This window comes from Acrocarpospora macrocephala (assembly GCF_009687865.1).
GTDB lineage: Bacteria > Actinomycetota > Actinomycetes > Streptosporangiales > Streptosporangiaceae > Acrocarpospora > Acrocarpospora macrocephala.
On sequence record NZ_BLAE01000025.1, the window covers coordinates 116,065 to 159,672 of the forward strand.

The following is a 43,608-nucleotide window of genomic DNA, read 5'->3' on the forward strand; positions in this document are numbered from 1 at the left end:
AAAGGGCTGGGCGGGTGGGGAGAAATCCGGCAAGCTTCTGCGGATGTCGTACACGTGACCCGAGGCGTCACTCTTCCACTGGTGGGCAGACCACGGCTGTTTGGGGGTGGTAGGTGGTGGTGATGGTTTCGATTTTGGGGTCGCCGCCGGTCAGGGGCGTACTGGTGCGGGTGGTTTTGATGGTGAAGCCGTCCGCGCCTGCGATGGGGACGCAGTTTTGGGCGGGGCCCTGAGTCGAGGGGCGGGGGATGATCTTGGTTCGGGTGGATTGTTTGATTTCGACGGTGTCGCGGGCGGTGCTCCAGAGGGCGACCGTGACCGAGGTGTCGGTGGCGGTCGCGCGGATCAGGACGCCGTGCGGGGAGTCGTTGCGCCAGCGTAGGTCGGGGCCGGGGTAGGAGATGGCGACTTCGAGGCCGGGTGGGTATTGGGGGACGAAGTTCTCATGTGGGGTGGCCTCGACTGTTTCGAGGCCACCGTAGAGGACGGCCTGGTACATGGCGGTGGCGAACTGGGAGATTCCGGCCACGTCCTGGCCGCGCTTGCCGCGCACCTCGACCGCCTCGACCGAGCCGCTATAGCCGAGCACGCCCTCGCGGCGGCCGGTCGCCGCGTTCAGCGAGAACGTCTCGCCCGGTTTGACGACGCGGCCGTCGAGCAGGCGGGCGACGGTCTGGATGTTGCTGACCCGGGGCTGGCAGCAGGGGAACTCCGACGTGCGCGTGCTGATCTGCTCTTCGATGCCGAGTTTGACCGCCTCGTCGTCGCCGAGCGCGGGTTGCGCCACCGTCAGCGGGACCGTCACCCGGTGGCTGCCGCCGGCGCCGATCTCCTTGAGCACGGCGGTGCTCAGGTCGTCGGTGTCCACAGCCCGGCCGGCCTTGCCCTTCACCAGGACGGGACGACCGCCTGACGTGCTGAACGTGGCGTCCCTGGGAGCCAGCTCCGGCGGGACCAGCGGGAGCCCCCGCACGGCCGCGGCGGCGTCGAAACGCGCGTCCAGCCCGCCGGATCCGTCCGCGTAGAAGACCAGGTGAGCGGCGACGTCCTCCGGCGAGAGCTCGATCTCCGCGTCCTTCGTCACCAGCGTCAGCGGCTCGGAGACCGCCCGCCGGGCCCAGGAGACCGCCTCGGTGACCCCCGACCTGGTGACCGTCGGCCGGATCGGCTTGGGTTCCACCTCGACCATCAGATCCGGGCTCAGATACGCCTTCTGTACGTCGGCGGCGATATCCTCCATGTCGATGGCGACCCCGGCCTGGGGTTCTATCGCGATCGGGCGGATGCCGTCGAAGTGAACCCCGCCTTCGACCATCTTCTTCTCGAGTTCCGAGGCCACGCTGGTGGAGATCACATTCAGCAGCTTGGCGCGGTCGACCGCGACCACCGGCTCGATCTCGCGCTGGCCGGTGAGGCCTTGCCATACCTCGAACGGGCTGGGGAAACCCGCGGGGGCTGACCTGATCGTCTCGGGTATGTTCAGGGAAAGGCCGCTGTCTTCCGGGTTCAGACTGACTCGCTGCTGGCCTTGTTTGATCACGATGGCGGTGGCGATGTGGCTGGCCATCCTCGCCTTTAATCGGTCTTCGGCCTCGACCGGGGTGAGACCGCCGATGTCCACGCCGAGGATCGTGGTGCCCGGCAGGACCCGCCCCATCATGACGCCCGCCGGGACCAGGTAGACCAGCAGCACCATGATGAGCAGGATGATCGCCAGCAGGCGGCCCCAGCGTAGCCCTGGTTCCTCTGGTTCCGGCACGAGATCCGAGGGGACGGCCATGGCCGATTTGGCTCCCGCCATCGGCCACGGCTCGACCGTCGCGGGTGGGGGAAGCTGGCTCTCCTGAGTGGTCGGCGTCGTGAGCGGGCGGCTACCGAAAATGTCGGAGGAAACACCGGGCGGAAGGGAGCTCGTGGCCGGGCGCACCGGGTGCCGCCGCCGCGGAACGGGCGGAGCCGCCGCCGCGACCGGGTCCGTCGGCGGATCGATGGACGCTCCGGCGTTCCGCACGCCTCGCTCTCCTCCGGCTCAGGGGAATCACCCTTCAGTTAACCCTAAAGCACCCTCTTCTGAATATGTCACAAAATCAAGTCCTTCTACTTGTCATCCATCCCGTCAAGTCCCATCAATGACCCACAGCTCGTCAGTAACCCTTTGTCGCCTATCGTCAGTCGATGGCGTGTGGTCTCTCGCCGGGCCGGACCAGTCCGCTCTCGTACGCCAGGATCACCGCCTGCACCCGATCGCGGAGGCGAAGTTTGGCGAGCAGGCGCTTCACATGCGTCTTGACGGTCGACTCCTCGACGAAGAGCGCCTTGGCGATCTCGGTGTTGGACAGGCCGCGGCCGATGAGTTCCAGGACCTCTCGCTCACGGGGGGTGAGCTCGCGGAGCCGTCTGAGCACCGCCGGATCGGGTTCCGGCCGGGGCTCGCCGGTCATCCGGTCGATCACCGTACGCGTGATCGACGGCGCGAGCAGGGACTCGCCGGCGGCGATCGTGTGGATGGCGGCGATGAGCTGCTCGGGCCTGGCGCGCTTGAGCAGGAAGCCCGAAGCGCCCGCGGTCAACGCGCCGAAGACGTAGTCGTCGTCGGAGAAGGTGGTGAGGATGAGGACGCGGGCGTCCGGGGCCGCGTCGACGATGGCGCGAGTCGCCCCGATCCCGTCCAGTACGGGCATGCGAACGTCCATCAGGATGACGTCGGGCCCGAGGGATCGGGCCTGCTCGACCGCGTCCAGGCCGTCGGCCGCCTCGCCGACCACCGCTATCGTCTCGTCGCTGGACAGCACCGCGTGCAGCCCGGCGCGCATCAGGTCGTCGTCGTCGACGATGAGCACCCGCACGGTGGTCATGAGGCCGCGTCGGTGATCGGGAGGCGGGTGTGCAGGCGGAATACGCCGTCGTCCGCGGCGGCGGCGAACGTCCCGGCGAGCAGGGTGGCGCGTTCCCGCATCCCGATGATCCCGTGGCCGCCCCCATCGCGTACGCCATTCGACACCGTGGGGTTGGTCACGGTGATCTCCACCGCGGCCGGTCCGAAGCTCAGGGCGACGTCGGCTGTCCCGGCGCCGTGCCGGGCCGCGTTGGTGAGCGCCTCCTGGAGGATCCGGTACGCCGCCCACGCGACCCCGTGCGGGAGAGCCCTCGGCTGGCCGACGATATCGGCGGCAATGGTGAGACCGTCCGCGCGGTGCCGTTTCAGCAGCTGCTCCAGCGCTCCGGGATCCTCCGGCGTCGGCATCGCCGGCGGTTCGCCTTCGCGCAGGACGCGGACCAGCCGGTCGATCTCGCCGATCGTCGAGCGGGCCACGTCTTCGATCGTCCCGATCGCCCGTCGCGAGCCTGCCGGGTCACGCGTGTGCAGCAGGCGTGCCGCGCCTGCCTGGACGAGGATCACATTGATGGCGTGACCCGCCGAGTCATGGAGTTCCCTGGCGATGCGGGTGCGTTCCTCCGCGACGGCGAGCCGGCGTTCCCGCTCGGCCTCCCGGAGCGTGCGCCGCGCCTGCTCCTCCAGCACGGTGATCTGCTCGTGCTGGAGCCTGGACCGGTCGCCGCCGAGCCAGACACCGACGAAGACGACGGCCCAGAGCAGCAGCCCGGATGTGATCGTCTCGATGTTCACCCCGGCTAGCCCGTAGGCAATGGTGATCAGGGGGACGAACATCGCGACCGCGAGCCTCGCCGACCAACGCCGCGCCGCCGCGCCGCCGCCGCTGTAGGTGGCCGCGACCGTGTATCCGGCGATCACCGGGCCGAGGGGCAGTTCGAACGGGTAGCGAAGGTAGATCAGCGTCACGGCCGCGGCGGCGGTCACCGCGTACACCGTCAACGGCACGACCCGCCGGGCCACCAGGGGCGCGGCGGCGGTCACCGCGAGGGCGACGCCGAGCGCGTCGACGGTGCGGGAACCCGGATCGGGCCTGCCGAAACCGCCCATGGCGAGCACCCCCAGGGTCAGGCCAAGCGCCAACCCGGCGATACCCGCATCTACTGCCCATGTGCGCCGTTCCACCCCGGCAAGGATAAATGTGGGCACCGCTCGCCGCGTCCCCCGACGGGAGCATGCGCTCTGCCACCACGGGGGGAGGCCAGGACCACCCCACAGAGCGTTATCGGGGAGCGTCGGCCGCTTGTAGCTTCGCCGCGGAAACGAAACCTTTGGCAGGAGGTCGCGTGGCGATGCCACAGCAAACCAACACACTCCCCCGCGTCGAGCCCCGAACCAGCAGGTTCGAGCGGTTGGCGGGATGGTCCCACCGGCACCGCTGGGGAGCCCTCATCGTCTGGGTCGTCGCCCTGGTCGCGGTCACGATCGCGGCGGGATCCGTGGGTGATGACTACCAGAACGACTTCTCGCTGCCCGGTACGGAATCTCAACAGGTCGCCGACAAACTGGCCGACCAGATACCGGCGCAGGCCGGCGGGACCGTGCAGATCGTCCTGGCGGACCCGGACGGCATCGGGTCCCCGCAGGTGCAGGCCCAGGTCGCCGCGATGCTCGCCAAGGTCGGCGAACTGCCGCATGTACGGAGCGTGCGCAGCCCGTACGACGACCGGTTCGCGGTGTCCCGGGACGGGACGGTCGCCTTCGCCACGGTCGTTCTGGACGCCCCGTCGGAGGAGGTGCCCGCCGCGGACATCCGCGAGCTGATCGACACCGCGCAGGCCGCGCGAGCCGACGGCCTCCAGGTCGAGTTGGGCGGCGAGGCGGTCCGCGGCGCCGAGGAAGGCGGCGGTGGCGCCGCCGAAGGCGCGGGCCTGCTCGCCGCTCTGGTCATCCTGGTGCTGCTGTTCGGCTCCGTGCTGGCCGCCAGCCTCCCGATCGTGATCGCGGTGTTCGCGGTCGGCGCCACCGTCGGGCTGGTCGCGCTGGCCTCGCGGTTCGTGACCGTCGCGGAGTTCACGACCCCGCTGATGATCCTCGTCGGCCTCGGCGTCGGCATCGACTACGCCCTGCTCATCTTCTGGCGCTACCGTTCCGAGCTGTTGCGGGGCGCCACGCGGGAGCAGGCGGCCCGGACCGCCCTGGACTCGGCGGGCCGCACCGTGTTCTTCGCCTGCTGCACCGTGATCATCGCGCTGATGGGGCTGGCCGTTCTCGGTCTTGGCTCGTTGCAGGGTGTCGCGGTCGCGGTCGCGCTGACCGTGCTGGTCACCATGCTCGCGTCCCTGACACTGCTGCCCGCGCTCCTGGCGATCATGGGCAAGCGCATCGAAAAGGCCGTGCGCCGGCGCGGGAGCAAGGCCAGGACAGCCGAGGGCGCCCGGTGGCGGCGCTGGTCGGCGCTCGTCCAGCGCCGGCCGTGGCCGGCGGCGCTCGTCCCGTTCGCGGTGCTCCTGGCGCTCTGCCTGCCGCTGCTCGGCATCCGGCTCGGCTTCGCCGACGCGGGCAACGACGCCGAGACGAAGACCAGCCGACAGGCGTACGACCTGCTCGCCAAGGGATTCGGGCCCGGTTTCAACGGCCCGCTGCTGGTCCTCGTCGAGGGAGACCAGCAGGCTGCCGACGCGGTCCACCACATCCTCACGGATACCCCGGGCATCGCCGCGGTCACCCCGCCGGTGCCGTCGAAGGACGGCGGGCTCGCGACGGTGCTCGTCTTCCCTGACACCAAACCGCAGGATAGGGAGACGGTGGAACTGGTCGACCGCCTTCGAGAGGACGTCCTCCCCCAGGCGGAGCAGGACACCGGAGCGAGGTTCCTCGTCGGCGGGGCCACCGCGGCCGTCACCGACTTCGCCGATGCCGTCGCCGACCGCCTCGCGCTCTTCGTCGGGGTCGTGGTCGGGCTGTCCATGCTCCTGCTCATGGTTGTCTTCCGCTCGCTGCTCATCCCGCTCAAAGCCGCCCTGCTGAACCTGCTGAGCGTCGGCGCCTCGCTGGGCGTCGTCACCCTGGTGTTCCAGGAAGGGTTCGCCGGTGGGGTGCTCGGCGTGGAGCCTGGACCGGTCGAGGCGTTCGTCCCGGTGATGATCTTCGCGATCGTCTTCGGCCTGTCGATGGACTACGAGGTCTTCCTCCTCTCGCGGATGCACGAGGCGTGGGAGCGGACCCGCGACGCCTCCCACGCGATCAGCGAGGGGCTGGCCACCACGGCTCGGGTCGTGACGGCCGCCGCCGGGGTCATGATCGTGGTCTTCACCGCCTTCCTGCTCGACCCCAGCCGGATGCTGAAGCAGTTCGGCCTCGGACTCGCCGTGGCGATCCTGCTGGACGCCCTCGTCATCCGCTGCCTCATCCTCCCCGCGGTCATGCACCTGCTCGGCCGAGCGGCCTGGTGGTTGCCGGCCCCGATGGCCCGCCGGCTGCCGCGGCTGGCAATCGAACGCGCGGAAGCGCCGACCCCGCACCAAAAGGACCTTCGGTGAACCGCAGGCAGCTACTACGTCTCGCCGGCGGAGCTGCCCTCACCGTCTGGGTGGCCGGGTGCCAGTCAGAACAACCGCCCAAGATCGCCGACCGCGCGAGCCGAGCACTCGCCATCCCCCCGCTGGCGGAATCCCGCATGGACGCCCAGGGGCGCCGGGTGTTCGACCTGACCGCACGCGCCGGTCGGCGCGAGTTCCTGCCCGGACACACGACCGGCACCTGGGGGTTGAACGGCGACTACCTCGGGCCCACCTTGCGGGCCGCACGCGGCGAGCAGGTGGCGGTCAATGTCCGCAACGAGCTGGATGAGATGACCACCATGCACTGGCATGGCATGCACCTGCCCGCCGCCGCCGACGGTGGGCCGCACCAGCCGGTCGAGCCGGGACAGACGTGGTCGCCGAGCTGGCGGATCGACCAGTCCGCGACCACCTTGTGGTACCACCCGCACCCCCACGGCGCGACCGAACGGCATGTCTACCGCGGCCTGGCGGGCATGTTCATCATCGACGACGACCTGGAGGAGGCGATCGATCTTCCCCGGGAGTACGGCGTCGACGACATCCCGGTCATCGTCCAGGACAAGACGTTCGACGAGAACGGGCAATTCCACGAAGGAAGCAACGGACCGACCGGCCGGCTCGGCGACACGATCCTCGTCAACGGGACGGTGGCGCCATTCCTGCCCGTGACGACGAAACGGCTGCGCCTGCGGCTGCTCAACGCCTCCACCGCGCGGATCTACTCCTTCGGGTTCGCCGACGATCGGCGGTTCGCGCTCATCGGCACCGACGGTGGCTTGCTCGCCGCGCCGTACCAGACGAGCCGCATCCAGCTCTCACCCGCCGAACGCGCCGAACTCGTCGTCTCGGTCCAGCCGGGCGAGCGGGTGGTTCTGCGCTCTTTTCCCCCAGAACTGGGCGTCATCCCCATCATGGCGCGGTACGCCGGCGGTGCGGACTCCTTCGACGTGCTGGAACTACGGGCGGCTGCCTCGCTCACGGGGACCCGGACCATGCCGGACAAGCTGGTCGACGTACTGCGGACAGCGGAGGCCGACGCGACCACCACCCGTTCGTTCCGGTTATCGGGACGACAGATCAACGGCCGCCCGATGGACATGAACCGGATCGACGAGGTGGTCACCAGCGACACCACCGAGCTCTGGGAGGTCGTCAACGAGCACCAGCAACCGCACAGCTTCCACGTTCACGGCGTGCGATTCCAAGTCACGAGCATCGGCGGCACCACGCCACCACCCCAACTGGCCGGCTGGAAGGACACGGTCTACCTTCCACCGAAGGTGCCGATCCGCCTCATCATGCGTTTCGGCGACTTCACGGATCCCACGAGACCGTACATGTATCACTGCCACCTCATGTTGCATGAGGACCACGGCATGATGGGCCAGTTCATCGTCACCACACCCGGCCGGGCCGATCCGGGCCGCCAGCCCGGCCCATCGCCGCTCAGCGACGGCCAGCACTCGGCTCACGCCCGCTGAACCCGGGGAATGAACCCAGGGGAACCGCCATTTCTTCTGGGTCCCGCACTGGTTCGACACCCCGACCCGTTGTTGCCGGGCTGCCTTCCCCGTGCGGGCAACCATAGCGACGCCGGGGTCGGGCGGAGCCTGAGCAGACGACGCCCACCGCACTGCGGCTGCCGTTTCGTGTGAGTGATCACGGCGATGGCGGGGTCGCCCAACGAAGCGGCAGCTGATTCCGGAACCAACGCATGCTCCCGATCCGCGGGCTGGCAGGTCCGCAGTCGACTACCCGTACCCGTGTCCCTCTCGGGCCAGAAGGGGAAAACGACCGCACACGCGGCACCCGGAATGTCCCCGGACCCGCCTACGCGTACTGGGCGACCTTGGCGGATAGGCGGGTGGTCTGGAGGTCCGTCACAGCTCGCCAGGCATAGTCGGTGACTTCTTCGAGCTGGAGCTGAACGCTGGGATTGGGGACCCAGAACGCGAACCGGAAGTCGGCGTGCCAGTGCTCGCCTTCGCCCTTGGCCGGGTTGGCGGGGATCAGGTGAACGTCGACGTCGACCGGGATGACGTCCATGCCGGGAGGGCTGACCGTGGTCATCCAGGGGATGCCGGTCTCCTCCTCCAGCTCGCGGAGTGCCCCGTACAGGAGGCTGCCGTCGGCGTCTTCGAGGTGTCCGCCGGGGATGAGCCACTTGCCGAGCGCGGTGTGGTGGATCATGAGTACCTGGTTGACGTCGTTGATGACCGCAGCGCTGCAGGTGACGTGGAGCGGGACGGTCGACCGCGATGAGAGGTCGCCGCCGGCCTCCAGAGCCTCCAGGAGCTGTTGAACGTTGTCCCGCTCGTCGGGATTGGCAGCCAGGTAGCGACGCAGGGTTTCGGCGATCGCGTTGTTGGTGACGGTCATGTTGACCCATTGAAGTAGTGGAGCCAGGTCGCTGCAATGAACTTGCGGATGTCGGCCGGGATGTCGTGGAGGCCCGGATCGTGGTCACGGTCGGCCAGGAGGGCGAGGGCGGCGAGGATTTCGGCCTGGACCAGGTAGATGAACGATCCGACCGAGGCTCCGTGCAGGAAGTTCACGGCGTTGCCGTCGTTGAGGACGTAGAAGTAGTGGCCTGTGGTGGCGTGCCGGGTGACACTCGCGGTGACCGTGGCCCGGTCGTAGAGACCATCAAGCGCGTCGAGTTCGAGTTCGTCGTCGCTTGAGGTGACGCTGGCGATGTAGGCGCCGTTGCTGACGCGGGCAAAGTCGTCGGCACGTAGCGCGAGGTTCCCGGTCGCGCAGATCACCACCCCGGCCCCGGCGAGGGCTTGGGCTCGGCTGGTCGCGGTCCGGAATCCTTGGGACAAGGCTTGGGCCATCCGGACGGGGTCGGTGTCGTAGACGGTGACCTGGACGTGCTTGGCGTGCAGCATCCGGGCGATGGACGCGCCGACCTTCCCGAATCCGATCACGCAGGCGTGGCGACCGTGCAGGATGCCGCCGCGGCTGCGGATCAGTGCCTCGGTGGAGAACACCACGGACTGGCCGACCAGGTAGTCCTCGGGGTCCTTGAGCGGGCTGCGGGCCACGGTGAACACCGGGCAGGGCAGCTTGTCGTGCTCCAGATAGCGCTGCAGCCCGTTCTCGGTGTCCTCCACAACGCCCAGGAGTCGACCGGAGAAGTTGGCACAGATCTCCTCCAAGGCGGGAGCGAAGTAACCGCCGATGTCGAGCAGCACCAGGGCCTGACCCGCCGCACGGGATTCCAGGTAGGCGACGGCCTGCTCGGGATCCGCGAGCTGACGGCGGTCGAGCGCGTCGCAGCGGAGCATCCGGGTGACTTCCTTCATCGCCCCGGCGTCGATCGATTTGGGCTTCGGCAGCACGGCCGCGACCGCCGACAGGCGGGACACCGCGGCGACGAAGATGGGCCGCTCGGGCAGTAGATGGGTGATCAGGAGCGAACTGGGCTTGCGTGCGGGCTCGGTATGGGTGGTGACGCGCCGGAAGAACGCCTCGACCCGGGACCGTTCGAAATCCTCCATGGGGGCCTCCATCAAATATGGGGAGATCCTCAGATCACGTCGCCGAGAGCGATAGGCGCAGATGGAGGGGCATGTGGGTACGTGCGCCGCTCATGCGAGGCTTGCGCCTTCTTGTGTGGTTGATGACGGGCAGGCGAAGTGCGCTTACCGTGAAGTTCGGGCTGAGCCGTCCCGTCCCGAACGGCGAAGGGGCCGCAGGTGAACAAGCCGGTCACCAACCAGGGCCTGGAAGACCTCCTGGCCGAGGCCGCCTACGACCGATCCCACGCTGCGTTCGCCCGCCAGGTCAACGCCGCCGGTGCCCGGGACCACGGCCTGATCCTCAGGTATGACGGCGCCTCCGTCTACTGGTGGCTACGCGGCCGCCGCCCCGAGCAGCCGGGTCCCGAACTCATCGCCACAGTGCTGTCGGCGCGGCTGCACCGGCAGGTGAACGTCGCCGAACTCGGCTTCGCCGGCCGTGACGGCGAGCGCGACGGGCTGCTATTCCCAGCCACCGTGCCCGAAGCCGTTGAGACCGCGTCGGCGCTCTGGCGGCGGTTCGGACGGCGGGGACGTCCAGCGACCGTTGCACCGTTCGTCACCGCGGCGGCGATCGAGACCGGGTGGCGTTGGCACTTCGACCCACCCGATTCCAGCATCGCCCGCGCAGCCGGACGGCGGGTCACCGGCATGGACGTCGAAATGCTGCGCGGCTGCTTCGACCAGTTCCTCGAACTCGACCGGCGGCACGGCGGCGGCCACGCTCGAACCTTCCTTGCCGACTTCCTCACCCGCGACGTCGCCCCGCTCCTGCGCGGCTCTTACACCGACCCCGTCGGCCGGGACTTGTTCGCTGTAGCCGCCGAGCTGACCGGGATGGCCGGGTTCATGTCCTACGACATCTCCGAACAGGGAGCTGCGCAGCGCGCCTTCATTCAGGCGCTGCGGCTGTCGAAGGCGTCCGGCGACCGGACCTACGGCGCGCACATCCTGGCCAACCTTGCCACCCAGGCCGTCTTCCTCGACCTGCCCGGCGAAGCCGTCCGGCTCGCCCGCGCCGCGATCGACGGGGCGGGCCGCCGCCCTGTGGCCTCCGTCTCCGCCCGGCTCCTCAGCAGCCAGGCCACCGCCCATGCCGTCGCCGGGGACCTGCAAGCGTTCCGGACCGCTATCGGCAAGGCCGAGCACGCGCTGAACCGCGCGGACGAGACTGGCCCGTCCTGGGCGGGCTACTTCAGCCCCGCCCATCTCGCGGGCAGCGCGATGCGATCGCTACTCGACCTCGGCCGCCCTGAGGAAGCGCTCACCTTCCGAGAGCAGGTCATGGATCTGGCACCCGGCAATGCCCGTACCCGAGCCCTGCACACCGCACTCACCGCCACCGCCTACGCCCGCGCCGGACACGTCGACGCCGCTGCGCACCTCGCCCTAGAAGCGCTCGCTCTCGCCCAGCGGATTCGCTCCGAGCGCGTCCAGGCCCGGATCACCCTGCTGGCCTCCACGCTCGCCCCCCACCGGCCGGTACCCGAGGTCGCAGCCTTTCTCGAACAGGCGGTGGGCCCTTGATGAGCCAGGGACAGAGATTTCCGACCGCTCTCGCGCACCACTGTGCTGGAGTAGCGTCAAGGGGGTGGTAGCGCCGTATCTGGAACCCAAAGACTGGTACCCCACCCTTCCGACTGCCTATGTGTCGGCGATTGTCCTGCTCACCGACGAGCGCGATCGAGTCCTGCTGGTCAAGCCCAACTACCGGGACTATTGGGCGCTGCCAGGGGGCATTCTCGACCCTGGCGAGCTGCCCCATGAGTGCGCCGAGCGCGAGGTCGTCGAGGAGACCGGCCTGAAGATCGAGGCCCGGGCCCTGCTGGTCGTGGACTTCGCGCCGCCGCTGGGTGATCGCCCCAAACCAATGATCAACTTTCTGTTCGATGGCGGCCTTGTCGCTGACCCCGGCCTGATCCGGTTGCAGAGCGACGAACTCGACGGCTTCGATTTCTTCAGCTGGAAGGAAGCCGCCGACCGACTGCCCGACTTCACCGCCGCCCGCATCCCCGCCGCCCGCGAGGCCCGCCTGGCCGGTCGCACCATCTACCTGCCCGCCACTCGCTAAGCGGTCCGCACCCGCAAGTACGGGACGAGCGACTCGCGCCGTCCTCCAAAGCCGAAGGAAAATTCGGCCACGCACGGAACTAGCAGGTCAGCCAAGGACGACCGACCGGCCCCAAAATGACTTGTCCCCATGGATGGGTGGGAGAACCACGGTGTCGTAGCGGTCGTTCCGTGCGGGTGACCACGGCGCTGGCGGGGACGGGCGGAGCCCGAAGGAAAACAAAGGGCTGGGTGGGTGGGAGAACCACCCCGATCAAGCTGCCGCCTCATGCGGGCGACCACGGATGACGGGGGCGGGCGGAGCCCCCGGGAAATCAAAGGAATGGGTGGGAGAACGGCCTTGTGCTCGCCCCCGTCGTGGGGACGAGCACAACGGGGTTACTCCGTTACGCCGAGTTTGTCGAGGATTAGTTGGCGGGCTCGGCCGGCGTCGGCTTTGCCGCGGCTGGCCTTCATGACGCCGCCGACCAGGGCGCCTACGGCTGCGATCTTGCCGCCGCGGATTTTGTCGGCCGCGTCGGTGTTGGCGGCGATGACCTGGTCGATGATCGTGGAGAGTTCGCCGTCGTCGTTGACGATCTGCAGGCCGCGGGCCGCGACCACGTCGTCAGGGGAGCCCTCTCCGGCCAGGACCCCTTCCAGCACCTGTCGGGCGAGCTTGTCGTTGAGCGCGCCTGACGCGACCAGTTCGGTCACCCGGGCGATCTGGGCGGGCGTGATCGGCAGTTCGGCCAGTGACGTGCCGGCCTCGTTGGCGCGGCGGGCCAGTTCGCCCATCCACCACTTGCGGGCGTCCGCCGCCGGAGCCCCGGCCGCCACCGTCGCCTCGACCAGGCCGAACGCGTCGGCGTTGTGCATGGCGGCCATGTCCAGGTCGGACACCCCCCATTCGGCCTGCAGCCGGCGACGCCGTACCGACGGGAGTTCGGGCAGTTCGGCCTTGAGGCGGGCCACCCACGCGGGGTCGGGCTCGATCGGCACCAGGTCGGGCTCGGGGAAGTAGCGGTAGTCCTGCGCCTCCTCCTTGGAGCGCCCGGAGGTGGTCAGGCCGGTGTCCTCGTGGAAGTGCCGCGTCTCCTGGATGATCCGCCCGCCGTCCGCGAGAATCGCGGCCTGCCGCTCGATCTCACTGCGAACCGACCGCTCGACGCTGCGCAGCGAGTTGACGTTCTTGGTCTCGGTCCTGGTCCCCCACTCGGAGGAGCCGCGCGGCATCAGCGAGACGTTGACGTCGCACCGCATCGATCCTTCCTCCATCCGCACGTCGGACACGCCCAGCGACCGCATGACCTCACGCAACTCGGTCGCGTACGCCCGCGCGACCTCCGGCGCGAGCCGGTCCGTCCCCGGAATGGGCTTGGTCACGATCTCGACCAGCGGGATCCCGGCCCGGTTGTAGTCGACGATCGAGTAGTCCGCGCCCTGGATCCGCCCGGTCGCGCCCCCCACATGGGTGGACTTGCCGGTGTCCTCCTCCAGGTGCACCCGCTCGATCTCGATCCGGACCGTCTTCCCGTCCACCTCGACATCCAGATACCCGTCAAAGCACAACGGCTCGTCATACTGACTGATCTGGTAGTTCTTCGGCATGTCCGGGTAGAAGTAGTTCTTCCGCGCGAACCTGCACCAGCCGGCGATCGAGCAGTTCAGCGCCAGCCCGATCCGGATCGTGGACTCGATCGCGGTCTCGTTGGCCGTCGGCAGCGAGCCGGGCAGCGCCAGGCAGACCGGGCAGACGTGCGTGTTCGGCGGCGCGCCGAAGGTGGTCGGGCACCCGCAGAACATCTTCGACGCGGTGCCCAGCTCCACGTGCGTCTCCAGCCCGAGCACCGGCTCGAACTGCGCCAGCGCCTCGTCGTACGGCATCAGCGTCTCGGTCACAGTGCCGGAGCCTCCTTCAGCAGCGGACCGCCCCAGCGGTCCTCGAACGCCTTCTCGACAGCGGCGCCGACGCGGTAGCAGCGGTCGTCGCCCAGGACCGGGGCCATGATCTGCAGGCCCACCGGCAGGCCGTCCTCGTCGGCGAGGCCGCAGGGCACGGAGATGGCCGCGTTGCCCGCCAGGTTGGACGGGATCGTGCACAGGTCGGCGAGGTACATGGCCATCGGGTCGTCGGCGCGCTCGCCGATCGGGAACGCCGTGGTCGGGGTGGTCGGCGAGACGAGCACGTCCACCTGGTGGAACGCGGCGTCGAAGTCGCGGGAGATGAGCGTGCGCACCTTCTGGGCCGAGCCGTAGTAGGCGTCGTAGTAGCCGCTGGACAGCGCGTACGTCCCCAGCATGATCCGCCGCTTGACCTCGGGGCCGAATCCGGCGGCCCGGGTGAGCGCCATGACCTCTTCGGCGCTGCGCGTGCCGTCGTCGCCCACCCGGAGCCCGTAGCGCATGGCGTCGAAGCGGGCCAGGTTGGAGGAGCACTCGGAGGGCGCGATCAGGTAGTACGCCGGCAGCGCGTACGCGAACGACGGGCAGGACACCTCGACGACCTTGGCGCCGAGCGATTCCAGCAGGTCGACGGCCTCCTGGAAGCGGGCCAGCACGCCGGGCTGGTAGCCGTCGCCGCCGAACTCCTTGACCACGCCGACGCGCAGCCCTTCCACCGACGCCTGCCGGGCCGCCTCCACCACGGGGGGGACGGGCTGGGCGATCGAGGTGGAGTCCATCGGGTCATGCCCGGAGAAGGCCTCGTGCAGCAGAGCCGCATCCAGGACGTTGCGGGCGAACGGCCCGGGCGTGTCCAGCGAGGACGCGAACGCGATCAGCCCATACCTGGACGAGCCACCATATGTCGGCTTCATACCCACGATGCCGGTCACGGCGGCGGGCTGCCGGATCGACCCGCCCGTGTCGGTCCCGGTGCTCAGCGGCGCCTCGTAGGCCGCCACCGACGCGGACGCGCCGCCGGACGATCCTCCGGGAATCCTGGTCAGATCCCACGGGTTATGAGTCGGCCCGTAGGCGGAGTTCTCGGTGGAGGAGCCCATCGCGAACTCGTCCAGGTTGGTCTTCCCGAGAATGACCAGACCGGCTTCGCGCAGCCGCCGGGTCACCGTCGCGTCATACGGCGGGCGCCACCCTTCGAGGATCTTGGATCCCGCCGTGGTCGGCATGTCGGCGGTGGTGAACACGTCCTTGTGCGCGATCGGCACCCCGGCCAGCGGCCCGAGGGGCTCCCCGGCCGCCCGCCGCCCGTCCACCGCGCGCGCCTGGGCGAGCACCGCGTCGGGGTCGACGTGCAGGAACGCGTGGACCTTGGGCTCGACCTCGGCGATCCGGTCCAGGTGGGCCTGGGCGACCTCGACGGCCGAGGCCTCCCCGGTGGCGATCAACCGGCCGAGCTCCGCCGCCGTGCGGTGGATGAGGCTCACGCTTCCTCCCCGAGGATCCTGGGCACCCGGAAACGATCGTCCTCGACGGCCGGCGCGCCGGACAGCGCCTGCTGCGGCGTCAGGCTGGGCCGCACCTCGTCGGGACGGAACACGTTGGTGAGCGGGAGCGCGTGCGAGGACGGCGGGATGTCGTCGGCGGCGACCTCGGCGACGCGGGCGACCGCGCCGACGATCTGGTCGAGCTGGGCGGCGAAGTGGTCGAGTTCCTCGTCGGCCAGCGCCAGCCGGGACAGCCGGGCGAGGTGAGCGACCTCATCGCGGGTTATGGCGGACATGAGTCTCGAACCCGTTTCTGAATGGACGTGTGGACAACAGCCATCCTAGGGGCGCGGCTCAGGCACTCGCTTCTCGCTTTCGCTCAGGCTGAGCTGTCCATTGCCAGTTCGGAGTTGTGAAGGGGCAGCCGCAGCCGGGCGCGGAGCCAGACGCCCGCTTCAGTGGCGGGCATCGGTTCGGCGAGCCACCAGCCTTGGCCCGCGTCACAGCCCATGGCCCGAAGCTGGGCGGCGATCTCCGCGGATTCGACCCCTTCGGCGACCGCGCGCAGGCCGAGCGAGCGCACCAGGTCGATGATCGACCGCACGATCCTCTCGTCATCCGGCGATTCACCGATTTTTCGCACGAAAGAGGCGTCTATCTTGACTTCGTCGACCTGGAGGCGCTGGAGCCGTACCAGGGTGGAGTAGCCCGTGCCGAAATCGTCCAGGGCCAGCGGGACGCCGAGGGCGGCCAGGGTGCGGATGGTGTCGGCGGAGTAGGCCTGGTCGGTCATCAGGATGCGTTCGGTGACCTCCAGGTGGATCGCGTTCGGCGGGAGCGCCAGCCGGGCCAGACCGGCCGAGAGCTGGTCGGGAAGCCCGGAGTCGAGCAGGTCGCGGGCGGAGACGTTGACCGAGACGGGCACCGGCAGGCCGTCGTGCCACCAGCGGGCCGCCTGGTCGAGGGCCTTGTCGATGACGTGCTGGGTGAGCTCGCGCATCAGGTAGGACTGCTCGGCCAGCGGGATGAACTCGACCGGCGAGATCGGGCCGCGCACCGGGTGCCACCAGCGCAGCAGCGCCTCGACGCCCTCGACCCGACCGTCCTCCAGGGAGACCTTCGGCTGGTAGTGCAGGTCCAGCTCGTCCCGGTCGATCGCCCGGCGCAGATCGCCGAGCAGGCTCAGGCGCTCCGGCGAGTTCCGGTCCCGCTCGGCCACGTAGAACTCCACCCCGGTACGGCCTTCCTTGGCCATGTACATCGCCACGTCGGAACGCTGGAGCAGCAGTTCGAAGTCGGGCGCGTGATCGGGGTAGAGCGCGATGCCGATGGACGCGTCCAGGTCGAAGGTCATGCCCTCCAGGCGTACCGGCTCGGTGAGCGCGACCCGCAGGCGGGAGGCGACCTCCTTGGCGGCGTGGCCGTCGCGGATGGAGGGCAGCAGGACCGCGAACTCGTCGCCGCCGAGGCGGGCGACCACGTCGCCGGGGCGCACGCTGTGGGTGAGGCGGTGCGCGACGATCTGGAGCAGCAGGTCGCCGACCGGGTGGCCGAGGGTGTCGTTGACCTCCTTGAACCGGTCGAGGTCGAGCAGGAAGAGGCCGACCCGCTCGTGCTCCCTGGCCTCGACCAGGGCTTCCTCGGTGCGCAGGATCAGCATCTTGCGGTTGGGCAGGCCGGTCAGGCTGTCGTGCATGGCCTGGTGGTCGCGGCGCATGGAGAGCGTGGCGGTGAAGTAGACGGCCGCCAGCGGGGCCACGAACAGGGGCACCAGGCCGGTGGAGTGTTCCATCACGACCACCACGAGCGGGGCCAGGCCGAGCAGCGCGCCGTAGACGAGGGCTTGCGGGCCGATTGAGGCCTTGATCACCCGGATAATCGATTTGCGTTCGTGCAGGGCGACCGCGCTGCAGACGAGCAGGCCCCGCACCGTGAAGTACGCGAGCCCCGCCAGCGCGATGGACGGCATGTCGGTGCCCTCGGGGGTCCAGGTGTCGAGGGGGCGCGGATGGATGCCGAACGCGCCGAAGACGACGGCGGAAGCCGTACAGGCCAGGGTTATCTGGGCGATGTTGAAGGCGATGCGGTGCCAGGAGCGGCGATGGACCAGGCCGCTGACGACCACCGCGACCGCCTGCACCAGCACGGCCGCGGACAGGCCGTGGTGCATGAGGACGGCGAAGGTGAACAGCGTCGAGGTGGGCGTGCCGCCGACGATCGCGGAGGAGCTGACCATGACCGGGCGCAGCTCGCCCAGGACCACCAGCACGACCAGGATCCAGAACAGCGCGGTCCCCGCGAGCTGGGTGAACTCGCCCAAGCCCAGCCGGATCTGCGTGACGACCAGCGCCGTGAGACCGATCGTGATCACCGCGGTGAAGTACATCCACAGGGGTGAGCCGAGGCGCGGTCCGGTGTCCCGCGTGTCGGCCGGATCCGCCATCTCATGGCATGGCGAGAGATGGCGCGCAATTGCTGTCATCGGCAAGAAACCCCCCAAGAGGTCACTATGGGAGGGTACGGCCTCTGGGCCACTTCGCGAAACCGGTTGGGCACGTTCCGTTACTGGATATTTCGTGGCTTCTCGGCATCTGGGCTCTTGGGGGTGAAAGTTTCAGATGACCGGATACCTGTTTCGAGCGCGTTGCCAGGGGGTTTCAAGTTGGACCTCCAGCCATATTGCCTTGAGGCTTCAAGTCCCTACGATCTGGTGATTAGATCCCTGCAGATTAGTGGGAGCGCTCCCACTCCTCAGGGACGGAGACCTCATGTTTCGTAAAAGGCCCCTGACGGTGGCCGCAATCGCCGCGGCCACCGCACTCGGGATGGGTGCCGCCGTGCTCACCGGCTCCGCGGCGAATGCCGCGGACTCAGTGTTCTACGTCGACCCCCAGACGAACGCGGCGCGCTGGGTGGCCGCCAACCCGAACGACAGCAAGACCGCCGTGATCCGCGACCGGATCGCCGCGGTCCCGCAGGGGCGCTGGTTCACCACCACCAACACCTCCACGGTACGGAACGAGGTCAGCACCTACGTCGGCGCGGCCGCATCGGCCGGCAAGATCCCCATCATGGTGGTCTACAACATCCCGAACCGGGACTGCAGCGGCGCCTCCACCGGCGGCGCGCCCAACCACACCGCCTACCGCGCCTGGATCGACGAGATCGCGGCCGGCCTGGCCGGACGGCCCGCGTCGATCATCCTTGAACCCGACGTGCTGCCGATCATGACCAACTGCCAGAGCAGCGCCCAGCAGGCCGAGACCCGGGCCTCCATGGCCTACGCCGGCAAGAAGCTCAAGGCCGGTTCCGCCGCCGCCAAGGTCTACTTCGACATCGGTCACTCGGCCTGGCTCGGCGCGGGTGAGGCCGCCAACCGGCTCGTCGCCGCCGACATCGCCAACAGCGCCGACGGCATCTCGGTCAACGTCTCCAACTACCGCTCCAGCAGCACCGAGATCGCGTACGCCAAGGCGATCATCCAGGCCACCGGCATCAGCCGCCTCAAGGCCGTCATCGACACCAGCCGCAACGGCAACGGGCCGCTCGGCAGCGAGTGGTGCGACCCCGCGGGCCGCGCGACCGGCACGTGGAGCACCAACGTGACGGGGGACTCGGCGATCGACGCCTTCCTCTGGATCAAGCTGCCCGGTGAGGCCGACGGCTGCATCGCGGGCGCCGGGCAGTTCGTCCCGCAGCGCGCCTACGACCTGGCCATCGCCGCCCCGCCGCCCACCAACACCCCGTCGCCCTCACCGTCCCGCTCCCCCTCACCTTCGCCGTCCCCGTCGCCCTCCCCTTCTCCGTCGCCCTCCCCGTCCCCGTCGCGTTCCCCCTCGCCGTCCCCGTCGCCCTCCCCGACCGGCGGTAAGGCCTGCACCGCGACCTACACCATCACCAACCAGTGGAACAACGGCTTCGGCGCGACCGTGACCGTCCGCAACAGCGGCTCCGTCGCCACCACCGCCTGGACCGTCCGCTGGACCTTCACCAACGGCCAGGGCATCAGCCAGCTCTGGCAGGGCCAGCACACCATCAGCGGCGGCAACGTCACCGTCAACAACCTCAACTACAACGGCAACCTGGCCGTCAACGCCAGCACCTCATTCGGCTTCAACGGCACCCATAACGGCACCAACTCCGTCCCCACCCTCACCTGCACCTCCACCTGACGTCCCTCCCGCGGCTGGTACGCCTGAGCGCGACCGCCCCCAGAGGCCACCCGGCCCCGCCACCAACTCGGCGCCGGGTGGCCTCTGGCCGTCTCCCCGCTTCGTCTCCCGGACGAGGGCACGCTGGTGCCTATGAACGCAGCCGGGTTGGTACGGAGCCGGTGAACGCCTGATGGCAGGTTGATCACGGAATCGGCTCGGCGCGAACGAACCCCACCCCTTCCGCATCTCCTGAAATATGAGGAAATCGGCGCTGGCGTGGATCGGGCATCCGCTGACCGTGCTCGCGACCCTGGTCCTGGCCGTCAACGACCACATCCTCAAGCCGCTCTGGCCCGGCCTGCTCACCGGCAAGCTGAGCGACGTGGCCGGGCTGGTAGTCGCACCGCCGCTGCTCAACCTGCTCCTGCGGCGTCCCCACCTGTCGATCGTGCTCACCGGCGCGGGCTTCGCCCTGGTCAAGTCCACGACCGCGGGCGCGGCACCGCCCGACGATTTCTTCCCCTCGAAGTTGCTCCCCTTCGTGCTGGCGCCCCTCGGCCTGGCCGCCGTGATCGTAAGCGGCGTGCACGCCCGGGCGCCATGGCGGGTGTGGGCGATAAGCCTGGCCACCGGCGCGCTCACCTACTTCGCGGCCATGCACCGTTCTACGCCTGGAGCACACGCACCCTGCTGGACCGCTACTCCTTCGCCATCGCCCTATTCATCACCCTCGGCCTGACCACAGGCCAGCGTGGGGATCGTGCTCACCTTCAACCTGCGCGTAGCACCGCGGCTCCGTTCACCGGCTCCTTCGCCAGATCGGTGAGCACTTAGCCGGCCTGGCGCACTCATCACAGAAACCTCGCGTCGAGGCATCATGCCGCTTGACCGCGATCATCGCCATCCCAGTGGTGAGTCGGCGAGTTCCTCGGGCGCGTCGTCGCCGACGCGGCGTTCTGCGGAAGGCGGAACAGGTGACCTTCTATTCACCCCGATCCACGACTCCAGCGGTTCCGGTCACGTTTGGCAGCCCTCGATATCCTGGCTAGTGGCTGCTGTAGCTGATGGTGAGGATCGCCACGACCTTGTGCTCGTCGCCGTCTGGGAACGTCTTATATGTGTCGTTGTACTGATAGTCGATACGACCTGCACCGCTAATCTCATAATGGATGGTTCTAGACCATCCATCCCCTCTCGGTTTTCCTGCCTTACCTCGAAGAAAGCAGGTCGCGGCAATAGGGTCCGGTTCACCTGGAGTCTGGGACACATGGTCCCAGAACTGCTGCGCTGCCTTGATCCCGACCATGGGCACTAGCCTGCCCCAATGGTCCAGAAACTTGCGGTGCACCAACACCCGGTAGTCCGGCCGCTCCCCCGGTCTCCCGCCAGGTCGTCGAGCCGGCACCATGGGCCGGTAGGCACCGCTACTCCCCGTCACTAGGCTTTCCTGCTTCGACGAAGTCCTCGGAGAGATGCGGCCCGAGGAGAACTGAACGACGAAGCGGGTCCGCCAGCTGGCGCGCAGTTGCTCTCCATGCCTGGATGCACTCATCAAGCACGGCCGTGTCCTCGTCGGCGCGAGCTGCGATGATCGCATCCTGAAGCTCGCACAGAAACTCTTCGAGGTCATCCCGATCGAACGATCGCAACCACGCCAGTTCACCCAGAGCTGTTGCGGTGAGGGCTCCAGTAGATCTCCGTAGCAGCGTGCTGAGCTTTACATGGGCTTCACCCCATTTGGCCAGCGCTTCCAGAAGGTCCAGCTTGCTTTCGCGCAGCATAACCAGGCTCGTCCCGTCAGGGGATCGGAGTCGAGCTCGATCATGATGGGCCTCATTGATGAATTCCACGCGCTTCTTCCCCGTTAGATCCGATGCCTGGTAGACGATGTCACTCAACGGGGATCACCCCTCTCGCCATGATGATGCCTGCTTTCACACACAAGATAATACCCACGATCCTGCCTAGGATCACACCTGATTTACGCGAAGTCCGGCTGGTAGCTAGGAGGCGGCACCCAAGGTGCAGGAGAGCGGGGGTCCTTCGACGCACAAGGGTCTATCCCTCCGACCGTACAAGGAGGAGGCCGCCGACCCAGCGGCGAGCCGTCTGGTGCTGCTAGTCCTCCGGCGGAGCTGCTTCGGGAGTGACGGCTTCAGGGCCCTCGGTCAGGAGGGTGGTGAAGCCGTCCTCGTCGAGGATGGGGACGTTGAGTTTGGTGGCTTTGTCGTGTTTGGAGCCTGCGTTTTCGCCGGCGATCAAGAAGGAGGTCTTTTTGGAGACGGAGTTGGTTACTTTGCCGCCTCGGGTGGTGATGGCGGCGGAGGCTTCGTCTCGGGTGTAGGCGGTGAGGGTGCCGGTGACGACGAAGGTGAGGCCCTCCAGGGTTTGGGGGCCCTGGTCGGTGGGGGGTTCGTCCTCCATGCGGACGCCCGCCTCTTTCCAGCGCTTGATGATGTCACTGTGCCAGTCGACGGCGAACCAGTCCTTGATGGCGGCGGCCACCCGGGGGCCGATGCCTTCCACGGCGGCGAGTTCCTCTTCCGAGGCGGCGGCGATGGCGTCGATGGAGCGGAATTCGTCGGCCAGGGCGCGGGCGGTGGGTGGGCCGATGTGGCGGATGGACAGCGCCACCAGGACACGCCAGATCGGCTGCGCCTTGGCCAGCTCCAGCTGTTCCAGCATCTTCTCGGCGTTCTTGCTGGGCGCTCCGGCGATGGTCGCGAAGAAGGAGACCACCTTCTGCTCGCCGTTTTCCGGATCGGTTTTGGGCAGGCCGGTGTCCTGGTCGCGGACGATCGATCTGATGGGGAGCAGCCGGTCCATGGTGAGATCGAACAGGTCGGCCTCAGTGCGGACGGGAGGCTCCTGCGGGGGCAGCGGCTGGGTGAGCGCGGTCGCCGCGACGTAACCCAGGCCCTCGATGTCGAAGGCGTTGCGACCGGCCGCGAAGAAGATGCGTTCGCGCAGCTGGGCGGGGCAGGCGCGGGTGTTGGGGCAGCGCAGGTCGGCGTCGCCCTCCCGCTCGTACGCGAGTTCGGTGCCGCACTCGGGGCAGTGGGTCGGCATCACGAACGCCCGCTCGGTGCCGTCCCGCAGATCGGAGACCGGCCCGACGATCTCCGGAATCACGTCGCCCGCCTTGCGGAGCACGATCGTGTCCCCGATCAGCACGCCCTTCCTGACCACTTCCGAACCGTTGTGCAACGTCGCCCGCTCGACAGTGGACCCCGCCACGACCACAGGTTCCATCACCCCGTACGGCGTGACCCGCCCTGTCCGGCCGATTCCGACCTGGATGTCGCGCAGCTTGGTGGTGACCTCTTCCGGCGGATACTTGTACGCGATCGCCCACCGGGGCGCCTTGCTGGTCGACCCGAGCTGCCGCTGCACGTCGATGCGATCGACCTTTACCACGACGCCGTCGATCTCATACGCCGGGTCATGCCGATGCTCGTTGTAGTGATCGATGAACTCCTGCACCTCGGTCAGCCCGGGAACCACCCGATACAGATCGCTGACCGGCAACCCGAACGACCGCAACCGGTCATACATCTCCGACTGGGTCTTGGGGGGCGCGGCGCCCTCCCACTTCCCGACCCCGTGCACGATCATCTGCAGCGGCCGCTGGGCGGTGATCCGCGGATCCTTCTGCCGGAGCGAGCCCGCCGCCGCGTTCCGGGGATTGGCGAACGGCTGCCGCCCCGCGTCCATGATCTGCTCGTTGAGCTTCTCGAAGCCCGCGACCGGCAGGAACACCTCGCCTCTGACCTCGACCAGGTCGGGCACATCATCCCCGGACAGCCGATCGGGCACGCCCCGGACCGTGCGCACGTTGGGCGTCACGTCCTCCCCGGTGCGCCCATCTCCCCGGGTGGCGGCCCGCACCAGCCGCCCCTTCTCGTAGACAAGCGCGATGGCCAGCCCGTCGATCTTCAACTCGCACAGGTAGGGCCCGGGATCGATTTCGGCCAGCCGCTCCGCCCGCGCCTGCCACGCGGCCAGGTCCGCCGCGTTGAACGCGTTGTCCAGGCTCTCCATCCGCTGCAGATGGGTGACCGCGGCGAAATCGGTGGAGATCGGCGCGCCGATCTTCTGCGTCGGCGAATCCGGCGTGCGCAGCTCGGGGAACTCCTCCTCGATCGCCCGCAGTTCCCGCATCCACGCGTCATACTGCGCGTCGCTGACGGTGGGCGAGTCGAGCACGTGGTAGCGCCAGTTGGCCTGCTCGACCAGCTCGGTCAGCTCCGCATGCCGCCCGCGGCGCTCGGACAGCTCCCCGGACACACCTTCAGGCGACGTCATGCGCGTCTCCCCTCCTCGTCCAATCCCAGGAGAACGGTATCGCCGGGCACTGACATTCGCCCCTCCCAAGACCGGACCTTGACGAAGGGGCCGTGCCCCGAGGACGGCGGGCACGGCCCCTCGCTCTCACCCGCCCTGTGCCCAGACCCCCTCATAGGCGGAGCACTTACCGGTGATCTTCACTGCGGTGCCCCGGCACACCTTGGCCTCGATGGACAGGACGAATCCGGTGTTCAGCGTGATCTTCCGATAACCGGCCGAACAGTTCTTGTAGCTCTTGTAGACCTTCTCGCCGTTGTCCGTGAGGTATCTGAACCGAATCCAGGAACAGGGCCCGGAACCGGACCCGTCGTACAGCCTGCCGGTGACCCTGAGGCCCCCCGGCCTGGTCACGATCTTCCCGCTGGTCACCTTGGCCTTGCCATCCGTGGAATACGTGGGTCCCCAATGCCACGTATCGGAAGCGTTCGCCGGGGAGGCCAGAACTCCCACCAGAGTCGCGGCGGCGACCCCGGCACTGACGAGTGCGCGCATGTATCTCTCCTTCGCTGCGAATCAAGAGATACGGGCACCCGCTTGCAGACGGCTTGCGGCCGGCTACTCGGCCTCTGGATCCTCACGCAGCACGCGCGCCGCTTCCCGGCAGCGGATCAACGCGGCCTTCGCGTAAGCCGGCGACGCCCCGGCCAGCCCGCAGCTGGGCGTGAGCACGACCTGCCGGGCCAGCGTCTCCGGCCGGAACCCGAGCCGTCGCCACAGCTCGACCGCCGGTTTCGCGACCGCGTCCACCGCGGGCAGGCGGGTGTCCACGCCCGGGACCACGCCGAGTAATAAGGCGGTTCCCGCTTCGATCGCGGCACCGATCTCGTCCTCGTCCGTGCGTCTCATCAGGGCGGTGTCGAACGAGATTCCGCGGGCGCCGGCCGTACGCAGAACGGAGAAAGGCACGTGCGGCGCGCAACAGTGCACGATCGGGAAGTCGGCGACCGAGAGCACCCGTCCGAGCCGGTCCGCGGCACTGGAGGCCTCCACGGCTGCCACCCGCCCGAATCCGGACGCGGTCGGCACGGTTCCCGCCAGCACCCCGGGCAGCCCCGGCTCGTCCACCTGGACGATCAGTTCGGCCCCCGGAACCCGCTTCCGGACGTCCGCCACGTGGGCGGCGAGTCCGTCCGCGAGCGAATCGACGAGATCCCGCACCGCGCCCTTGTCCGCGAGTGTCTTGTCGCCATACCGCAGCTCGATGCTCCCCGCGAGCGTCCACGGCCCGCACACCTGGATCTTGAACGGCCCCGAATACCCCTGCGACATCTCTTCCAGCATGTCCAGGTCGCGCAGCAGGTGATCGCGAGCGCGCTTGAAATCCCGGCCGGGCCGGTCGCTGAACCGCCACCCGGACGGCTGCACCTCGACGGGCAGCTCGACCAGCAGCGACGCCGTCCGCCCGATCAGGTCCGCGCCGACTCCCCGGCCGGGCAGCTCCGGCAGGTACGGCATTGGCAGCTCGTCGAACACGGTCTTCAGCGCAACCAGGACATCTTCGCCTGGATGCGACCCGACCCCCGTCGCCGAGCCTTCGTTCCAGGGATTGTCACTCACAGGTTCTAGCTTATGACTTATGAAGCTCATTAAGTTCGGTCACGCCTGCTGGCACTTGGAGAAGGACGGCTCCACCCTCGTCATCGACCCCGGCTCCTTCAGCGGGCCGGGCCTTCTCGACAACGCCAAGGCCGTCCTGATCACGCACGAGCACTTCGACCACCTGGACGTCACCGCGCTCCGCGGCGCCTCCCCCGACCTTGAAATCTGGACCTGCCAGGCGGTGGCGGACCAGCTCACCGACGTCCCCGCCAAAATCCATGTCGTCCGCGACGGCGACAGCTTCGAGACGGCGGGTTTCACGGTCAAGACCATCGGCGAATGGCACGCACCCAACCACCCTGACCTGCCGATCGTCCAGAATGTCGGCTTCTTCGTCGACGAGGAGGTCTTCTACCCCGGCGACGCTCTGACGCCCCCAGGCGTGGACGTTCCCACCCTCCTCGTCCCCACCAACGCCCCCTGGCTCAAGGCCTACGAAATGATCGAATATCTCCGCTCCATCCGGCCGGCCCGCGCCTACTCCACCCACGACGGCCTCGTCAACGAGTACGGCCAGCTCCTGATCGACACCTGGCTGACCAAAGAAGCCGAGAAACAAAAAGCCGACATGCGCCGCATCCCGGTCGGCGACTCCGTCGAGATCTGACCTGCGAGGACGCGCTGAGACCCGGGTGGAGCAGGCGGTGTAGCCAGGCGTATCAGGAGGCGGACGAGATGGTGGCCGAGCCGATGACCATGTCGCCGGTGTAGAGGACGGCGGCCTGGCCTGGGGCGACGCCGGTGGCGGGGGTGGTCAGGTGGATGTTGAGCTGGTCGCCGGAGAGCTGGGCCTGGCAGGGGTAGACCTCGCCGTGGGCGCGGAGCTGGACGTGGCAGGCGAACGGCGCGGCGGGCGGGTCGGCCGGGCCGTTCCAGAGGGGGTTGTCGCAGGTGATGGAGGTGACCTGGAGGGACGTGCGGGGGCCGACCGTGACCGTGTTCGAGACGGGCTCGATGGACAGGACGTAGCGGGGCTTGCCGTCGGAGGCGGGGCGGTTGAGGTGCAGGCCCTTGCGCTGGCCGATCGTGTAGCCGTACGCACCGGGGTGGGTGCCGACGGTCTCGCCGGTCAGAGCGTCGACGATCGGGCCCTCGGCGGAGCCGAGGCGGTCGGCGAGGAAGGCGCGGGTGTCGCCGTCGGCGATGAAGCAGATGTCGTGGCTGTCCGGCTTGTCGGCGACGGTGAGGCCGCGGCGGGCCGCCTCCTCGCGGACCTGGGCCTTGGTGGAGTCACCGAGCGGGAAAATGGCGTGGCTGAGCTGCTTGCGGGTGAGCACGCCCAGCACATACGACTGGTCCTTGCCCTGGTCGGGGGAACGGTGCAGGACGCCATCCGCCAGACGGGCGTGGTGACCGGTGGCGACGGCGTCGAAACCAAGGGCCAGCGCCCGGTCCAGGACGGCCTCGAACTTGATCTTCTCGTTGCAGCGCAGGCACGGGTTGGGAGTGCGGCCGGCGGCATACTCGCTGACGAAGTCCTCGACGACGTCCCGATGGAAACGCTCGGCCATGTCCCAGATGTAGAACGGAATGCCGATCACGTCGGCGGCGCGGCGGGCGTCGCGGGAGTCCTCGACCGTGCAGCAGCCGCGGGCTCCGGTCCGGTACGACTGGGGGTTGGCGGACAGCGCGAGATGAACGCCGGTCACATCGTGACCCGCCTCGGCGATCCTGGCCGCCGCGACCGCTGAATCAACGCCGCCCGACATGGCAGCGAGCACACGCAAGGTTCCCATAACAATTCGAGGTTACCGCTCCCACCGGAGTCACTCGCCGGGGTTTTCCGTCCGCCGGGGATTCCACGGATCACGACGCCTCGCGGGCTGGGGATCCGGCTGGTCGGGGGTGCGTTGGCAGGGGGATGGTTCGGCTGGGATGATTGCTGCCCATGCGACTGTTCGGGCGCAAGAGCGAGCCGGTGGATCCGGGTGCGCTGATCGCTGCCTTCTGGACCTGGTGGGACGAGGCTCGGCCTCGGGTGGACGTGCTGGTGGACGCGGGTGAGGCGGGGGAACTGGCCGAGCTGGTCGGGCCCGCGGTGACCGCGCTGGACGCGTCGCTGATCTGGGAGGTCGCGCCGGGGCTCGCGGCGCGGCACGCGCTGGTGGTGAGCGCGGCGGGTAATCCGGAGTTGCGGTCGTTCGCGCATCGGTGGGCGCTGGCGGGGCCCGCTGCCGACGAGCGGTGGGAGTTCCATCCGTCGCGTCAGGCCAATCCGCAGGCGCTCGGCCTGACCATCGATGTGGGCGGACATCAGTTCGGCATGGATCGGTTCGTGCTGGGGGTGCGGGTTCCGCCTGGTACGCCCCGGGTGAACGTTTCCGCATATCACCCGATATTTCAGGACATCGACGATGAGACGCGGATGGAGACCACGCTGCTCGCGCTCGACTGGCTTCTCGGCGAAGACGAGGTAGCCCGCTGGATCGGCGACATCATCGCCGCCGAATTCGAGCCCATCGACGCCATCCCCGCCATCCACCTCCCCGGCGTGGTCGCGGACGTCGCCCAAAGTTTCCCCGCCGACCGCTGGATCCTCATGGAAGGCCAGACGGGCACTGGCAAACCCCTCAAAGCCACCGCCCGCTTCCCTCTCCGCCCCGTCGACTACCCCCTCTTCGACCAGCACATCGCCATCACCGTCCCCTACCGCGCCAGCGACCCCGACGGCCTCCCCACCCCAGAAACCCTCGCCACCCTCACCACCTTCGAAGCCCAACTCACCGCCACCCTCACCAAGAACGCCGTCCTAGCCGCCCACCTCACCACCGAAAACACCCGCACCTACCACATCTACGCCAGCCCCACCGAAAACACCGCCCCCACCTTCAAAACCCTCACCTGGCCCGAAGGCCGCCCCCGCATCACGATCAACGACGACCCATCCTGGTCAGCCGTAGCCCACTTCTTGACCTAATTCCCGTGACCTGACAGGGGTTCTCCGCTTGTCAATGCCGGGCAAGGAAGGGCCTTACCGACGAACGTGGACGTCGCGGCTGCCGGGTTGCGCTTCCCTGGCGGTACGGGCTGGTGCGCGAGCGGTGGGGCGGTTACATGCGGTAGGAACCAGGACGGCGACCCGCAAGGACGAGCCAGCCACGGTGTGACCGGCTAGCTAAACGATCACAGTTCACAAGTGGGCATAGGAGCCGTCAGGCCATTCGTTGTACGCGCAGGTGGTGACTGCAGTGCCGCCGGAATCAGTGGTGACCGCCCAGATCTTGAAATCCGGACCGTCGTAGATCATCCCGTCCTTCTAGGCGGCTGGTGTTAATCGCCGACATCTCAGTAAACGAGACGTTCATTTGCGATCGCGGTGGCCGCGTGGGCCGGGATCGTGGCGATGCCGGGTATCACCGCGATGCTCCATGACGACCTCGAACAGCCGGGCGAACCTAGTCCTGTTCGACTACTGCCCCTTCTTGCCGCGCATCGCGAGTCTTAGTACAAACACGACACCGGCGATGACTGCGACGACGAACGCGATGGCCGGGATGATGACCAGTAACTCAGTTGGCCCGAGGTTCGTCATGGAGTTCCCCCTGATAGTCGAGGCAGTCGTCTTCGCCTGCCGCGTGATGCTTCCACGCCCATGAAAGCCCGGCAGGAGGCCGGGTGACCAGGGCCAGCTCGAGCCTGAATCGTCAGGTGAGTGGTCCGATCGAACAGGCGGTGCGGGTTCGCGCCCGCTGCCCGGCTCGGATGTAGGGAGCGGGTCACAGTACGCTTGATTGGTTGTGCGTTTTGGACGGAGGGGTCGTGGGGACCGCGTACCTGGATCATGCTGCGACGACGCCGATGTTGCCTGAGGCGGTCGGCGCCATGGTGGCCGAGTTGAACCAGGTGGGGAATGCTTCGTCGTTGCATGCGGCGGGGCGGCGGACTCGACGGGTGGTGGAGGAGTCAAGAGAGACGATTGCTTGCGCGTTGGGGGCCCGGCCCAGTGAGGTGGTTTTCACTTCGGGAGGGACCGAGGCGGACAATCTTGCGATTAAGGGGTTGTTCTGGGCGCGGAAGCGGCCTCGGATTCTGATCAGCGCGGTGGAGCATCATGCGGCGCTGGATCCGGCGCACTGGCTGGCCGACAACCAGGGGGCGGTTGTCGAGTTGCTGCCGGTGGACGCGCAGGGGCGGGTGCATCCGGACACGCTGCGGGCGGCAATTGACGCCAATCCCGATGATGTCGCCCTGGTCAGCGTGATGTGGGCCAACAACGAGGTGGGCACGATTCAGGCGGTGCCGGAGCTGGCGGCGATCGCGCACGCGCACGGCATTCCCCTCCATACGGACGCGGTCCAGGCGATCGCTCAACTGCCGGTGAACTTCGCCGAGTCCGGGGTGGACGCGATGACCATTTCCGGGCACAAGGTCGGCGGCCCGATGGGGGTCGGCGCGCTGTTGCTGGCGCGTGGCGTCGATCCGGTGCCGGTGCTCCATGGCGGCGGCCAGGAGCGTGATGTCCGTTCTGGCACTCTTGACGCGCCCGCTATCGCCGGTTTCGCGGCAGCCGTACAGGCCTCGGTGGACCGCCGCCCCGAGCAGGCCCCGCGCCTGGCCGCACTCCGCGACGACCTGGTCAGTCGGGTACGGCAGGCGGTCCCCGACGTCATCCTCAACGGCGACCCGATCGACCGCCTCCCCGGCAACGCCCACTTCACCTTCCCGGGCTGCGAAGGCGACGCCCTGCTCATGCTCCTGGACGCCAAGGGCATCGAATGCTCCACCGGCTCGGCCTGCTCGGCGGGGGTGGCCCAGCCGTCCCATGTCCTGCTCGCCATGGACCAGGACACCACCCGGGCACGCGGCTCGCTGCGTTTCTCCCTCGGCCACACCTCCACCCAGTCCGATGTCGACCGCGTGGCCGACGTCATCGCCGTGGTGGTGGAGCGCGCCCGCCGCGCCGGCCTCACCTAATGAGTTGTGACTTAACCGTCCAGACGGTACAGTAAAGGGCATGAAAAGGGACGAGCTACTTGACGCTGCGGAAGGCCTGCTGGCCGACCACGGCTCTCAGGCGCTCACCCTCGCCGCGGTCGCCGAGCGTGCCGGGGTCAGCAAAGGTGGCCTGCTCTACCACTTCAAGACCAAGGACGCCCTGGTCGCAGGCATGATCGACCGGCTCATCGCGGACTTCGACGCGCTCGTCGCGGCTCAGGACGAAACCTGCTACACCCGGGCATACGTGCGAGCCACCTTCGTCGCCGTCCAGAGCGGCCGGCTCAGGCGCTGGGCCGTCGCCACCGGAGCCGCAGGCGACCCCGCCCTGCTGGTGCCCCTCCGCGAGGCCATGGCCCGCTGGCACACCCACGACCTGGCCACCGAGCCGGACCCGGTGCTGTCACGGATCGTCCGGCTGGCATGCGAAGGCGTCTGGGAAGCCGCCACCCAATGCCCCACGATCTTCGACCCTGGCCGCCCCCACCAAGGCGACTTCCCCGGGCTCCGCGAGCGCCTTCTCTCCCTCGTGCATTAGCTCGAACGATCACACCATCGCGTGCCCATCATCTTGGAGGTCACCTCACAGGATGACCGAGTCGCCGGGTTGCTCACCGTTATCCGGCGCCGTTCACGCAGGTGATAGTTCTCGCCGCACCGGCGCCAAGTGCGGCAGCGGCACCCTTTGCAGGTGTGCTGTTAACCAGAAACCGCCTTGCATTCGCGAGAAACCCGTCCCGTAAACAGCCGCATGACCGCCGACCAGGCGGTTTACGGCCACAACTGTCCAGATCGCGCATAGACAGCCACACAACCGCCGACCAGGCAGTTCGCCGCCACAACTGTCTAGATCGCGCATAGACAGCTACATAACCGCCGACCAGGCAGGTTGCCGCCACAACTGTCCAGATCGCGTACAGACAGCCACACAACCGCCGACCAGGCAGTTCGCCGCCACAACTGTCTAGATCGCGCATAGACAGCCACATAACCGCCGACCACGCGACTCACCACCGCGGTAGTCGAGATCACGACTTCAAATTAATAAGTCGATCTAACGCGCGTTTTGACAGCGCATATCCCCCATCACCATCACAAATTCGCGGCTGAGTTCTCGGCCGATCATGAAAGGAGCTTGTAATGACGCGCGTCCTGAGGACTGCTCGGTTAGGGGCGATCCTCACCTTTGTCCTGGCTGGAGTCATGTGCGGGACGTACACCGTTCGGATTCCGGCGCTGACCGACAAACTCGGTATGTCCGAGGCGGAGGTCGGGATCGTCTTGCTTGCCTGGGGGCTTGGTGCCCTGGTGACCATGCAGGCGATGCGCGGGATCATGGGGCGCGTCGGCAGCCGGGGTGTTCTGCGCGTCTCCGCGCCGCTTTGCGCGGGAACGCTGGCTCTGGTGGCGTTCGCCTGGTCGGTTCCGGTGCTCGTGGTGGCTTCCGTCGTCTTCGGGATGGCGTTCGGGGCCGTGGATGTGGCCATGAGCGCTCAGGGGTCCGCGGTCGAACGCCGTGCCGGTCGGCCGCTGTTGAGTGGAATGCACGCCGGATGGTGCGTAGGCGCCATCTCCGCTGGTTTGCTGGGCACCGCCGCGATCGCCGCCGGACTGTCGCTCACCGCGCACATCCTGCTGATCGCCCTCATCTCGCTCCCGGCCTCGATGGTGCTGAGCCGTTTCTACCTGAACGACCGCATCCGCACGGCGGAGGCCGGAACCCGGCAGCGCCTGCCCGGTGTCGTCTACCTCCTGGGCGTCATCACATTCGGCGCGTTCATGGTGGAAGGCGTCGTCGCCGACTGGAACGGCCTCTACCTCCGAGACTCACTCAACGCCCCGGAAGCTCTGGCCGCGCTCGGATATCCCATCTTCGAAGGCGGCATGCTCCTCGGCCGCCTCTCCGGCGACCGGCTCCGCCTCCGGTTCGGCGCCCCCGGCCTGATCGCCTTCTCCGGCCTCGCCACCGCGGCCACCTACGGCGCGGTCATCCTGGTCGCCTCCCCCGTGGTAGCGGTGGCCGGCATGCTCTTCGTCGGCATCGCCGTAGCGATGATCTCCCCCATGGCCCTGTCCCTGGCCGGTACGGCATCCGCCACCCCCGGCCCCGCCATCGCCCAGACCGGCGCGATGGGCTACGCCGGACTCCTCCTGGGCCCGGTCCTGATCGGCTTCCTCTCCGGCGCGACCTCCCTCCGGCTGGCCATGGTCACCGCCGTCGTCCTCGGCGTGCTCATCGCCGTGGCCGCCCGCTTCCTCCCCCGATCCCGTACAGCAGGAATCGAACCGGCCGACGAACGCGTGCCGATCGCGGCATGACCGAACAAGCGCCGTACAAAAGGAAACGGCGCCGCTCCGGTGGGAGCGGCGCCGTTAACCGGCTATTTGCGCTTCGCGATTTCCTCGGTGAGCTGGGGAACCACCTGGTTGAGGTCGCCGACGATACCGAAGTCGGCGATCTCGAAGATGGGAGCCTCGGGGTCCTTGTTGATCACCACGATGGTCTTCGAGGTCTGCATACCCGCCCGGTGCTGAATCGCCCCGGAGATACCCGCCGCGATGTACAACTGCGGGGACACCGTCTTCCCGGTCTGGCCGACCTGAAAGGCGTGCGGATACCAGCCCGCGTCGGTGGCCGCGCGGGAAGCGCCCACGGCCGCGCCGAGGGAGTCGGCCAGCTTCTCGATGATGGCGAAGTTCTCGCCGGAGCCGACACCGCGCCCGCCGGAGACCACGATGGCGGCCTCGGTGAGCTCGGGACGGGCGCCCTTCTCCTGCTTGACCCGCTCCACGATCTTCGCGGCGCGCGCCGCGTCGGTCAGGGCGACGTCCACCTTCTCCTCGACAGCGGCGCCAGGGGCGGGCACGGGGGCGGTGGAGTTGGGACGGACCGCGATGATCGGCGTGCCCTTGCTCACCCGGCTGTGCACGTTGACGCCACCGCCGAAGATGGACTGATCGGCGATGAAACCCTCACCCAGCCCGACGGCGTCGGTGATCACGCCGGAGTCGGTCTTGACGGCGAGCCGCCCGGCGACCTCCTTGCCCTCGGCCGTCGAGGCGACCAGCACGGCCGCCGGAGACCGGGAGGCCACCAGCGAGGCCAGCAGTTCGGCCTTCGGCGCGACCACGTAGTCCACGATGTCGGCCGAATCCGCTACATACACCCGCTCCGCGCCGAACTCGGCGAGCCTGCCCTTGGCGATCTCGGAGTAGCCAGGACCGGCCCAGACGGCGGCGGGCTCGCCGAGCGAGCGAGCAAGAGTCAGCAGCTCAAGGGTGACCTTCTTGACGTCTCCGTCGACGTGCTCGACGAGCACCAGGATCTCTGCCATGCCACCCCTCCCTAGATGAACTTCTTCGACGCGAGGAAGTCGGCGGTCTTGACGCCGCCGTCGCCCTCATCCTTCACCACGGTGCCGGCCGCGCGCGGCGGCGCGACCGCGAAGTCGGCGACCTCGCTCCACGCGTTGGCGACGCCGACGAGCGCGGCGTCGATCTCCGCGTCGGCGATGCCGAAGGTCTGCACCGGCTTCTTCTTGGCCGCCATGATGCCCTTGAAGGACGGGTAGCGCGGCTCGTTGATCTTCTCGACCACGGAGACCACGGCCGGCAGCGACGCCTCGACCTTGTCGAAGCCGTAGTCGGTGACCCGCTGCACGGTGATCCCCGTCCCGGAGATCTCGACCTTGTTGGCGAGGGTGAGCTGGGGGGTGCCCAGCCGCTCGGCCAGCATGGCGGCGAGCATGCCGGTTCTTGCGTCGGTGGACTCGGAGCCGAGGATGACCAGGTCGAACCCGATCTTCTTCAGCGTCTGGGCCATCGCATACGACGTGGACAGCGCGTCCGAGCCGTGCAGGGCCGGGTCGACCAGGTGGACGGCCTTGTCGGCGCCCATGGCCAGGGCCTTGCGGATGGTGTCGGTGGCCTTGTCGGGGCCCATGGTGAGCACGGTCACCTCGCCACCGTGGGCCTCCTTCAGACGCAGCGCCTCCTCGACCGCGTACTCGCACAGCTCGTTGATGACGCCGTCGGCGGCGTCCCGGTCGAGCGTCTTGTCATCGGACCGCAGCTTGCGCTCGGTCGCCGTGTCGGGGACCTGCTTCACGCAGACGACGATGTTCATGGCCGGTGGCCGACCTCCCGTATTCCGTGTGGCTCTGATCGCATGTTACCCGCGAGTAGCTTAATCACAAACCTCCTACCGGGCACCCTACCGAACTATGTTCGGGAGGTATCAGGTGGGGTGTTTAACTCGCCAATGCCAGCAGGCCCACGGCGAACAGCAGCGCGCCCACCGCCAGCAGCAGCGTGAACGTGCTGAACAGCGTGCTCAACCCCGCCCACAACGCGACAGATCCCGCGATGCACACCAGGTCCAGCACCACGCGTGGCCGTGACTTCGCCGCCAGGCCGAAGCCCGCGTCCACCAGGACCGTCGTGCCGTACGCGACGAGCAGCAGCAACGACAGCTCGGGCACGTGCTCCCGGCCGGTGGCGGACAGCAGCCCCACCACCAGCCCGGTGCCGACCACCCAGCGCCGCCGGATGACCTCCCGGCGCCGCAACCGCGACTCCTCGGGGGACGGGCGCCGCTCGGGCGTCATGCCCGGCCGCCACTCCCGGGTCTCGGCCTCCCGGGCGGAGAGCGGCTCGGCAGTCATCGGGGTGACCGGTTCCGGCGCTCCGGTGAGCACCCGCTGGCGGAACGTCCCGGCCAGGCGGTTCAGCAGCTGCGCGGCCGACGGTCTGGCCGCCGGTTCCGCGCGCAGGCACTCGCGTAGCAGCGGGGCGAGCCAGCCGGGCACGTCGTCCAGGTCCGGGTCCCCGTGCACCACCCGGTAGGCCACGCCCGCCACCGGCCCCGTCCCGTACGGGTGCCGCCCCGACGCCGCGAACGCCATCGTCGCCGCCCAGGCGAACACGTCGGCGGCCGGACCGGCGTCGCGGCCCTCCAGGACCTCCGGGGCGAGGTAGCCGGGCGTGCCGATGACCGCGCCCGAGGTGGTCACCGCGGCGGTGTCCAGCGCGTACGCGATGCCGAAGTCGATCACGTAGGGTTCGCCGTCGGCGAGGATCACGTTGGCGGGTTTCAGGTCGCGGTGCACCACCCCGGCGCGGTGCACGGCGACCAGGGCTTCGGCCAGGCCGTGCGCGAGCCGTACGAGATCGTCGCCGTGCAGCGGGCCGTCGGCGACCACGGCGGAGAGGGCGCGGCCCTGCACATACCGGGTCACCAGGTAGGGCTGGTCGCCGTCCAGGGAGGCGTCGAGGACCTCGGCGACGTGCGGGCCGCGGACCCGGCGCATGGTCTCCACCTCGCGGGCCAGCCGGGCCAGGGCGGAGGCGTCGGCGGCCACGTGCGGGTGCAGCACCTTCACCGCGACCGTGCGGCCCTCACCGTCCAGCGCCAGGTGGACCTCGCCGAATCCGCCCGAGCCGAGCGGGGAAAGCAGGCGATAGGGGCCCAGATACTCGGCTCCCATGCACCCTCCCTTTCGCGGCTTCACGCTCTATCGTGCCCATTCAGGCCACGGCCGCACCTATCGGGTATCAGTTCCAGAATGTGATGAAGCCCAGCCCGAGCTGGTTCATCAAGTCCTCCACCAGGCCGCCGATGAGGTTGACGACCGTGTCCTCGCCCTTCTGCTGCAAATCGGAGACGATCGCGTCGATGGCCACCGACGGCGGCCGCCACGGCGCCCAGGACGCGGCCGTCGAGATCGCGGCCATGATCACGAAGAAGGCGAGCGTGCCGACCGCGATGGTGGCCACCATGCCCGCGCCGGGGCTGCGGATCAGCCCGCTGAGCGACTTGGTGACCGCCTTCCGCGCGCCGCCGCCGCCCGGCAGGATAAACAGCCCGGCCACGAAGGCGCCGGCGGCGTAGCCGGCGGCGGTGTCGGTGTTCTGGTGCGCGCCGTACACGAGCAGGCCCCAGACGCACATCCCGAACATGATCGAGAGCGGCACCTGGAACAGGGTCGCCAGGGTCGCCTTGATCAGCGCCCACGGGGTGCCGAGCACGGCCAGCACCGGGTCGGCGCCGCTGCTCCCCCGGTTCTGCCGCCGCTCGGTGAGACCGCCGAACAGGTAGTGGCCGACCCGCAGGCAGAGCGCGGCGGCGATGGCGAACAGGCTGACGATCACCGGCAGCAGGCAGGCCGCCGCGACCAGCACGGCGAGCAGCATCGCGGCCAGGACCGGGTGCCCGGTGCGGTAGCGCTGCCCGCTCGGGCTCGGTTCCGGCTGGTACGGCCTGGCCTGCGCGGGCGGCGGCGGCTGGTACCGGGGCGGCGCGGTCGGCTGCGCGTTCACCGGCGCCGGATACCCGGCCACCCGCTGGTCGGGGAACGGCGCCGGCTGGTACGGCGGGGGCGGCACATAAGGCGGCGGCGCGGCCTTACGCGCCTTCTGTGGTTTGGGTGGCTTCTGCGGGCGAGCGGGCTTGACGTAGTTGACCGGTGTCAGCAGGTCGGAGTGCGTCTGGTTGACGGGCAGCCCCCGGGTGCCGCCGGGCCCGTCGTCGAGAACGCGGGTGCCGTCGTTCACCACCCGGGTACCGTCGCTCAGGACACGGGTGCCGTCGGCCAGAATGCGCGTGCCGTCGGCGAGCACCTTCGAGCCGTCGTTCAGAACCCGAGTGCCGTCGACCTGGATGCGGGTTCCGTCCGCGAGGATCTGCGTCCCGTCCTCCAGCACGCGGGTGCCGTCCTCGCCGGTCAGCACGTGGGTGGCGGCCGACTCCTTGAACACGGTCACCGACGGGTCCAGCGCCCGGGTCAGCCGCAGCAGCGCGCCCGCCGTGGGCCGCGTCCCCACGTCGGTGGACAGGGCCAGCCGCAGCCACCCGCGCAGCCACGCGGGCGCCAGGTCGACCTTGGCCTTGCCCTCCAGGATGTTGTAACAGACCACCTCGAACGTGCCGGACCCGAACGGCGGCTGCGCGGTGGCCGCGAAGAAGACCGTCGCCGCCAGGGCGTGCACGTCGGCGGCCTGGGTGATCCCGGCGTCCCTGATGATCTCGGGCGCCAGGTAGCCGGGGGTGCCGACGAACATGCCCGTCTGGGTCAGCCGGGTGGCGTTGACCAGGTGCGCGATGCCGAAGTCGATGACCAGCGGATCGAACCCGCCGGGCCGTTCGACCAGCATCACGTTGGCCGGTTTGAGGTCGCGGTGGATGACGTCGGCGGCGTGCACCGCCACCATGGCCTCGCAGAGGCCGCGCGCGAGCCGGATCAGATCGTGGGCCGCCAGCGGCCCGTCCTCCAGCACGTGCTGCTCCAGCGTGCGGCCGGGCGCGAACCGGGTCACGATGTACGGCGTCGCCCCGATCAGATCCGCGTCCAGGACCTCGGCGACCCGGGGGCTGCGCACCCGGCGCATGGTCTCCACCTCGCGGGTGAGCCGGTCCCGCGCCTTCAGGTCGGACGCGACGTGCGGGTGCAGCACCTTGACGGCGACCTCGCGGTTATCCCTGTCGAGTCCGAGGTGGACAACCCCCATGCCCCCCTCACCGAGCCGGCGGAGCAACCGGTAGGGCCCGATCCGCTCCGGAGCCTCAGTCGTGGCCATCTATGACCCCCCTGGTCCCTGTTGCCGTAGCACGGTCAAACGCTCAATCAGCTCCTGAATGTCAAAGCCCCAGAAGAGGCCGGCGGTGTTGTCCCCCCTCACCGACAGCAGCGCGATTCCGGCCAGCAACACCGCGATCACCCCGATCCCCCACGCCGCGCCGACGGCCGCCCCCCGGGTGGGGAGCAGGGACGCGAGCGTACGCCGTACCTGGCGGGTGGGCGCTTCCACGGCCGGACCCGCGCAGATCGCCCAGAGAGCGACGGCGACACCCCAGGCGAGGGCGGCGTTCTCGTCCATGGTGGTGACCAGGACGGTCAGCAGCAGCGTGACCGGGACGCCGAGGATCAGCCCGTAGAGGACCAGGCCCAGCGTGGACGCGATCGACTTGAACAGCGGCCCGGGCAGGCCGATCACCCGGAACACGTCGCCGGCCGCGGCGCCGATCGGGCGGCGGGTGTTGAGCTCCGGCTGGGCGATGTCGGCGGCCCGGAACAGCACGACGGCGGGGATCGCGATCAGCGCGACCAGCACCGGCGCGATCACGGCCGCCGCGGTCAACGCGACCAGCATGAACGAGCTGGCCACCCCGTAGGCCTTGGATCGCTGCAGCATGTTGCCGGGCCGCATGCCCGGGTTGTGCAGCGGCTGCGGCGGCGGCACCCTGACCGTCTGCTGGAACGGCGGCGGGTGCGGCTGGTGGACGTGCGGGGTCTGCTCGTAGAAGTCCGGCGGCTGCTCGAAGAAGACCTGCTGCTGCGGCAGCGACTGGCGGAGCTCCTCCGGGCGCACCCGCCGGGTGGGAATGTCCCCGTCCCTGCCCGGCTGTTCCTGCGCGGGCGGCGGCTGGTGCGGCTGCCAGGCGCTCGCCCCGGACGGGGGGCCCATCCGGGTGGGGATGTCGCCTTCGACGATCTTGGGGATGGTCGGCGGCTCGTACTTCGGAGGCGGCGGCTCGTACTTCGGGGCCGATTCCTGCTGGGCGGCGAGCCCGGCGCGGCGGAGGTCCTCGCCGGTGACGCGCACGGTCGGGAACGGGTCGCCCGCCTGGCCGGCGGGCGGCGGGGAGGCCACCTGGCCGGTCGCCGGGGCGTCGCCGAGCAGCGAGACGAACTCCGACCGGGACACGGCCGGGGTGATGTTCGGGTTCGGCTTGAGCGGCGCGACCGGCTGGTTGACCTGCTCGTGCGAGGCCGGACGCGGCTGCGGCGGCGGGCCGTCCAGGCCGAGCACCGCGATCGGCTTGCCGGTGGTCTCGTCCACGTTCGGCACCGTGGTGACCTCGTCGGGCACCCGCGGCCGGTACGGATTCGGCAGCAGCCGGGCGACCTGGTCGCGCAGTTCGGCGGCGGTCGGGCGGCGGGCCGGGTCGCGTTGCAGCGCGGCCCGCAGCACCGGCTGGATGACCTGCGGCGCGCCCTCCACGTTCGCCTTGCCGGCGGTGATGTTGAAGAAGATCATCTCCAGCGTGCCCTTGCCGAACGGCGGCAGGCCGGTGGCCGCGTAGAGCAGCGTGCCCGCCCAGGCGTGCACGTCCACCTCGGGGCCAGCCTCGTGGCCTTCGATGATCTCGGGGGCGAGGTAGCCGGGGGTGCCGATGAACATGCCGGTCTGGGTGAGCCGGGTGGCGTCCACGGCCTGCGCGATGCCGAAGTCGATCAGCACCGGCTCGCCGTCCAGCATCAGGACGTTGCCCGGTTTGAGGTCACGATGGATGACCCCGGTGGCGTGCACGGCGGCGAGCGCCTCCGCGACTCCGGCGGCCACCTTGAGCAGCGCCTCCACCGGGAGCGCGCCGTCCTGCTTGACGATCTCGTCCAGCGGGCGCCCGGGGACGTATCTGGTCACGATGTACGGCCTTTGGCCGGTCACATCCGCGTCCACGACCTCGGCGATGTGCCGGTTGCGGACCCGCCGCATGGTCTCGACCTCTCGCGAGAGGCGACGGCGCGCGGTGTCGTCTCCGGCGACCTCCGGACGCAGCACCTTGACGGCCACCTGCCTGCCATGAGGATCCAAGGCCAGGTGGACCACGCCCATACCACCCTCACCGAGCCGCCGCAGCAACCGGTAGGGGCCCAGTCGGTCGTCCTGATTCATGCCTTTAGCACCATACCGACTAAAACACCGTCCATGAGTGAACCATCGGGCCACATTCCTGCTAAGCACAACGTTAGGCGTGGCTCAACGGTTTCCCAGCCTACGGTCACAATGTGAGCACCAGCGTCTCGCCCCGGGTGGCGGCGACCAGGTCGGCGCCGGATATGGCCAGCTTGGAGCGGCGTACGCCGCTTCCGATCACTAGAAATGAACGGTTGGTCACGTTTTCATCAACGAGGACGGGCCAGCCTTCGGGGAGGCCCAGCGGGGTGATACCGCCGTATTCCATACCGGTGAGGGCGACTGCCTCTGCCTGCGGGGCGAAGGACACCTTGCGGACGTCCAGCCATTTCCTGATCACGCCGTTGACGTCGGCGCGGTCGGTGGCCAGGACCATGACGGCCGCGTAGCGGGTCTCGCCGCCGCGCTTTCCGGCCACGATCACGCAGTTGGCGGAGTCTTCGAGGGCGACGCCGTACCTCGCGCAGAAGGCGGCCGTGTCGGCCAGGCCGGGGTCGATCTCGGCCACCCGCAAGCCTGGGACCAGGGCTTTGGCCACCGGGTCGGCCAGCAGGTCGAGGTGGTCGGCGGCGGGCATCCAGTCGAGCGTCACTCGGTCTCCTCCTTCAGCACCCGGGCGTGGAGGCTGGTCACCACGTGGCGGGCGGACTCGAAGGCTCCAGCCTGCCAGGCGACCAGGTGGGTGAGCCAGTCGCCGGCGAAGTAGACCCGGCCGGCGGGCTCGTGGAGCAGGCTGGACGGGGGCATGTTGGCCCAGGCGCCCTCGATGTGGGGGCGGTTGGACCAGGCCATCGAGATGCTGGAGAGCAGGTCTTTCCGGTATTTGGGGCCGTGTACGCGTTCGCCTTGGGTGAGTGCCTTCTCCAGGCGTGCGGGGTGCTTTAGGGCGGTGTAGATGTCGGCGTCGGCGGCGAAGTTGTAGTAGCCGACGACCAGGCCGCGGGGGCGGTGGAACCCTTCGGACGGGTACCAGATGCGGGCGATGTCGAGGTCGGTCTCGGTGATGCCGCCGTAGATGCGGTCCTCCTGCTCCCACCAGCGGCGGCCGTACTCCAGGCCGAGCTTTCCCGCGGCGAAGGGCTGGGCGGCGCGGAGGGCGGCCAGGACGCGGGTGTCGAGGTTGCCGGGGATCTTCGCCATCAGGTGCGGGGGGAGGGTGGTGACGCAGTAACCGGCTTTGATCGTGCCGCCGGCGTGGGTGATCTCGACCCCGTCGTCCAGGTTGGTGACCTTGGAGACCGGGGAGGAGAGCTGGATGCGGTCCCGGCCGATCATGTCGGCTAGGGCGGTGACGATCGAGTCCATGCCGCCGACCGGCTGGAACATGGGCATGGCCTGCTCGGAGGAGAGGTCGAAGGTGAGCGCGGGTCCGAGGTGGTAGCCGAGGAGTTCGCTGAGCGGCGGCGGGGGTGGGAGCGGTGTTCCGGCCTCCACCCCGGGGTAGGTGGCGAAACCGCGGCGTTCCGAACCCTCGTAGGTGGTCTTCTCGCCGAGGTCGCCGAACTGGCGGAGGAAGTCCAGCAGGAGTTCCTTGTCGGATTCCTGGACGGTGTCGTTGAGCGCGCCCTGGCTGGTGGCTTTGGCGAGGAGTTCGGAGAGGGTGCCGAAGATATCGGCGCGGGCGGTTCGATAGCGGACGGGGGCCTTCATGCCGGAGGTATAGATGTAGGCGGAGGCGTTGCCGTTGACGAACGGTTCGATGGGGACGCCGAGTTCGCGGCAGTAGTCGAGGGTGACCATCCAGGAGGCGATCCTGGCCGGGCCCGCGTTGAAGTAGACGCCCTCGCCGAAGCGTGCGGCCTGCTTCTCGCCGGTGGTCTCGGTGAGCCGGTCGCCGCCCCGCAGGGTCAGGTTCCGGCCGCCGATCCGGTCGGCGGCCTCCAGGATCGTGCAGTCGTATCCGGCTTTGCCTAGTTCGTACGCACAGGTGAGGCCGGCGATGCCGGCGCCGAGGATGACGACTTTGGCGGCGGACTTGCCGCGTAACGCGAAATCCGACGGGCGCGGGGCTTCGAAGACCGAGCGCTGCTCGCCGGGGGCTAAGCCGAGCACATTCATGGCGGCGTACATGGCGCCCGCTCCTCCGGCGGCCCCCAGTCCGATCAGCAGCGCGCGCCGGGTGACGGTCATCGAGTCTCTCCTTGAGCGGTCAGCCGTAGATTCCGCTGCCGCAGGCCACCTGGCCGGCGATCATCGCGAAGAGGCCGAAGAGGGCCATGATCTCGTGGTAGTCGCCGGTCTCGAACTCGGTGTGCCGGGGGCCGACCAGGCGCGTGCCCGGGACCAGGGCGCAACCCGCCGCGATCGCCGTGGAGTTCCACTCCACCCCCAGCCGGTACGGCGGCTGCACCACGTATGGCGAAAAATCCGATAGCCGGTTCAACGCCCGCCCGGCTGCTTCTCTGATCCGCTCCTGGGCTACCGACGGCGGCAACAACTCGGCGGAGAAGCGATCCACGCCCTTCTTGACGGCGACCGTCTCCACCTCGCCCAGCAACTCCGCGGCCTCCTCGCAGACCGCGTCATCGCCCGTGACCAGTGCCACCGGCACCCCCAGCGCTCCCGCGAACCCCGCCACCAGCCGCGTCTCCCCGCAGATCTCGTCGTTGAGGTAGACGTTGTGGATCTCCTTACCCATCCACGTGTGGTTGAGCACCCCGTGCGGCACGCCTGCCCTGGCGTGATATCCCACGAAACAGGCGGCGTCGAAGTCCGCGGTCAACCCCTGAGCCATGCGATGCGGCTTCCCCGGCCCTCTGATGAGCGTGGCCCGCGGGTCCAGCAGATCGACCCGGAGGTTCTTGGTCGACCCGTGCGCGTCATTGAGCAAAACCGCCCGCGCCCCCGCCTCGAACGCCCCCGCCACCACCGCGTTGGCGTCCCCCGTCATCAGCTCGCAGCCGCGCTCATACCCCCGGCCGCCCGCATGCATCTCCTCAGGATCGGTCAGCCCGGTGACACCCTCCATATCAACCGACAGATAAACCCGCATGCCCCCAACTCTCAGACGGTCTTGAGATCCCGCAACCGATCCAGCTCCCGCCGCATCGCCACAACCTCCCGCCGCAACATCTGGACCTCCCACAAGGTATCCCTGATGTCCCGCAGATGATCAGCTTTGGTCACGTAACGCGCATCGATCCGGGCCCGCACCGCCCGCCGAAGCCGCATGGGAACAACCCTCAAGACGAACCGCATGAACGGCCACGATAGCCGCACCGAACAACGAAAACGCCCAGCTCTGATCACAATCCGGGCTTCTCGCCACCTACCAAACTCTAGGTGGTTCTCCCACCCACCCAGCCCGTTGATTTCCCACGGGCTCCGCCCGCCCCCCTCGGCCGGAGGCAACCCTGGGCTTCGCCCCTGACCGAAGGCACCCTTCGAACCGGAGGCCGATCCTCAGGCCGGAGGCCGACCCCCCACGCCGGAGCCCGAGACCGAGACCGGAGCCCAGGCAGGAGGCCGAGCGCGAGGCCGGAGGCCGATGGGGCCGAGCGCGAGCGTCCCAAAGGG

Annotated in this window: 36 protein-coding genes; 11 read left to right on the forward strand and 25 right to left on the reverse strand. The window is 68.8% G+C overall.

Annotated elements, in window-relative coordinates:
• Nucleotides 1-67 precede the first annotated feature (67 nt).
• From Amac_RS22450 to Amac_RS22460, 3 genes are all read right to left on the reverse strand, one after another.
• Nucleotides 68-2,011 (reverse strand): VanW family protein, encoded by a 1,944-nt coding sequence (locus tag Amac_RS22450; protein ID WP_155356348.1) that lies wholly within the window; start codon nucleotides 2,009-2,011, stop codon nucleotides 68-70.
• Nucleotides 2,012-2,168: 157 nt separating this feature from the next.
• Nucleotides 2,169-2,855 carry a response regulator gene (locus Amac_RS22455; RefSeq protein ID WP_155356349.1) on the reverse strand — a complete coding sequence of 229 codons (687 nt, stop codon included), beginning with the start codon at nucleotides 2,853-2,855 and terminating at the stop codon, nucleotides 2,169-2,171.
• Nucleotides 2,852-4,018, reverse strand: coding sequence for a sensor histidine kinase (locus tag Amac_RS22460; protein WP_218041222.1), 1,167 nt, complete (start codon nucleotides 4,016-4,018; stop codon nucleotides 2,852-2,854). Before Amac_RS22460 ends, Amac_RS22455 begins: the two co-directional genes overlap by 4 nt.
• A gap of 167 nt (nucleotides 4,019-4,185) precedes the next feature.
• On the opposite strand from Amac_RS22460, the gene Amac_RS22465 reads away from it, so the two are divergent.
• Together Amac_RS22465 and Amac_RS22470 are read left to right on the forward strand one after the other, a co-directional pair.
• The gene (locus Amac_RS22465; protein WP_155356385.1) at nucleotides 4,186-6,375 is read left to right on the forward strand and encodes an MMPL family transporter; all 2,190 of its coding nucleotides are present in this window, start codon (nucleotides 4,186-4,188) and stop codon (nucleotides 6,373-6,375) included.
• The gene (locus tag Amac_RS22470) at nucleotides 6,372-7,880 is read left to right on the forward strand and encodes a multicopper oxidase family protein (protein WP_246268581.1); all 1,509 of its coding nucleotides are present in this window, start codon (nucleotides 6,372-6,374) and stop codon (nucleotides 7,878-7,880) included. The genes Amac_RS22465 and Amac_RS22470 overlap by 4 nt, the downstream gene beginning before the upstream one ends.
• 349 nt (nucleotides 7,881-8,229) lie before the next feature.
• Here Amac_RS22470 and Amac_RS22475 read toward each other — a convergent pair whose 3' ends face one another.
• Entirely contained in the window at nucleotides 8,230-8,778 is a 549-nt protein-coding gene (locus Amac_RS22475; protein ID WP_155356350.1) for an NUDIX hydrolase, read from the reverse strand.
• Nucleotides 8,775-9,902, reverse strand: a complete 1,128-nt coding sequence (locus Amac_RS22480) for an adenosylhomocysteinase (protein WP_155356351.1) — start codon at nucleotides 9,900-9,902, stop codon at nucleotides 8,775-8,777. Before Amac_RS22480 ends, Amac_RS22475 begins: the two co-directional genes overlap by 4 nt.
• A gap of 198 nt (nucleotides 9,903-10,100) precedes the next feature.
• Between Amac_RS22480 and Amac_RS22485 the strand changes: the two genes are divergently transcribed.
• Together Amac_RS22485 and Amac_RS22490 are read left to right on the forward strand one after the other, a co-directional pair.
• Nucleotides 10,101-11,450: an NsdA family TPR-like regulatory protein gene (locus tag Amac_RS22485; protein WP_155356352.1), complete on the forward strand. Its 1,350-nt coding sequence runs from the start codon at nucleotides 10,101-10,103 to the stop codon at nucleotides 11,448-11,450.
• Between the two features lie 121 nt (nucleotides 11,451-11,571).
• Entirely contained in the window at nucleotides 11,572-11,994 is a 423-nt protein-coding gene (locus tag Amac_RS22490; RefSeq protein ID WP_218041223.1) for an NUDIX domain-containing protein, read from the forward strand.
• Between the two features lie 377 nt (nucleotides 11,995-12,371).
• Here the strand turns inward: Amac_RS22490 and gatB are convergent, their stop codons facing one another.
• From gatB to Amac_RS22510, 4 genes are all read right to left on the reverse strand, one after another.
• Complete coding sequence (gene gatB, locus Amac_RS22495) at nucleotides 12,372-13,859, reverse strand: Asp-tRNA(Asn)/Glu-tRNA(Gln) amidotransferase subunit GatB (RefSeq protein WP_174900211.1); 1,488 nt, start codon at nucleotides 13,857-13,859, stop codon at nucleotides 12,372-12,374.
• An 11-nt stretch (nucleotides 13,860-13,870) separates the two neighbouring features.
• The gene (gene gatA / locus Amac_RS22500) at nucleotides 13,871-15,361 is read right to left on the reverse strand and encodes an Asp-tRNA(Asn)/Glu-tRNA(Gln) amidotransferase subunit GatA (RefSeq protein ID WP_155356355.1); all 1,491 of its coding nucleotides are present in this window, start codon (nucleotides 15,359-15,361) and stop codon (nucleotides 13,871-13,873) included.
• On the reverse strand, nucleotides 15,358-15,657 hold the full coding sequence (gatC, locus tag Amac_RS22505; protein WP_155349692.1) for an Asp-tRNA(Asn)/Glu-tRNA(Gln) amidotransferase subunit GatC: 300 nt from the start codon (nucleotides 15,655-15,657) through the stop codon (nucleotides 15,358-15,360). Before gatC ends, gatA begins: the two co-directional genes overlap by 4 nt.
• Before the next feature lie 83 nt (nucleotides 15,658-15,740).
• Nucleotides 15,741-17,804, reverse strand: a complete 2,064-nt coding sequence (locus Amac_RS22510; protein WP_155356387.1) for a putative bifunctional diguanylate cyclase/phosphodiesterase — start codon at nucleotides 17,802-17,804, stop codon at nucleotides 15,741-15,743.
• Nucleotides 17,805-18,129: 325 nt separating this feature from the next.
• Here Amac_RS22510 and Amac_RS22515 point away from each other — a divergent pair, with 325 nt between their 5' ends.
• A complete protein-coding gene (locus Amac_RS22515; protein ID WP_155356356.1) occupies nucleotides 18,130-19,533 on the forward strand; it encodes a glycoside hydrolase family 6 protein in 1,404 nt (467 codons plus the stop codon).
• Between the two features lie 238 nt (nucleotides 19,534-19,771).
• Nucleotides 19,772-20,254, forward strand: a complete 483-nt coding sequence (locus tag Amac_RS55290; RefSeq protein WP_218041224.1) for a hypothetical protein — start codon at nucleotides 19,772-19,774, stop codon at nucleotides 20,252-20,254.
• Nucleotides 20,255-20,560: 306 nt separating this feature from the next.
• Here the strand turns inward: Amac_RS55290 and Amac_RS22525 are convergent, their stop codons facing one another.
• From Amac_RS22525 to Amac_RS22545, 5 genes are all read right to left on the reverse strand, one after another.
• A complete protein-coding gene (locus Amac_RS22525; RefSeq protein WP_155356357.1) occupies nucleotides 20,561-20,821 on the reverse strand; it encodes a hypothetical protein in 261 nt (86 codons plus the stop codon).
• Nucleotides 20,822-20,939: 118 nt separating this feature from the next.
• Nucleotides 20,940-21,413, reverse strand: coding sequence for a hypothetical protein (locus Amac_RS22530; RefSeq protein WP_155356358.1), 474 nt, complete (start codon nucleotides 21,411-21,413; stop codon nucleotides 20,940-20,942).
• A 220-nt stretch (nucleotides 21,414-21,633) separates the two neighbouring features.
• Entirely contained in the window at nucleotides 21,634-23,820 is a 2,187-nt protein-coding gene (gene ligA / locus Amac_RS22535) for an NAD-dependent DNA ligase LigA (RefSeq protein ID WP_155356359.1), read from the reverse strand.
• Between the two features lie 126 nt (nucleotides 23,821-23,946).
• Entirely contained in the window at nucleotides 23,947-24,354 is a 408-nt protein-coding gene (locus Amac_RS22540) for a hypothetical protein (protein WP_155356360.1), read from the reverse strand.
• Nucleotides 24,355-24,417: 63 nt separating this feature from the next.
• Nucleotides 24,418-25,419, reverse strand: coding sequence for a methionine synthase (locus tag Amac_RS22545; RefSeq protein WP_246268582.1), 1,002 nt, complete (start codon nucleotides 25,417-25,419; stop codon nucleotides 24,418-24,420).
• Between the two features lie 19 nt (nucleotides 25,420-25,438).
• On the opposite strand from Amac_RS22545, the gene Amac_RS22550 reads away from it, so the two are divergent.
• On the forward strand, nucleotides 25,439-26,068 hold the full coding sequence (locus Amac_RS22550) for an MBL fold metallo-hydrolase (protein ID WP_155356362.1): 630 nt from the start codon (nucleotides 25,439-25,441) through the stop codon (nucleotides 26,066-26,068).
• Nucleotides 26,069-26,120: 52 nt separating this feature from the next.
• On the opposite strand, the gene mnmA is transcribed toward Amac_RS22550, so the two are convergent.
• Nucleotides 26,121-27,197: a tRNA 2-thiouridine(34) synthase MnmA gene (mnmA, locus tag Amac_RS22555; protein WP_281356320.1), complete on the reverse strand. Its 1,077-nt coding sequence runs from the start codon at nucleotides 27,195-27,197 to the stop codon at nucleotides 26,121-26,123.
• A 152-nt stretch (nucleotides 27,198-27,349) separates the two neighbouring features.
• On the opposite strand from mnmA, the gene Amac_RS22560 reads away from it, so the two are divergent.
• Nucleotides 27,350-28,378, forward strand: coding sequence for a DUF695 domain-containing protein (locus Amac_RS22560; RefSeq protein ID WP_155356363.1), 1,029 nt, complete (start codon nucleotides 27,350-27,352; stop codon nucleotides 28,376-28,378).
• Nucleotides 28,379-28,870: 492 nt separating this feature from the next.
• Here Amac_RS22560 and Amac_RS57380 read toward each other — a convergent pair whose 3' ends face one another.
• On the reverse strand, nucleotides 28,871-28,993 hold the full coding sequence (locus tag Amac_RS57380) for a hypothetical protein (RefSeq protein ID WP_281356321.1): 123 nt from the start codon (nucleotides 28,991-28,993) through the stop codon (nucleotides 28,871-28,873).
• A 227-nt stretch (nucleotides 28,994-29,220) separates the two neighbouring features.
• Here Amac_RS57380 and Amac_RS22565 point away from each other — a divergent pair, with 227 nt between their 5' ends.
• The 3 genes from Amac_RS22565 (at nucleotide 29,221) to Amac_RS22575 (ending at nucleotide 32,715) form a co-directional block, all read left to right on the forward strand.
• A complete protein-coding gene (locus tag Amac_RS22565) occupies nucleotides 29,221-30,375 on the forward strand; it encodes a cysteine desulfurase family protein (protein ID WP_155356364.1) in 1,155 nt (384 codons plus the stop codon).
• A 40-nt stretch (nucleotides 30,376-30,415) separates the two neighbouring features.
• Entirely contained in the window at nucleotides 30,416-30,934 is a 519-nt protein-coding gene (locus Amac_RS22570) for a TetR/AcrR family transcriptional regulator (RefSeq protein ID WP_155356365.1), read from the forward strand.
• A gap of 602 nt (nucleotides 30,935-31,536) precedes the next feature.
• The gene (locus tag Amac_RS22575; RefSeq protein WP_155356366.1) at nucleotides 31,537-32,715 is read left to right on the forward strand and encodes an MFS transporter; all 1,179 of its coding nucleotides are present in this window, start codon (nucleotides 31,537-31,539) and stop codon (nucleotides 32,713-32,715) included.
• A 62-nt stretch (nucleotides 32,716-32,777) separates the two neighbouring features.
• Here Amac_RS22575 and Amac_RS22580 read toward each other — a convergent pair whose 3' ends face one another.
• The 9 genes from Amac_RS22580 to Amac_RS22620 form a co-directional block, all read right to left on the reverse strand.
• A complete protein-coding gene (locus Amac_RS22580) occupies nucleotides 32,778-33,731 on the reverse strand; it encodes an electron transfer flavoprotein subunit alpha/FixB family protein (RefSeq protein WP_155356367.1) in 954 nt (317 codons plus the stop codon).
• 11 nt (nucleotides 33,732-33,742) lie between these two features.
• The gene (locus tag Amac_RS22585; protein WP_155356368.1) at nucleotides 33,743-34,522 is read right to left on the reverse strand and encodes an electron transfer flavoprotein subunit beta/FixA family protein; all 780 of its coding nucleotides are present in this window, start codon (nucleotides 34,520-34,522) and stop codon (nucleotides 33,743-33,745) included.
• 124 nt (nucleotides 34,523-34,646) lie between these two features.
• The gene (locus Amac_RS22590) at nucleotides 34,647-35,882 is read right to left on the reverse strand and encodes a serine/threonine-protein kinase (protein WP_155356369.1); all 1,236 of its coding nucleotides are present in this window, start codon (nucleotides 35,880-35,882) and stop codon (nucleotides 34,647-34,649) included.
• Nucleotides 35,883-35,949: 67 nt separating this feature from the next.
• On the reverse strand, nucleotides 35,950-37,971 hold the full coding sequence (locus Amac_RS22595; protein ID WP_155356370.1) for a serine/threonine-protein kinase: 2,022 nt from the start codon (nucleotides 37,969-37,971) through the stop codon (nucleotides 35,950-35,952).
• On the reverse strand, nucleotides 37,972-40,071 hold the full coding sequence (locus Amac_RS22600; RefSeq protein ID WP_155356371.1) for a serine/threonine-protein kinase: 2,100 nt from the start codon (nucleotides 40,069-40,071) through the stop codon (nucleotides 37,972-37,974).
• 106 nt (nucleotides 40,072-40,177) lie between these two features.
• Entirely contained in the window at nucleotides 40,178-40,669 is a 492-nt protein-coding gene (locus tag Amac_RS22605; protein WP_155356389.1) for a YbaK/EbsC family protein, read from the reverse strand.
• Nucleotides 40,670-40,680: 11 nt separating this feature from the next.
• Entirely contained in the window at nucleotides 40,681-42,222 is a 1,542-nt protein-coding gene (locus Amac_RS22610) for a flavin monoamine oxidase family protein (RefSeq protein WP_155356372.1), read from the reverse strand.
• A 19-nt stretch (nucleotides 42,223-42,241) separates the two neighbouring features.
• Nucleotides 42,242-43,084: a M55 family metallopeptidase gene (locus Amac_RS22615; protein WP_155356373.1), complete on the reverse strand. Its 843-nt coding sequence runs from the start codon at nucleotides 43,082-43,084 to the stop codon at nucleotides 42,242-42,244.
• An 11-nt stretch (nucleotides 43,085-43,095) separates the two neighbouring features.
• Nucleotides 43,096-43,263: a hypothetical protein gene (locus tag Amac_RS22620; protein WP_155349710.1), complete on the reverse strand. Its 168-nt coding sequence runs from the start codon at nucleotides 43,261-43,263 to the stop codon at nucleotides 43,096-43,098.
• Nucleotides 43,264-43,608: the final 345 nt, after the last annotated feature.

Coding starts and splice junctions, on each gene's coding strand:
- Amac_RS22455 (WP_155356349.1), bottom strand. CDS start 2,855: ATGACCACCGTGCGGGTGCTCATCGTCGACGACGACGACCTGATGCGC.
- Amac_RS22465 (WP_155356385.1), top strand. CDS start 4,186: ATGCCACAGCAAACCAACACACTCCCCCGCGTCGAGCCCCGAACCAGC.
- Amac_RS22475 (WP_155356350.1), bottom strand. CDS start 8,778: ATGACCGTCACCAACAACGCGATCGCCGAAACCCTGCGTCGCTACCTG.
- Amac_RS22480 (WP_155356351.1), bottom strand. CDS start 9,902: ATGGAGGATTTCGAACGGTCCCGGGTCGAGGCGTTCTTCCGGCGCGTC.
- gatB (WP_174900211.1), bottom strand. CDS start 13,859: ATGCCGTACGACGAGGCGCTGGCGCAGTTCGAGCCGGTGCTCGGGCTG.
- gatC (WP_155349692.1), bottom strand. CDS start 15,657: ATGTCCGCCATAACCCGCGATGAGGTCGCTCACCTCGCCCGGCTGTCC.
- Amac_RS22510 (WP_155356387.1), bottom strand. CDS start 17,804: ATGGCGGATCCGGCCGACACGCGGGACACCGGACCGCGCCTCGGCTCA.
- Amac_RS22515 (WP_155356356.1), top strand. CDS start 18,130: ATGTTTCGTAAAAGGCCCCTGACGGTGGCCGCAATCGCCGCGGCCACC.
- Amac_RS55290 (WP_218041224.1), top strand. CDS start 19,772: ATGAGGAAATCGGCGCTGGCGTGGATCGGGCATCCGCTGACCGTGCTC.
- Amac_RS22525 (WP_155356357.1), bottom strand. CDS start 20,821: ATGGTCGGGATCAAGGCAGCGCAGCAGTTCTGGGACCATGTGTCCCAG.
- ligA (WP_155356359.1), bottom strand. CDS start 23,820: ATGACGTCGCCTGAAGGTGTGTCCGGGGAGCTGTCCGAGCGCCGCGGG.
- Amac_RS22540 (WP_155356360.1), bottom strand. CDS start 24,354: ATGCGCGCACTCGTCAGTGCCGGGGTCGCCGCCGCGACTCTGGTGGGA.
- Amac_RS22550 (WP_155356362.1), top strand. CDS start 25,439: ATGAAGCTCATTAAGTTCGGTCACGCCTGCTGGCACTTGGAGAAGGAC.
- mnmA (WP_281356320.1), bottom strand. CDS start 27,197: ATGGGAACCTTGCGTGTGCTCGCTGCCATGTCGGGCGGCGTTGATTCA.
- Amac_RS22560 (WP_155356363.1), top strand. CDS start 27,350: ATGCGACTGTTCGGGCGCAAGAGCGAGCCGGTGGATCCGGGTGCGCTG.
- Amac_RS57380 (WP_281356321.1), bottom strand. CDS start 28,993: ATGACGAACCTCGGGCCAACTGAGTTACTGGTCATCATCCCGGCCATC.
- Amac_RS22570 (WP_155356365.1), top strand. CDS start 30,416: ATGAAAAGGGACGAGCTACTTGACGCTGCGGAAGGCCTGCTGGCCGAC.
- Amac_RS22575 (WP_155356366.1), top strand. CDS start 31,537: ATGACGCGCGTCCTGAGGACTGCTCGGTTAGGGGCGATCCTCACCTTT.
- Amac_RS22580 (WP_155356367.1), bottom strand. CDS start 33,731: ATGGCAGAGATCCTGGTGCTCGTCGAGCACGTCGACGGAGACGTCAAG.
- Amac_RS22585 (WP_155356368.1), bottom strand. CDS start 34,522: ATGAACATCGTCGTCTGCGTGAAGCAGGTCCCCGACACGGCGACCGAG.
- Amac_RS22590 (WP_155356369.1), bottom strand. CDS start 35,882: ATGGGAGCCGAGTATCTGGGCCCCTATCGCCTGCTTTCCCCGCTCGGC.
- Amac_RS22595 (WP_155356370.1), bottom strand. CDS start 37,971: ATGGCCACGACTGAGGCTCCGGAGCGGATCGGGCCCTACCGGTTGCTC.
- Amac_RS22600 (WP_155356371.1), bottom strand. CDS start 40,071: ATGAATCAGGACGACCGACTGGGCCCCTACCGGTTGCTGCGGCGGCTC.
- Amac_RS22605 (WP_155356389.1), bottom strand. CDS start 40,669: ATGCCCGCCGCCGACCACCTCGACCTGCTGGCCGACCCGGTGGCCAAA.
- Amac_RS22610 (WP_155356372.1), bottom strand. CDS start 42,222: ATGACCGTCACCCGGCGCGCGCTGCTGATCGGACTGGGGGCCGCCGGA.
- Amac_RS22615 (WP_155356373.1), bottom strand. CDS start 43,084: ATGCGGGTTTATCTGTCGGTTGATATGGAGGGTGTCACCGGGCTGACC.
- Amac_RS22620 (WP_155349710.1), bottom strand. CDS start 43,263: ATGCGGCTTCGGCGGGCGGTGCGGGCCCGGATCGATGCGCGTTACGTG.